The sequence below is a fragment of the Delftia sp. CH05 genome (genome assembly GCF_009827015.1).
Taxonomy (GTDB): Bacteria; Pseudomonadota; Gammaproteobacteria; order Burkholderiales; family Burkholderiaceae_C; genus Comamonas; species Comamonas tsuruhatensis.
Genome location: NZ_WUMG01000043.1, coordinates 1 through 51,403 on the forward strand (window position 1 = coordinate 1; position 51,403 = coordinate 51,403).

The 51,403-nt window shown below is 67.5% G+C and carries 55 protein-coding genes and 1 riboswitch; of the genes, 21 read left to right on the top strand and 34 right to left on the bottom strand.

Annotated elements, in window-relative coordinates:
* Window positions 1–17 precede the first annotated feature (17 nt).
* From mmsB to GRX31_RS24240, 7 genes are all read right to left on the bottom strand, one after another.
* Window positions 18–914 carry a 3-hydroxyisobutyrate dehydrogenase gene (gene mmsB / locus GRX31_RS24210; protein ID WP_047219002.1) on the bottom strand — a complete coding sequence of 299 codons (897 nt, stop codon included), beginning with the start codon at window positions 912–914 and terminating at the stop codon, window positions 18–20.
* Between the two features lie 37 nt (window positions 915–951).
* Window positions 952–1,431 carry a DUF488 domain-containing protein gene (locus tag GRX31_RS24215; RefSeq protein ID WP_016446002.1) on the bottom strand — a complete coding sequence of 160 codons (480 nt, stop codon included), beginning with the start codon at window positions 1,429–1,431 and terminating at the stop codon, window positions 952–954.
* Window positions 1,432–1,453: 22 nt separating this feature from the next.
* Complete coding sequence (locus tag GRX31_RS24220) at window positions 1,454–1,918, bottom strand: TfoX/Sxy family protein (RefSeq protein WP_160855249.1); 465 nt, start codon at window positions 1,916–1,918, stop codon at window positions 1,454–1,456.
* Window positions 1,919–1,941: 23 nt separating this feature from the next.
* Window positions 1,942–3,108 (bottom strand): acyl-CoA dehydrogenase family protein, encoded by a 1,167-nt coding sequence (locus GRX31_RS24225; RefSeq protein ID WP_016446004.1) that lies wholly within the window; start codon window positions 3,106–3,108, stop codon window positions 1,942–1,944.
* A gap of 83 nt (window positions 3,109–3,191) precedes the next feature.
* Entirely contained in the window at window positions 3,192–3,593 is a 402-nt protein-coding gene (locus tag GRX31_RS24230) for a lysozyme inhibitor LprI family protein (protein ID WP_052151730.1), read from the bottom strand.
* Window positions 3,594–3,654: 61 nt separating this feature from the next.
* On the bottom strand, window positions 3,655–5,178 hold the full coding sequence (locus GRX31_RS24235; protein WP_012205523.1) for a CoA-acylating methylmalonate-semialdehyde dehydrogenase: 1,524 nt from the start codon (window positions 5,176–5,178) through the stop codon (window positions 3,655–3,657).
* Between the two features lie 202 nt (window positions 5,179–5,380).
* The gene (locus GRX31_RS24240; RefSeq protein ID WP_227468525.1) at window positions 5,381–5,920 is read right to left on the bottom strand and encodes a MarR family winged helix-turn-helix transcriptional regulator; all 540 of its coding nucleotides are present in this window, start codon (window positions 5,918–5,920) and stop codon (window positions 5,381–5,383) included.
* A gap of 122 nt (window positions 5,921–6,042) precedes the next feature.
* Here GRX31_RS24240 and GRX31_RS24245 point away from each other — a divergent pair, with 122 nt between their 5' ends.
* Together GRX31_RS24245 and GRX31_RS24250 are read left to right on the top strand one after the other, a co-directional pair.
* Entirely contained in the window at window positions 6,043–7,023 is a 981-nt protein-coding gene (locus GRX31_RS24245) for a tripartite tricarboxylate transporter substrate binding protein (protein ID WP_016446007.1), read from the top strand.
* 50 nt (window positions 7,024–7,073) lie between these two features.
* On the top strand, window positions 7,074–8,312 hold the full coding sequence (locus tag GRX31_RS24250) for a flavin-dependent oxidoreductase (RefSeq protein WP_160855251.1): 1,239 nt from the start codon (window positions 7,074–7,076) through the stop codon (window positions 8,310–8,312).
* Window positions 8,313–8,326: 14 nt separating this feature from the next.
* Here the strand turns inward: GRX31_RS24250 and GRX31_RS24255 are convergent, their stop codons facing one another.
* The 5 genes from GRX31_RS24255 to GRX31_RS24275 form a co-directional block, all read right to left on the bottom strand.
* Window positions 8,327–9,364 (bottom strand): tripartite tricarboxylate transporter substrate-binding protein, encoded by a 1,038-nt coding sequence (locus tag GRX31_RS24255; RefSeq protein WP_160855253.1) that lies wholly within the window; start codon window positions 9,362–9,364, stop codon window positions 8,327–8,329.
* A gap of 116 nt (window positions 9,365–9,480) precedes the next feature.
* A complete protein-coding gene (gene maiA / locus GRX31_RS24260) occupies window positions 9,481–10,122 on the bottom strand; it encodes a maleylacetoacetate isomerase (protein ID WP_063326193.1) in 642 nt (213 codons plus the stop codon).
* Between the two features lie 19 nt (window positions 10,123–10,141).
* Window positions 10,142–10,849 carry a fumarylacetoacetate hydrolase family protein gene (locus tag GRX31_RS24265; RefSeq protein WP_034393430.1) on the bottom strand — a complete coding sequence of 236 codons (708 nt, stop codon included), beginning with the start codon at window positions 10,847–10,849 and terminating at the stop codon, window positions 10,142–10,144.
* Window positions 10,850–10,887: 38 nt separating this feature from the next.
* Entirely contained in the window at window positions 10,888–11,925 is a 1,038-nt protein-coding gene (locus GRX31_RS24270; RefSeq protein ID WP_160855255.1) for a cupin domain-containing protein, read from the bottom strand.
* A gap of 16 nt (window positions 11,926–11,941) precedes the next feature.
* On the bottom strand, window positions 11,942–13,150 hold the full coding sequence (locus tag GRX31_RS24275) for a 3-hydroxybenzoate 6-monooxygenase (RefSeq protein ID WP_047218634.1): 1,209 nt from the start codon (window positions 13,148–13,150) through the stop codon (window positions 11,942–11,944).
* Between the two features lie 204 nt (window positions 13,151–13,354).
* Here GRX31_RS24275 and GRX31_RS24280 point away from each other — a divergent pair, with 204 nt between their 5' ends.
* The 5 genes from GRX31_RS24280 (at window position 13,355) to GRX31_RS24300 (ending at window position 16,918) form a co-directional block, all read left to right on the top strand.
* Window positions 13,355–13,891 (top strand): MarR family winged helix-turn-helix transcriptional regulator, encoded by a 537-nt coding sequence (locus tag GRX31_RS24280; protein WP_012205532.1) that lies wholly within the window; start codon window positions 13,355–13,357, stop codon window positions 13,889–13,891.
* 14 nt (window positions 13,892–13,905) lie between these two features.
* On the top strand, window positions 13,906–14,808 hold the full coding sequence (locus GRX31_RS24285; RefSeq protein ID WP_160855257.1) for a LysR family transcriptional regulator: 903 nt from the start codon (window positions 13,906–13,908) through the stop codon (window positions 14,806–14,808).
* Window positions 14,809–14,835: 27 nt separating this feature from the next.
* Window positions 14,836–15,138, top strand: coding sequence for a HigA family addiction module antitoxin (locus tag GRX31_RS24290; protein WP_160855259.1), 303 nt, complete (start codon window positions 14,836–14,838; stop codon window positions 15,136–15,138).
* Between the two features lie 115 nt (window positions 15,139–15,253).
* Window positions 15,254–16,294 carry a patatin-like phospholipase family protein gene (locus GRX31_RS24295; RefSeq protein ID WP_160855261.1) on the top strand — a complete coding sequence of 347 codons (1,041 nt, stop codon included), beginning with the start codon at window positions 15,254–15,256 and terminating at the stop codon, window positions 16,292–16,294.
* A gap of 168 nt (window positions 16,295–16,462) precedes the next feature.
* Window positions 16,463–16,918: a DUF2846 domain-containing protein gene (locus tag GRX31_RS24300; RefSeq protein WP_071955834.1), complete on the top strand. Its 456-nt coding sequence runs from the start codon at window positions 16,463–16,465 to the stop codon at window positions 16,916–16,918.
* A gap of 87 nt (window positions 16,919–17,005) precedes the next feature.
* Here GRX31_RS24300 and glyA read toward each other — a convergent pair whose 3' ends face one another.
* Genes glyA through GRX31_RS24320 form a run of 4 tightly spaced genes read right to left on the bottom strand, consistent with a single transcriptional unit; the run spans window position 17,006 to window position 21,726 of the window.
* Window positions 17,006–18,271, bottom strand: coding sequence for a serine hydroxymethyltransferase (glyA, locus tag GRX31_RS24305; RefSeq protein WP_160855278.1), 1,266 nt, complete (start codon window positions 18,269–18,271; stop codon window positions 17,006–17,008).
* A 46-nt stretch (window positions 18,272–18,317) separates the two neighbouring features.
* Window positions 18,318–19,556, bottom strand: coding sequence for an aspartate aminotransferase family protein (locus GRX31_RS24310; RefSeq protein WP_080945312.1), 1,239 nt, complete (start codon window positions 19,554–19,556; stop codon window positions 18,318–18,320).
* Window positions 19,557–19,613: 57 nt separating this feature from the next.
* Complete coding sequence (locus tag GRX31_RS24315; RefSeq protein WP_160855280.1) at window positions 19,614–20,465, bottom strand: YggS family pyridoxal phosphate-dependent enzyme; 852 nt, start codon at window positions 20,463–20,465, stop codon at window positions 19,614–19,616.
* Window positions 20,466–20,469: 4 nt separating this feature from the next.
* Window positions 20,470–21,726: a benzoate/H(+) symporter BenE family transporter gene (locus GRX31_RS24320; protein WP_016446019.1), complete on the bottom strand. Its 1,257-nt coding sequence runs from the start codon at window positions 21,724–21,726 to the stop codon at window positions 20,470–20,472.
* Between the two features lie 191 nt (window positions 21,727–21,917).
* Between GRX31_RS24320 and pdxR the strand changes: the two genes are divergently transcribed.
* The gene (gene pdxR / locus GRX31_RS24325) at window positions 21,918–23,450 is read left to right on the top strand and encodes a MocR-like pyridoxine biosynthesis transcription factor PdxR (RefSeq protein WP_160855282.1); all 1,533 of its coding nucleotides are present in this window, start codon (window positions 21,918–21,920) and stop codon (window positions 23,448–23,450) included.
* A 30-nt stretch (window positions 23,451–23,480) separates the two neighbouring features.
* On the opposite strand, the gene GRX31_RS24330 is transcribed toward pdxR, so the two are convergent.
* Entirely contained in the window at window positions 23,481–24,890 is a 1,410-nt protein-coding gene (locus tag GRX31_RS24330; RefSeq protein WP_160855284.1) for a serine hydroxymethyltransferase, read from the bottom strand.
* A 366-nt stretch (window positions 24,891–25,256) separates the two neighbouring features.
* Here GRX31_RS24330 and GRX31_RS24335 point away from each other — a divergent pair, with 366 nt between their 5' ends.
* The 4 genes from GRX31_RS24335 to GRX31_RS24350 all read left to right on the top strand — a co-directional run bounded on the left by GRX31_RS24335 (window position 25,257) and on the right by GRX31_RS24350 (window position 28,514).
* On the top strand, window positions 25,257–26,219 hold the full coding sequence (locus tag GRX31_RS24335) for an AurF N-oxygenase family protein (RefSeq protein WP_012205541.1): 963 nt from the start codon (window positions 25,257–25,259) through the stop codon (window positions 26,217–26,219).
* Window positions 26,216–27,295 carry a 2Fe-2S iron-sulfur cluster-binding protein gene (locus GRX31_RS24340; RefSeq protein ID WP_160855286.1) on the top strand — a complete coding sequence of 360 codons (1,080 nt, stop codon included), beginning with the start codon at window positions 26,216–26,218 and terminating at the stop codon, window positions 27,293–27,295. The genes GRX31_RS24335 and GRX31_RS24340 overlap by 4 nt, the downstream gene beginning before the upstream one ends.
* A 51-nt stretch (window positions 27,296–27,346) precedes the next feature.
* Window positions 27,347–28,051 (top strand): glutamine amidotransferase, encoded by a 705-nt coding sequence (locus tag GRX31_RS24345; protein WP_160855288.1) that lies wholly within the window; start codon window positions 27,347–27,349, stop codon window positions 28,049–28,051.
* A 94-nt stretch (window positions 28,052–28,145) separates the two neighbouring features.
* Complete coding sequence (locus GRX31_RS24350) at window positions 28,146–28,514, top strand: antibiotic biosynthesis monooxygenase family protein (RefSeq protein WP_012205544.1); 369 nt, start codon at window positions 28,146–28,148, stop codon at window positions 28,512–28,514.
* A 214-nt stretch (window positions 28,515–28,728) separates the two neighbouring features.
* On the opposite strand, the gene GRX31_RS24355 is transcribed toward GRX31_RS24350, so the two are convergent.
* The gene (locus tag GRX31_RS24355) at window positions 28,729–29,070 is read right to left on the bottom strand and encodes an H-NS histone family protein (protein WP_016446025.1); all 342 of its coding nucleotides are present in this window, start codon (window positions 29,068–29,070) and stop codon (window positions 28,729–28,731) included.
* A 254-nt stretch (window positions 29,071–29,324) separates the two neighbouring features.
* Window positions 29,325–29,588 (bottom strand): hypothetical protein, encoded by a 264-nt coding sequence (locus GRX31_RS24360; RefSeq protein WP_034367556.1) that lies wholly within the window; start codon window positions 29,586–29,588, stop codon window positions 29,325–29,327.
* Between the two features lie 158 nt (window positions 29,589–29,746).
* Between GRX31_RS24360 and GRX31_RS24365 the strand changes: the two genes are divergently transcribed.
* Window positions 29,747–30,205: a hypothetical protein gene (locus tag GRX31_RS24365; RefSeq protein WP_154834340.1), complete on the top strand. Its 459-nt coding sequence runs from the start codon at window positions 29,747–29,749 to the stop codon at window positions 30,203–30,205.
* Window positions 30,206–30,360: 155 nt separating this feature from the next.
* Complete coding sequence (locus tag GRX31_RS24370) at window positions 30,361–30,681, top strand: heavy metal-binding domain-containing protein (RefSeq protein ID WP_160855290.1); 321 nt, start codon at window positions 30,361–30,363, stop codon at window positions 30,679–30,681.
* Window positions 30,682–30,730: 49 nt separating this feature from the next.
* Here the strand turns inward: GRX31_RS24370 and GRX31_RS24375 are convergent, their stop codons facing one another.
* Window positions 30,731–31,672: an ABC transporter substrate-binding protein gene (locus tag GRX31_RS24375; RefSeq protein ID WP_160855292.1), complete on the bottom strand. Its 942-nt coding sequence runs from the start codon at window positions 31,670–31,672 to the stop codon at window positions 30,731–30,733.
* Between the two features lie 5 nt (window positions 31,673–31,677).
* Window positions 31,678–33,591 (bottom strand): TonB-dependent receptor domain-containing protein, encoded by a 1,914-nt coding sequence (locus tag GRX31_RS24380; protein WP_160855294.1) that lies wholly within the window; start codon window positions 33,589–33,591, stop codon window positions 31,678–31,680.
* A gap of 70 nt (window positions 33,592–33,661) precedes the next feature.
* Window positions 33,662–33,887, bottom strand: a riboswitch (cobalamin riboswitch).
* A 96-nt stretch (window positions 33,888–33,983) separates the two neighbouring features.
* On the opposite strand from GRX31_RS24380, the gene GRX31_RS24385 reads away from it, so the two are divergent.
* A complete protein-coding gene (locus tag GRX31_RS24385) occupies window positions 33,984–34,373 on the top strand; it encodes a hypothetical protein (protein WP_017406629.1) in 390 nt (129 codons plus the stop codon).
* A gap of 25 nt (window positions 34,374–34,398) precedes the next feature.
* Window positions 34,399–34,590, top strand: coding sequence for a helix-turn-helix transcriptional regulator (locus GRX31_RS24390; protein ID WP_013802457.1), 192 nt, complete (start codon window positions 34,399–34,401; stop codon window positions 34,588–34,590).
* A 9-nt stretch (window positions 34,591–34,599) separates the two neighbouring features.
* On the opposite strand, the gene GRX31_RS24395 is transcribed toward GRX31_RS24390, so the two are convergent.
* Window positions 34,600–35,406 carry a TSUP family transporter gene (locus tag GRX31_RS24395; protein ID WP_160855296.1) on the bottom strand — a complete coding sequence of 269 codons (807 nt, stop codon included), beginning with the start codon at window positions 35,404–35,406 and terminating at the stop codon, window positions 34,600–34,602.
* A gap of 128 nt (window positions 35,407–35,534) precedes the next feature.
* Here GRX31_RS24395 and GRX31_RS24400 point away from each other — a divergent pair, with 128 nt between their 5' ends.
* Window positions 35,535–36,302 carry an AraC family transcriptional regulator gene (locus tag GRX31_RS24400; RefSeq protein WP_160855298.1) on the top strand — a complete coding sequence of 256 codons (768 nt, stop codon included), beginning with the start codon at window positions 35,535–35,537 and terminating at the stop codon, window positions 36,300–36,302.
* On the opposite strand, the gene GRX31_RS24405 is transcribed toward GRX31_RS24400, so the two are convergent.
* A complete protein-coding gene (locus tag GRX31_RS24405; protein WP_160855300.1) occupies window positions 36,299–37,510 on the bottom strand; it encodes an MFS transporter in 1,212 nt (403 codons plus the stop codon). The genes GRX31_RS24400 and GRX31_RS24405 overlap by 4 nt on opposite strands.
* A 76-nt stretch (window positions 37,511–37,586) precedes the next feature.
* On the opposite strand from GRX31_RS24405, the gene GRX31_RS24410 reads away from it, so the two are divergent.
* Both GRX31_RS24410 and GRX31_RS24415 read left to right on the top strand, forming a co-directional pair.
* Window positions 37,587–38,036 (top strand): winged helix-turn-helix transcriptional regulator, encoded by a 450-nt coding sequence (locus GRX31_RS24410; protein WP_160855302.1) that lies wholly within the window; start codon window positions 37,587–37,589, stop codon window positions 38,034–38,036.
* 3 nt (window positions 38,037–38,039) lie between these two features.
* On the top strand, window positions 38,040–38,531 hold the full coding sequence (locus tag GRX31_RS24415) for a rod shape-determining protein (RefSeq protein WP_237426769.1): 492 nt from the start codon (window positions 38,040–38,042) through the stop codon (window positions 38,529–38,531).
* Window positions 38,532–38,626: 95 nt separating this feature from the next.
* On the opposite strand, the gene GRX31_RS24420 is transcribed toward GRX31_RS24415, so the two are convergent.
* From GRX31_RS24420 to GRX31_RS24465, 11 genes are all read right to left on the bottom strand, one after another.
* Complete coding sequence (locus GRX31_RS24420) at window positions 38,627–40,621, bottom strand: TonB-dependent receptor domain-containing protein (protein ID WP_160855304.1); 1,995 nt, start codon at window positions 40,619–40,621, stop codon at window positions 38,627–38,629.
* Between the two features lie 311 nt (window positions 40,622–40,932).
* Complete coding sequence (gene cycA / locus GRX31_RS24425; RefSeq protein ID WP_160855306.1) at window positions 40,933–42,393, bottom strand: D-serine/D-alanine/glycine transporter; 1,461 nt, start codon at window positions 42,391–42,393, stop codon at window positions 40,933–40,935.
* Between the two features lie 215 nt (window positions 42,394–42,608).
* Window positions 42,609–43,019 carry a polyhydroxyalkanoate granule-associated phasin gene (locus GRX31_RS24430; protein WP_046986239.1) on the bottom strand — a complete coding sequence of 137 codons (411 nt, stop codon included), beginning with the start codon at window positions 43,017–43,019 and terminating at the stop codon, window positions 42,609–42,611.
* 136 nt (window positions 43,020–43,155) lie between these two features.
* Window positions 43,156–44,247 carry an MBL fold metallo-hydrolase gene (locus GRX31_RS24435; protein WP_016446038.1) on the bottom strand — a complete coding sequence of 364 codons (1,092 nt, stop codon included), beginning with the start codon at window positions 44,245–44,247 and terminating at the stop codon, window positions 43,156–43,158.
* Window positions 44,244–44,417 carry a hypothetical protein gene (locus GRX31_RS30655; RefSeq protein ID WP_202396704.1) on the bottom strand — a complete coding sequence of 58 codons (174 nt, stop codon included), beginning with the start codon at window positions 44,415–44,417 and terminating at the stop codon, window positions 44,244–44,246. Before GRX31_RS30655 ends, GRX31_RS24435 begins: the two co-directional genes overlap by 4 nt.
* A complete protein-coding gene (locus tag GRX31_RS24440) occupies window positions 44,417–46,027 on the bottom strand; it encodes a DHA2 family efflux MFS transporter permease subunit (protein WP_016453441.1) in 1,611 nt (536 codons plus the stop codon). Before GRX31_RS24440 ends, GRX31_RS30655 begins: the two co-directional genes overlap by 1 nt.
* A gap of 45 nt (window positions 46,028–46,072) precedes the next feature.
* Window positions 46,073–47,347 (bottom strand): HlyD family secretion protein, encoded by a 1,275-nt coding sequence (locus tag GRX31_RS24445; protein WP_160855308.1) that lies wholly within the window; start codon window positions 47,345–47,347, stop codon window positions 46,073–46,075.
* A gap of 132 nt (window positions 47,348–47,479) precedes the next feature.
* Window positions 47,480–48,955 (bottom strand): efflux transporter outer membrane subunit, encoded by a 1,476-nt coding sequence (locus GRX31_RS24450; protein WP_160855310.1) that lies wholly within the window; start codon window positions 48,953–48,955, stop codon window positions 47,480–47,482.
* 70 nt (window positions 48,956–49,025) lie between these two features.
* On the bottom strand, window positions 49,026–49,562 hold the full coding sequence (locus GRX31_RS24455) for a MarR family winged helix-turn-helix transcriptional regulator (protein ID WP_046986241.1): 537 nt from the start codon (window positions 49,560–49,562) through the stop codon (window positions 49,026–49,028).
* A 166-nt stretch (window positions 49,563–49,728) separates the two neighbouring features.
* Complete coding sequence (locus GRX31_RS24460; RefSeq protein ID WP_016453437.1) at window positions 49,729–50,043, bottom strand: DUF4148 domain-containing protein; 315 nt, start codon at window positions 50,041–50,043, stop codon at window positions 49,729–49,731.
* 10 nt (window positions 50,044–50,053) lie between these two features.
* Entirely contained in the window at window positions 50,054–50,362 is a 309-nt protein-coding gene (locus GRX31_RS24465; RefSeq protein ID WP_156179857.1) for a hypothetical protein, read from the bottom strand.
* Between GRX31_RS24465 and GRX31_RS24470 the strand changes: the two genes are divergently transcribed.
* Both GRX31_RS24470 and GRX31_RS24475 read left to right on the top strand, forming a co-directional pair.
* Window positions 50,353–51,090 (top strand): AzlC family ABC transporter permease, encoded by a 738-nt coding sequence (locus GRX31_RS24470; protein ID WP_160855312.1) that lies wholly within the window; start codon window positions 50,353–50,355, stop codon window positions 51,088–51,090. The two genes, GRX31_RS24465 and GRX31_RS24470, sit on opposite strands and share 10 nt — an antisense overlap.
* Window positions 51,091–51,093: 3 nt before the next feature.
* Complete coding sequence (locus GRX31_RS24475; protein WP_160855314.1) at window positions 51,094–51,390, top strand: AzlD family protein; 297 nt, start codon at window positions 51,094–51,096, stop codon at window positions 51,388–51,390.
* Window positions 51,391–51,403: the final 13 nt, after the last annotated feature.

Below are 51,403 nucleotides of genomic sequence, written 5' to 3' on the forward strand. Positions count from 1 at the left end.
GGGCGGGGCCGGGGGCGTCAGCCGTTCTTTTGCAGGGAGCGGATGACGCTGGAGAAGTCCAGGGCGCCGTTGCCTGCGATGGAGTGCATAGCGTACATGGCGCGGGCCATGCCGCCCAGGGGCGTGGAGGCCTTGACGGCCATGGCGTTTTCCTGGGCCAGGCCCAGGTCCTTGAGCATGAGGTCGGTGCCGAAGCCGCCTGCGTAGTTCTTGGAGGCGGGGGCGTTTTCGTGGACGCCGGGGAAGGGGTTGTATTTTTCCAGGGCCCAGTTGCCGCCCGAGCTGCGGCGCATGATTTCGCTGAGGACCTTGGGGTCCAGGCCGTTGGCCACGCCCAGGGCGATGGCTTCGCTGGTGCCGATCATGAGGATGCCCAGCAGCATGTTGTTGCAGATCTTGGCGGTCTGGCCCGCGCCCACGGCGCCGGCGTGGAAGATGTTGGCGCCCATTTTTTCGAGCAGGGGGCGGGCGCGCTCCAGGTCGGCGTCGCTGCCGCCGACCATGAAGGTGAGGGTGCCAGCAATGGCGCCGCCCGTGCCGCCGGAGACGGGTGCGTCGATGAAGGCGATGCCTGCGGCCTGTGCGGCCTTGGCGACCTTTTGGCTGGTGGCGGCGGCGATGGTGGAGCTGTCGATGATGAGCGCGCCCTTGGCAATGCGCTGCAGCAGGCCGGCCGCGCCGTCACGGCCGAGGAAGAGGCCTTCCACATGCTGGCTGGCGGGCAGCATGGAGACCACGGCTTCTGCGCCCTGCACGGCGTCCTCGGCGCTGGCGGCAATGCTCACGCCCTCTGCAGCGACCTTGGCGCAGGCGTCTTTGGAGAGGTCGAAGGCCTTGACCGTGTGGCCGGCCTTGTGCAGGTTGATGGCCATGGGGCCGCCCATGTTGCCGAGTCCGATGAATGCGATCTGCATGTGCTTGTCTCCTGTGTTGTGAAGCTTGTGGTGTGTCTCAGTGGACCGTGTCGTCGGTGTAGTTTTCGCCGGGGTCCATGTCGCCGGTGTCCTTGTCACCGTTCGCAATGTCGGCGCCGCGTTCCTTGAGCAGGGAGCGCAGGATGCCGCGGTGGCAGCGCGCCTCCTGCTCGCAATAGCAGCCGATGGCGAAGGCGCTGTGCTGCGAGAGGGCGGCCAGCAGGTCCAGGGTGCGGCTGGCGGCGGGCTCGGCCATTTCCTTGCGGAATTTGCGCACGAATTGCTGCCAGAGCTTGTCGGCCTCGGCCTGCTGGCCGTGGTCCTGCAGGCGGTGCGATTCGAGCGCGGTGTGCATGGTGTCGGGCTGGGGCGAGAGTTCGGGGTACCAGACGTCGTAGTAGTCGCGGCTGGCGAATTCGGCCTTGGGCACGCCGCGCGGCGGGCGGCGCACAGTGCCTATGCGCAGGCCTTCATCGGCGTGGCGGGGGCTGCCTAGCTGGACGATGCGGATGGGCATGGGGCTCTCCTGCAAAGGGGGCTTATTCGTCGCCGAAGATGGGGTGCTTGCGTGTGCGGCGCCCGGCCGGGGCGGGCGCCGCTGGCGGGGTCTTTGCGTCGGCGGGCGCGGGTTCGCTGGCCTGGGGTTTGCGCTTTTTCGGGGGCGTGGCCTTGGCTTGGGGGTTGAAGGCCAGGGCCTGGGCAATCCAGTGCTGCCACTGCTGGCGCGTGGCGTAGGCGGCGGGGCCGATGAAGAAGTAGCCGTCCATCTGGCCCTTGGACGATAGCGGGCGCAGGCCCGGCGTCTCGGCCACGGCCGCGTGCTGCGAGGGCGGCAGGCGCACCAGCAGTTCGTCGTCTTCCACGCCCAGGCACAGCTTGCCGTTGACCATGAAGACATGGCAGCCGAACATGCGCTTTTCCTGCACGTCGTCGCAGCCGGCCAGGGCTTCGCGCACGGCGTCTATGAGGTGCAGCGTGGTGTCGGAGAGCGGGCGGGCGGGCATGGCGCGGGCTGGATGTGGATGGATCAGCGGATCATGTCCGGCGCATCGCCTTCCAGCATGCGCCGCGCGATGATGACGCGCATGATTTCGTTCGTGCCTTCGAGGATCTGGTGCACGCGGGCATCGCGCATGAGGCGCTCCAGCGGGTATTCGCGGATGTAGCCGTAGCCGCCGTGCAGTTGCAGGGCCTCGTTGCAGACCATGAAGCCGGCATCGGTGGCAAAGCGCTTGGCCATGGCGCAGTAGGTGGAGGCGTCGCGCGCGCCGGCATCGAGCTTGGAGGCGGCCAGGCGCACCATCTGGCGCGCGGCCACGAGTTCGGTGGCCATGTCGGCCAGCTTGAACTGCAGGGCCTGGAAGCTGGCAATGGGCTTGCCGAACTGCTTGCGCTCGTGCATGTACTGCTGGGCCTGGGTGAGCGCGCCCTGGGCGGCGCCCACGGAGCAGGTGGCGATGTTGATGCGCCCGCCGTCCAGGCCCTTCATGGCGATCTTGAAGCCTTCGCCTTCGCGGCCCAGCAGGTTCTGGGCGGGAATGCGCACGTTGTCGAAGCTGATGACGCGCGTGGGCTGGCTGTTCCAGCCCATCTTCTCTTCTTTCTTGCCGTAGCTGATGCCGGGCAGGTCGGCGGGCACGGCAAAGGCGGAGATGCCGCTGGCGCCCGAGCCTGCGTCGCCCGTTCTGGCCATCAGCACCAGCATGTCGGTGCTGCCCGCGCCGCTGATGAAGGCCTTGGCGCCGTTGATGATGTATTCATGGCCCGCCAGTTCGGCCCGGGTCTTGAGCGAGCCGGCGTCCGAGCCCGCGCCGGGCTCGGTCAGGCAGTAGCTGGCCAGCTTGCGGCCGCTGGTCAGGGCCTCGCCCCATTCGGCGCGCACGGCGTCGGTGGCCCAGGTGCCCAGCATCCAGGTGGCCATGTTGTGGATGGTGATGAAGGCGGTGGTGGAGGGATCGACGGCGGCCAGTTCCTCGAAGACCATGGTGGCATCCAGGCGCGGCAGCTGCAGGCCGCCGGCGTTCTCGGGCGCGTACAGGCCGCAGAAACCCAGTTCGCCCGCCTTGGCGATGGCCTCGCGCGGGAAGATGGATTCACGGTCCCAGTGCGCGGCATGGGGCGCGAGTTCGGCCTGGGCAAAGGCGCGGGCCGATTCGGCAAAGGCGCGCTGGTCGTCGTTGAGTTCGAAGTCCATGGCTGGCTTGTCTCCTGCGTTGGGCTCTGGGGCCCTTGTTGTTCTGGGGGGGGCTGTCGGTGGCTGTGGGGGGCGTGCGGCGGTCAGTGCTGCAGCCAACGCTCCAGCGCCTGCATGCGCTCCTGTGTCGCGGCCGTGAGGCATTCGTGGTACAGGCGCGGGCCTTCAGGCTGGGTTTCGCTGTCGCGCGTGGCGGCCTTGCAGCGCGCCGTGCGGCCCTTGATCCAGCCGTTCTGGTCGTGGCGCAGGCCCGTGCGCTTGCCCTGGGGCAGTTGCTGCATGACGTCCAGGTAGCGGATGTTGAGCGCGGTGTCGGCCTCCTGGAAGGCCTGGACCGCGCAGGCATTGCGGCTGGCGGCGGCGGTGGAGGCCGGGTCGCAGGCTGCACCGGCCTGCGCGTGAAGGGTCAGGGGCAGGGCGGCCAGGGCGGTCAGCAAGGCGGCACCCAGGCCCCGGGAGAGGGAGGCGGTCATTGGAAAACGCATGCCGCCATCATCCCAGAGCCGGGGCCTGCCTCGGATCAATCCAGGCCCGCCCATCCGTGCATCAGCGCAGGCTGATGGTGGTGTTCACGCCCTGGCTGGTGGTGCTGTCGTCGAACCAGCGCGCCGTGACGGTCTTGGTCTGCGTGTAGAACAGCACGACCTGCTTGCCGTAGGGACCCAGGTCGCCCAGCTTGGAGGCGCGGCTGCCCGTGAAGGAGAACAGGGGAACCGGCACGGGAATCGGCACGTTGATGCCGACCTGGCCCACGTCGATGTCTTCCTGGAACTTGCGCGCCGCGGCGCCCGACTGCGTGAAGATGGCCGTGCCGTTGCCGTTGGGGTTGGCGTTGATGAACTCGATGGCCTCGTCCAGGCTGTCGGCAGCCGCCAGGCAGAGCACGGGGCCGAAGATTTCCTGGTCATACACGCTCATGCCGGGCTTGACGCCGCTGAACACGGTGGGTCCGACGAAGTTGCCCTTGTCGTAGCCGGCCACCTGGGGCTTGCGGCCGTCCAGCTCCAGCTTGGCGCCGTCGGCCAGGCCGCGTTCGATCAGGCTTTCCACACGCGACAGCGCCGCGCAGGACACCAGCGGGCCCACGTCGGTACCGGGCTCGGTGCCGCCGCTGACCTTGAGGGTCTTGGACTTTTCCACCAGCTCGGGAATCCACTTCTGCGCATCGCCCACCAGCACGGCCACCGACAGCGCCATGCAGCGCTGGCCTGCCGCGCCGAAGGCTGCGCCCAGCAGGGCGTTGAGCGTTTGCTCCTTGTTGGCGTCAGGCATGACGATGGCGTGGTTCTTGGCGCCCATCATGCATTGCACGCGCTTGCCGGCCAGGCTGGCGCGGTTGTAGACATGGGTGCCGACCTTGGTGGAGCCCACGAAGCTGATGGCCTTGATGTCGGGGTGGTCGCAGATGGCGTTGACCACGTCCTCGCCGCCGTGCACCACGTTGAGCACGCCGGGCGGAATGCCGGCTTCCAGCGCCAGCTCGCACAGGCGCATGGTGACCATGGGGTCCTGCTCGGAGGGCTTGAGCACGAAGGTGTTGCCCGTGGCAATGGCCATGGGGAACATCCACAGCGGAATCATGGCCGGGAAGTTGAAGGGGGTGATGCCCGCGCACACGCCCAGGGGCTGCAGCACGGAATAGGTGTCCACGCCGTTGGCCACGTTGTTGGCCAGCTCGCCCAGCTGCAGCGAGCCGATGTTGGCCGCATGCTCCACCACTTCCAGGCCGCGGAAGACATCGCCTTCCGCGTCAGGCAGGGTCTTGCCCTGTTCGGCGGTCAGCAGGGCGGCCAGCTCCTTCATGTTCTCGCGGATCAGCTGCTGCAGCTTCAGGAAGATGCGGGCGCGCTGGCCAATGGGGGTCTTGCGCCAGGTCTTGAAGGCTTCCTTGGCGTTGGCGACGGCGGCGTTGACCTCGTCGGGCGTGGCAAAGGGCACGCGGGCCAGCACTTCCTGCGTGGCCGGGTTGACCACATCGCGCCATTGGGTGCTTTGGGATTCGACCAGCTTGCCGTTGATCAGCAGCTTGACCGTGGGCGCCAAAACCTTGGCGGACGTGGATGCATTCATGGCTTGTCTCCTGTTGCGGTGGTGTCGGCCCGGCATGCCGTGCGCCGGGCGTTCATTGCATGGTAGCTGTGCGGTTTTTCGCAAGCAATGGAGATGTTTGCAGTATGCATGTGCGTTTTTGCACATCGGCATGCCAAGTCGGCCACGCCAAAAAACATGGCCTGCGGTGTTCGCAGGCCATGCGGGTTCAGGGCTTGAAGGCTCAGTCCGTACCGGTGGCCGGCAGGCGGTCGTCTGCAGCGGGACTGGAGTGGTGTACGGCGCGGGCGGCGGGCTTGAGCAGCGGCTCCAGCTTCACGCGGGCGCTGGCACCCAGGCCGGACTCCAGCTTGGTCAGCAGGCGCAAAAGCTCCTGCAGTTCCTCGTCTTCCAGCGGAGAGACCAGGCGGTGGTAGGCCTGGTCCACCAGCGGCACGCTGGCGGCCAGCAGGGCCCGGCCCTTTTCGGTGAGCGTGAGCTGGTGCTGGCGGCGGTCACGCGTGCTCAGCGCGCGGTGCACGTACTCGCGCTCTTCCAGCCCGCGCACCAGGCGCAGCGTGGTCACCTTGTCGAAGCCCATGGCGCGCGCCAGGGAGCTTTGGTCGGAGCCGGGGGAGGCGTCGATTAGCACCAGGGCGCCGTACTGGGGCGGCGTCAGTCCCAGGGGGCGGCATTGCTCTTCAAAAATGCCGACCGAAATCTGGTGGGCGCGCCGCAGCAAAAAGCCAGGGCGCTGATATAGCGGCAGTGGTGCAGGCGTCATCGTGTCCATATGCGTCTAGTATTCTTGCAGAGATGTCCAGTATTCATTCGATTTCCACCAATTGTGCCCATTCTGGTGCATGATTACCATGCGTTTGCATGCTAACTACAAAAGAGGTCTACATGCGAAATTTTGTTGGCAGACGGCAATTTTTGAAGACAAGCGGATTGGGAGTATTGGGTTTACCCGTAGCAGGCGCCATCGCCAGCACCGAGAGTGTGCCTCTGAAATTGATTGTGCCTTTCACTCCGGGGACTGGAATCGACACGATTGCGCGAACGATCGGGCCTTTGCTGGCCAAGCGCCAGGGCCGGCCCGTGGTGGTGGAGAACAAGCCGGGCGCCTCTGGAAATATCGGAACCGAGGCCGTTGTGCGCTCGCCTGCCAATGGCCAGACGCTTTTGGTGACAGTGAATACCCTGGTGATGAACGCATCGCTGTATCCCAAATTGCCATTCAATCCGCTGACGGACCTCGAGCCTGTAACGCTGACCAGCTGGGGGCAGCTGATTTTGGTGACGCCCACGGCCTCCGCCTATCAGACGGCGGCCGATCTGGTGAAGGCCGCCAAGGCCTCGCCGGGCCGCATCAATTACGCATCGCCGGGAGTGGGCACTCCGCACCATATGGCGATGGAGCTTTTCAAGAGCACGGCGGGCGTATCGATCACGCACATCCCTTATCGCGGAACAGGCCCGGCGCTGACGGACCTGCTGGGCGGCCAGGTGGAATGCATGTTCCTGCCCATTCATGTGGCATTGACGCATGTGAAGGCCGGCAAGCTGCGCGCGCTGGGCATTGGCAGCCAGCGGCGCCACCCGCTGCTGCCCGATGTGCCCACGCTCAAGGAGGCCAAGGCGGGCGATGTGAACGTGGATATGTGGTACGGCGTGTTTGCGCCGGCCGGCATGCCGGCGGACCAGGTCGATGCCCTCAATCGCGAGATCCGCGCGATTTTGGCGTCGGAGGAAGTCCGGCATGCCTTTGCGCCCCAGGGCATGGATCCGGCCGGCAGCACGCCGGCCGAGTTCAAGGCCCTGGTGCAAAAGGACGCCCGGCGCTGGGCCGATCTGGTCAAGGCGCGGGGGATTACCGCCGAGTAGGCGGGGCGGGCGCCAACAGCGCCCCTGGAGAAAGCATGGAGAGTCAGCGGATGAAAGTAGCGATCGTGGGGGGCGGCATCGGAGGCCTGTGCCTGGCATTGGCCCTGCATCAAAGAGGCATTGCCTGCGAAGTCTTCGAGGCCGTGCCCGAGGTCCGCGAGATCGGCGCGGGCATTACCCTGCTGCCGCATGCCATGCGCGAACTCAGCGACCTGGGCCTGCAGCCGCAGCTGGAGGCGCTGGCGATCGAGAACCTGGAGAGCGTGTTCTTCAACCGCTACGGCCAGTTCGTCTACCGCGAGCCGCGCGGCCGCCATGCCGGCTATGAGCTGCCCGAGCTGGGCATCCACCGTGGCCGCCTGCACCGCGTTCTCTTCGAGGCCGCCGTGCAGCGCCTGGGCACGGGCGCAGTGCACACGGGCCACCGCTGCGTGCGTGTGGACCAGTCGGCCCATGGCGCCACCGTGCATTTCGCGCCGGATGCCCAGGGCCATGTGCCGCCGTCGGCCACGGCCGACATCGTCGTGGCCTGCGATGGCGTCAACTCCGCCGTGCGGCGCCAGTTCTATCCGCAGGAGGAGCTGGCCTTCGGCGGCATCAACACCTGGCGCGGCGTCTCGCGCTTCAAGCCCATCCTCACGGGCAAGAGCTATCTGCGCATCGGCTCGGTCGATACCGGCAAGATGGTGATCTATCCCATCGAGGACAACGTCGACGGCCAGGGCATGCAGCGCATCAACTGGGTGGCCGAGATCCGCGACCCGCAGATGCGCATGAACGACTGGAACCGCGCAGGCCGCATGGAGGATGTGCTGGAGATTTTCGGCGGCTGGACCTTCGACTGGCTGGATGTGCCGGCCCTGATCCGCTCGGCCGAGACCATCTTCGAGTACCCCATGGTGGACAAGGACCCCGTGGACCAGTGGAGCTTCGGCCGCGTGACCCTGCTGGGCGATGCGGCCCACCCCATGTATCCGCGTGGCTCCAACGGCTCGGCCCAGGCCATGCGCGATGCGCGCGTGCTGGCCGACCTGCTGGCCGCCGACCCGCAAGGCGACCCGCTGGCGCTGCTGGCCGCCTATGAGGCCAGCCGCCTGCCCGCCACCAGCCAGGTGGTGCTGACCAACCGCTCCACGCCGCCCGACTTCATCATCATGAAGGCGGACGAACTCAGCGGCGGCCAGCCCTTCGGCCATATCGACGAGCTGATCAGCCAGGACGAGCTGCGCGCCATTGCCCGCCATTACGAGCAGGTGGCGGGGTTTGCGAATCCGCAGTCGCAGGGCTGAGGCAGGCGGCGGTCTCAATCCAGGCTGATATTCGCCTTCTGGATCAGCAGCTTGTACTGGTCCGCCTTCGTCCTGGCGAATTTCTCCATCTCCGGCACGTCCCAGGTGATGGGCTGGAAGGCGAAGGTGGCGAATTTCTCGCGCACCTGCGGGTCCTGCAGCACAGCGACCACGTCGGCGTGGATCTTGTCGCGCAGGGTGGCGTCCACGCCCTTGGGCGCCAGCAGGGAGACGAAGGAGTTCACGATCAGTTCGGCGGGGCCGCCCGATTCGGCCACGGTGGGTACGTCGGGCATCTGGGCGATGCGCTGGGGCGCGGCCACGGCCAGGTAGCGGATCTTGCCGGATTTGTAGATGCCCTGGCTGGAGGGGAGGCTGGCAAAGCTCCAGGCCGGATCGCCATTGGCCACCGAGGTGTAGAGCTGGCTGACCTCGCGGTAGGGCACATGGGTCATCTTGCTGCCGGTCAGGAAGTCCAGCCATTCGCCGCCCAGGTGGCCGGGGCTGCCCACGCCCCAGGAGCCGTAGCTGACCTTGCCGGGCTCGGACTTGGCCGCCTTGATCAGGTCGCCCATGCTCTTCCAGGGCGAGTTCGTGGGCACGGCCACGAAAAAGGGCGTGAGGAACAGCGGCGCCACCGGGTCGAAGTGCTGCAGCGGATGGAAGTTGCGCTGCTTGTAGAGGTAGGGCAGGGCGGAGACATGTTCGCTGTCGAGCTGCAGCAGCGTGTAGCCGTCGGGCTTGGCGCGGCGTGCGGCTTCGATGGCGACAAAGCCGCCGCCGCCTGGGCGGTTGTCCACGGTCACGCCCTGCTTCCAGCGGGCGGAAAGCTTTTCTCCCACGATGCGCAGCACGGCGTCCGGGCCGCTGCCCACGGCAAAGGCCGTGATCACGGTGACGGGGCGCGTGGGAAAGCTGGCGGCGCTGCTGGAGCCTGCCTGCGCCCAGGCGCAATGCAGCGGGGCGATGGAGGCCAGCAGCAGGGCGGCGCCTGCGAGGGCCTTGCGGCGGGAGGGGGCGGTGCCGAGGCGGCTGGATGGGGATGCTTTCACAGTCTGTCTCCTGTTRGATCTGCTTTTTTCACTGCTTGCAATGCCCCGGTCCTTCTGGCGAGGACTCGGGGCGGGTTAGGGCTGCCGGCAAAGGTGCGGCGGGGTTCAGGCGAGGTTCAGCCGGCGTCAGGCTGGGCCAGGGGCGCGGCCTGCGCAAAGGCGGGCAGGGCCGCGCAGGCCCTGTCCACTGCGCTGATCAGCGGCCAGCGGTCCAGGTCCACGCCAAAGCGGCGTGCGCTTTCGATCTGGGGAACCAGGTAGACATCGGCCAGCGTGGGTGCGTGGCCGAAGCAGAAGTCGCCGCGCCGCGTGTCTTGCGCCAGCAGGGCCTCGATGGCGTCGAAGCCGTCGGCAATCCAGGTGGCGCACCAGGCATTGATGGCGGCTTCGTCCGCACCGAACTGGCGGCGCAGGGTCTGCAGGATGCGGCGGTTGTTGATGGGATGCACGTCGCAGCCCACGATGGCGGCCAGCGCGCGCACCTGGGCGCGGTCCTCGGGGTCGGCGGGCAGCAGCGGCGGCTCGGGGTGGCGCTCTTCCAGCCATTCGATGATGGCCGGCGACTGGATCAGCGTGCGGCCATCGTCCAGCGTCAGCGCCGGCACCAGGCCCTGCGGGTTGACCTGCTTGAACGGCGCCTGGGCCTGCTCGTCCACGCGCAGGTCCACGGGGAAGTAGTCAGGGCGCAGGCCCTTGAGGTGGAGCGCGATGCGCAGGCGGTGCGAGGTGCCGCTGCGGAAAAAGCTGTAGAGCTTCATGGTGGTGGTCTCCCCGGTCTTATTCAGGCTGGCCCACGGTGAGCGCGATCTCGCCCACGCCCTGCACATGGCCGGTGATGCGGTCGCCCGGCAGCACGGCGCCCACGCCTTCGGGCGTGCCCGTGTAGATGAGGTCGCCGGGTTGCAGGTGATAGAACAGCGAGAGGTCGGCAATGATTTCGCGGATGTTCCAGATCAGCTTGTCCACGTCGGACTGCTGCCTGGTCTCGCCATTGACGGCCAGTGCAATGGCGCCGGATTCGATCACCTGGCCCGGCATGGGCACGATCTCGCTGGCTACCGAGGACTGCTCCACATCCTTGCCCAGGTCCCAGGGCCGGCCCTTGTCGCGCGCCACCAGCTGCAGGTCGCGGCGCGTCATGTCCAGCCCGCAGGCGTAGCCGTAGATGTGTTCATGCGCCTGGTCCGCCGCAATGCGAAAGCCCGCCTTGCCGATGGCCACCACCAGCTCCATCTCGAAGTGGTAGTTGTTCGTCTCGGGCGGGTAGGCCACGGTGGCACCCGATTCGGTCAGCGTGGACGGCGCCTTGGTGAAGTAGAAGGGCCGCTCCACGCTTTTGTCCACGGGGCGGCCCATCTCGACGGCATGGGCGTGGTAGTTGCGGCCCACGAAGAACAGGCGGTTCACGGGCAGGCGCTGCGTGCTGCCGCGCACGGGCAGGGATTGGACGGGGGGCGGGGTCCAGAGGTATTGGGGGGCGGTCATGGTATTGGCGATGGGGGCGTAAAGAGACATCGGAGGATTCAAGGCCGGACCTCGTAGAGGCCCAGCTTTCGGTGCAAAGGCGCCTCGTCGGCCAGGAAGAGGAAGGCGGGCTCGCTGGCGCTGGCATTGGTCAGCGTGGCGGGCGCCCAGCCGGGCACGCAGCAGGTGTCGGCCGGGGCCAGGTCGAAATGGCGGTCCACGGCGGCCACGCTGGCGCCGCCCTCGATGACATGGAACACGCAGGCCGGCGAGCGCGCGGGCAGCTGCAGCGTCTGGCCCGGGCGCAGCATCAGCGCGTAGAAGCCCAGGATGTTTTCGCAGTCGGCCCCGGTCTCGGGGTTGGTGTAGGCCAGCTGCACGCAGTCCAGGTCGGGGCGGTCGGCGGCCAGCTCCAGCAGCGCGGCGCGGGCATCCTTCCACGGGTAGCGCAGCATGGGGTAGGCCTTGGCGCTGCGGGCGAACACCTGCGTGGGTGCCAGGCCGCCGCGCGCATATGCCCGGTCGCCACGGCCGGGCAGGGCGGGCTGGCGCGGGCCGTCCACGTGGTAGGTGACTTCCAGGTAGTAGGCCAGGGGCAGGTCCAGCACATCGAGCCAGACCACGGGCTCGTCGCCGTCATGGCCATGCTCGTGCCACAGGCCCGTGGGCGTGAGGATCAGGTCGCCGCGCTCCATAGGGCATTTCTCGCCGTCGACCAGGCTCCAGGCGCCCTGGCCTTCCACCACCATGCGCACGGCATTGGGCGTGTGGCGGTGCGAGGGCGCCCACTCGCCGGGCAGCAGCAGCTGCATGCCCAGGTAGATGGAGGAGCTGGCCTGCATCTTCTCCAGCCCATGGCCGGGGTTGGCCAGCACCAGCACGCGGCGCTCGGCCTTTTCGATGGGCGTCAGCTCGCCGGCCTGCATCAGCAGCGGACGGATGGCCTGGTAGGGCCAGGCAATCGGCTGGGTGCGCGGGCGCGGCGTGTGCGGCGGCATCACGTTGCGCAGGCTGGGCCACAGCGGCACCAGGTTGTTGCGCGCGAGTTCGTCGCGGTAGTCCTGGGGCAGGTCTTCCAGGCGGCCAAGTTCTTGCATGGCGGTCTCCTTGTGTTCAGTCTTCGGCGAGGCAGGTTTCGGCCTTCCAGCCGTACAGCCATTCCATGGCGTCGTAGAAACGCTGGGGCGTGCGGCCCTTCCAGAGGTCGTTGCGCACCAGGCGCTCCACGCCGCTGGCGTGGAAGATGCGGCCCATCTCGCGCGCGGACAGCACCACGCGCGCCGTGCGGGCGATGCGCGAGCGCTCGTACAGCCGCAGCGCCTGCGGCCAGTCGTTGCCGCAGCGCTTGAGCGCCTGGCCCAGCGTCACGGCGTCTTCCAGCGCCATGCAGGCGCCCTGGGCGATGTACTGCAGGGTAGGGTGGGCCGCATCGCCCAGCAGCGTGGCGCGGCCGAAGCTCCACTGGCCAATGGGCTCGCGGTCGGCCGTGGCCCAGCGCTTCCAGCTTTTGGGCAGGTCTATGAGCTGGCGTGCGCGCGGGCAGCAATCCCGGTAGTAGCTTTGCACCTCTTGGCGGCTGCCTTCGCGCACGCCCCATTCCTCCTGCTCGCGGCTGTGGAAGGTGACGACCACGTTGTACTGCTCGCCGCCGCGCAGCGGGTAGTGCACCAGGTGGTAGTTGGGGCCGACCCAGATGCTGGCCGCGTTCCAGCGCAGGTCCTCGGGGAAGTCGTTCTTCTCCACCACGGCGCGGTACACCACGTGGCCGGAGACACGCGCCGCATCGCCCACGTACTGCTGGCGCACCACGGACTTCACGCCATCGGCGCCGATCAGGGCCTGGCCCACATGGACCTGGCCGTGCTGGTCGCGCACGGTGACGGTGTCACCCTCCTGCTGCACGGCTTCGATGCGCGTGCCCGTCAGCGTCTCGATTTGGCCGTGGGTGCGCGCGCCTTCAAGCAGCGAGGTGTGGATGTCGGCGCGGTGGATCACCGCATACGGGTTGCCGAAGCGGGCGCGAAACGCCTCGCCCGTGGGAATGCGGCCGACCAGCCGCTCATCGAGCGCGTCGTGCATCACCATCTCGTCGGTATAGACGGCGCGGCCACGGGCCAGCTCGCCAATGCCCAGCGCGTCGAAGGCCGCGAATGCGTTGGGCCCCAGCTGTATGCCGGCGCCGATCTCGCCCAGCTGCGGCGCCTGCTCCAGCACCTTGACGGCGAATCCCTGGCGCGCCAGGGCCAGCGCGGCCGCCACGCCGCCAATGCCGCCGCCTGCCACAAGAACGGGCAGCGCCCGGGAAGAAATGCTGGTGCTCATGGATGTCCTGTGCTTCGTGGTGCGTGTCGCCAGCCTGCGGGTCAGCTGCGTCGCGACTAATTAAACAGTATGCTGACGATGAGTGTAGTGTTGATTTGCATCAGGCCAGCCTGGGGTTTCCCTGGATGCAGGCAAAACGGCGGTGGACAGCGTGTCCGGGTGAATCACCTGTCCGCGAGCCAACGCCAACGGAGGGCGCGGTTCATGCGAACATCTGCGCTTGCCCGCAGGGACCCGGAAAAGAGCGCAATGGCCATGGACTACCAACCCGCAGAACTAGAAAACTACCCCGGCTACCACATCCGCCGCCTGCAGCAGATCGCGGTAGCCGTCTTCATGGAAGAGACCCAGGAATTCGGCGTGACCCCCGTGCAGTACGCGGCGCTGTCTGCCGTGCTGCGCCAGCCCGGCGTGGACCAGCGCACGCTGGCGCGGATGATCGGTTTCGACACCTCCACCATTGGCAGCGTCATCGACCGGCTGGAGGCGCGCGGCCTCATGGTGCGCAACACCAGCCCGGCCGACCGGCGCGTGCGCCTGCTGTCGGTCACCGCAGAAGGCGCCGCGCTGCTGGCCGCTGCCGAGCCCTCGGTGCTGCGGGCCCAGCAGCGCATGCTGGAGCCGCTGCCGCAGGAGCAGCGGGGCCTGTTCATGGACATGATGGCCGTCCTGGTGCGGCAAAACGACGAGCTGGCGCGTGCGCCCAGCACGCTGGCCGCGCGCCGCGCCGCAGCCGACTGAGGCGGCCTCGACCCATGGACTGGGACCACCTGAGATTCTTTGGCGAGCTGGCGCGCAGCGGCAGCATGGCCGCCGCCGCGCGGCAACTGGGCGTGGAGCACACCACGGTGTCGCGCCGCATCCAGGCTCTGGAAAAGCAGCTGGGGGCCGTGCTCTTCGAGCGCGAGGCGGGCCAATGGCGGCCCACGGAGGCCGGCCGACAACTGCTGGGTGTGGCAGACGCCATGCAGCGCGCCGCAGCCGGGCTGGACCGCATGCCGCTGGCGGCCGAATCCGCCAGCCAGGGCCCGTCCGGCCTGGTGCGCGTGGGCGCCACGGAGGGCTTCGGCACCCAGCTGCTGGCCCCGCAGCTGGCCGCGCTGACGCAGCGCCATCCGCTGCTGAGCATCGACCTGCTGGCCCTGCCGCGCCTGCTGCACCTGTCGCGGCGCGAGGCCGACATCGTCATCTCTCTGGAGCGCCCCACGCGCGGCTCGGCCGTGGTCACCAAGCTCACGGACTACCGGCTGTTCCTCTACGGCCAGCGCGAATACCTTGCGCGCCGTCCGCTGGTGGCGCGCACCGAGGACCTGCGCCACCACAGCTTCATCCACTATGTGGACGACCTGCTGTTCACGCGCGAGCTGCAGCTGCTGTCCACCCTGTTCCAGCCCGAGCGCTTTGCCTTTCGCAGCACCAGCATCACCGCCCAGTACGAGGCCGTGCGCGCCGGCGCCGGCCTGGCCGTGCTGCCCGCCTTCATCGCCGACCGCGACCCCGTGCTCAGCCGCGTGCTGCCCGCCGAGGCCTGCTTCACCCGCACCTTCTGGATGAGCATGCCCTCGGATGCCCGGCAGGTTCAGCGCATCGAAGCGGTCTGGGGGTTTCTGAGGGAGGCTGTGCAGGGGATGCGGGAACTGCTCAGTCCCCGGAGTTGAAGTGGCCCGAAACTGAAAGGAGTGCACATGTCGCGTGAAATCAGGCTACCGCACCCAGGAGAAATCCTGATGCAGGAGTGGCTCGAACCCATGGGCCTGAGCCAGTACGCGTTGGCAAAGGCCATCGATGTGCCGCCCCGGCGCATCAACGAGATCGTGAAGGGCATGCGCGGCATCACGGCGGATACGGCGCTGCGCCTTGCGGTCTTCTTTGGCACGGACGCGCAAAGCTGGCTCAACCTGCAGTCCGACTACGACCTTGCCGAAGCCCGCGATGCCATGGCGGACGTGCTGGCGCGAATCCAGCGGTTTGAGCCCACGCATCCCTGAGCGACCTCAGGACGCCCTCTGCCGTCCGCAGCATGATGCGTCTCCGGCGGTGGTTTGCCCCTGCCGCTATACTGCCCGCCCCGAATCTCGTCATCCGACAGCAGGATCTTCCGGCATGCGCCTCCAAGCCCTTTTGCGTCCACTGGTGTACCTGAGCCTGGCGGGGCTGGCCGCTTGCGGCAGCAACCCGCCCAGCCCCTCGGCGGCCACGCCCGAGTCCACGCCCACCGCGCCGGGCACACCCGTGGCACCCATCAGGATCGGCCTGGCTCTGGGCGGTGGGGCCGTGAAGGGCTTTGCCCATATCGGCGTCATCAAGATGCTGGAAGCCAATGGCCTTGCGCCTGCGGTGGTGTCCGGCACCAGCGCGGGCAGCGTGGTGGGGGCGCTGTATGCGAGCGGCATGAACGCCTTCGAGCTGCAGGAAAAGGCCGTGGCGCTGGATGAGACCAGGATCCGCGACCTGCAGCTGTCCTCGGGCGGCCTGCTGGTGGGCCAGAAGCTGGAAGACTATGTGAACGAACAGGTGGGCCGCAAGCCGCTCGAGCAACTGGCCAAGCCCTTCGTGGCCGTGTCCACGCGGCTGGAAGACGGCGAGCGCACCGTGTTCGCGCGCGGCAATACGGGGCAGGCGGTGCGTGCCTCCAGCAGCATTCCGGGTGTGTTCCAGCCCGTGGCCATAGGCAAGTTCCACTTCGTCGATGGCGGCATCACCAGCCCCGTGCCCGTGGACGCCGCGCGCCAGCTGGGCGCCGACCTGGTGATTGCCGTGGACATCTCCAACAAGGCCCGTGGCAAGGCGCCCGAGAACATGCTGGGCGCACTGGGCCAGTCCATTGCCATCATGGGCCAGAAGCTGGGCCAGGCCGAGCTGGCCCGCGCTGACATCACCATCCGCCCCAAGGTGCTGGACATCGGCCCGGCCGACTTCACCCAGCGCGCCAGCGCCATTCTTGAGGGCGAAAAGGCCGCCGTGGCCGCCATGCCCCAGATCCGCGAGCGCATCGCTCAGCTGCAGGCCGAGCGTGCCAAGGCCGCGAAGCTGGCGCAGCAAAAGGCGGCCGAAGCCCAGCACCAGGCCTGCCTGGACCAGCGCTCGCGCATGCAGAAGCTGGCGGAGATGGCGGGTATGGAAGAGGCATGCAACAAGCCCTGAGGGCCGGGGCATTGCGATGAATGGAGCGCTGCACAAAGGTGCAATGCTTTGTCGCTTCGTTTGTAAATAAATGTATACAATCCTCCGCTGATTGAAATCCGGGCGTGTTTGCCATGGGCTTTGTTCAGTCAGTCAATCTCAATAATTTGAGCATCGGAGGGAGAAGAAATGACAAAGATCGCCGTAGTCGCGCTTGCCAGCTTTCTGTTGGTGGGCTGTGCATCCGTGAAGATGGAAAGCAAGGAAGCTTCGCAAAAAGCCAAGGAGTTCAACCCGCCGACCGCTGGCAATTCAGGCCTCTACATTTACCGGGACAGCGTGGTGGGCCGGGCTCTCAAGAAGGATGTCTGGGTCAACGAAAAGTGCGTTGGCGAGACCGCTCCCGACGTCTTTTTCTACACGGAAGTGGCGGGCAACCAGAACCATACCGTCTCCACCGAGTCCGAGTTCTCGCCCAATACGCTGCCGTTGGCGACGGAAACCGGCAAACACTATTTCGTGCGGCAGTACATGAAGATCGGTGTTTTTGTCGGAGGCGCCAATCTGGAGCTGATTCCCGAGACCGAGGGCAAGGCTGCGGTAACCAAGCTGGAACTGGCCACAAGCGGCACCTGCAGCAAATAACTGCCACTTCAAAGTACAGCTTTCTCGCTATGGCTGTCGCGCACCCCCCGGGTACATGGCCGGGCGGTGCGCTCGCATGATCATCTTTTACCCATACACCGGATACCGACGGCACAGCTCCGTCACCTGATCGCGCACCTGCGCCGCTACCTTGGCAAAGCGGTCGCCCTCCAACGCATCGAGCACATCGCACAGCCAGCCGGCCAGCTGTTCGCACTGCGCCTGGCCGAAGCCGCGCGTGGTGACGGCGGGCGTGCCTATGCGCAGGCCCGAGGTCACGAAGGGCGAGCGCGGGTCGTTGGGCACGGTGTTCTTGTTGGTGGTGATGTGCGCCTCGCTGAGCGCGGCGTCGGCGTCCTTGCCGGTGTAGCTGCGGTCGGACAGGTCGATCAGCATCAGGTGGTTGTCCGTGCCGCCCGAGACGATGCGGTAGCCGCGCTGCTGGATCACGGCGGCCATGGCGCGGGCGTTGGCCAGCACCTGGCGCTGGTAGGCCTTGAAGCCGGGCTGCAGCGCCTCCTTGAAGGCGACGGCCTTGGCGGCGATCACATGCATCAGCGGCCCGCCCTGCGCGCCGGGGAACACGGCCGAGCTCAGGCGGCGGTTGAAGGTTTCGTCCTGTCCCTTGGACAGGATCAGGCCGCCGCGCGGGCCGCGCAGCGTCTTGTGCGTGGTGCTGGTGACCACATGCGCGTGGGGCAGGGGGCTGGGGTATTCGCCCGCAGCCACCAGGCCTGCGACATGGGCCATGTCCACCCAGAACACGGCGCCCACCTTGTCGGCAATGGCGCGCATGCGGGCCCAGTCCTTGTGGCGCGAGTAGGCAGAGAAGCCGCCGATGAGCATGCGGGGCCGGTGCTCCAGGGCGATGCGCTCCATCTCGTCGTAGTCGATCAGGCCCGTGGCGGGGTCCAGGCCGTAGGGGACGATGCGGTAGTGGCGGCCCGAGAAGTTGGACGGGTTGCCATGCGTCAGGTGGCCGCCCTGGGCCAGGTTCATGCCCATGACGGTGTCGCCGGGCTGGGCCAGCGCCAGGAACACGGCGGCATTGGCCTGGGCGCCGGCATGGGGCTGCACGTTGGCGTAGTCGCAGTCGAACAGCGCCATGGCGCGTTCCACGGCCAGGCGCTCGGCCACGTCCACGTTCTCGCAGCCGCTGTAGTAGCGCTTGCCGGGGTAGCCCTCGGCGTACTTGTTGGTGAAGACCGAGTTCTGCACCGCCATCACCAGCGGGCTGGCGTAGTTTTCGGAGGCGATGAGTTCCACATGGTCTTCCTGGCGGCGTTTCTCGCTCTGGATGGCCTTGGCCAGCTGCAGGTCGAAGTCGGCCAGGGTCAGGGATGCGTCGTACATGGGTGAATGGTTCCTGTATGGGGGCAAGGGCTGTAGGGAGCGATGGTCATGCAGCCGCCAGCTGGCCTGCGGCGGGTGCGCCTGCCTGCGCGGCGCTGGCCGACTCCAGCAGGCAGGCCAGGCGGGCGACGATGTCGTCGATCTGGCGCTCGTCGCAGATCAGCGGCGGCAGCAGGCGGATGGTGGATTCGCGCGTCACCGTGATCAGCAGGCGCTGCTGGGCCAGCGCGCGGCCCACCAGGTCCTGGCAGTTGCGGTTCAGCTCGATGCCCACCATCAGGCCCTGGCCGCGCACGGCCAGCACGTCGGGGTGGCCGTGCAGCGCCTGCTGCAGGCCGTTGAGCAGGCGCCGGCCCAGTTGCCTGGCGCGGCCGGGGATGTCCTCGGTCTCCATGATGTCCAGCACCGTGCAACCCACGCGGCAGGCCAGCGGGTTGCCGCCAAAGGTGGAGCCATGCTGGCCGGGCGAGATCAGGTCGGCCGCAGGCCCGCGCGCCAGGCAGGCGCCGATCGGAATGCCGTTGCCCAGGGCCTTGGCCAGGGTCATCACATCGGGGGCGATGCCCGCGTGCTGGTGGCCGAACCAGGCGCCGGTGCGTCCCAGGCCGGTCTGGATCTCGTCCAGCATCAGCAGCCAGCCGTGCCGGTCGCACAGGCTGCGCAGCTGGCGCAGGTAGTCGGGGCTGGCCAGGCGGATGCCGCCTTCGCCCTGCACGGGCTCGATCAGCACGGCCACGATGTCGCCATGCTGGGCGGCGGCGTGGTGCACGGCCGCGATGTCGTCATAGGGCACGCGCACGAAGCCCGGCATCAGCGGCTCGAAGCCGCGCTGCTTGGCCGGGTTGCCCGTGGCCGACAGCGTGGCCAGCGTGCGGCCGTGAAAGCCGTTGTCCATCACCAGGATCTGCGGCCGCGCCACCTGCCTGCGGTGGCCGTGCAGGCGCGCCAGCTTGAGCGCGGCCTCGTTGGCCTCGGCGCCAGAGTTGCAGAAAAAGGCCGTCTCCATGCCGGCCAGGGCGCACAGGCGCTGGCCCAGGCGTTCCTGCCAGTCGATGCGGAACACGTTTGAGGTGTGCAGCAGCAGGCCGGCCTGCTCGGCGATCACGGCGGCGATCTCCGGGTGCGCGTGGCCCAGGGCGGTCACGGCCACGCCCGCAATGGCGTCCAGGTATTCGGTGCCGTGCTCGTCCCAGAGCCGGGCCCCACGGCCACGGACGAAGGAGACGGGCTGGCGGGCATAGGCCTTCATCAGGCGGGAATCAAGGGGTTGCATGGCTTTTTGCATGTCAAGGTCCTCAAGCGGGGTCAGGGTTGAATCGAAAAGGGTGGCGAGGGGGCGCGTTCAGGGCAGCGCCAGGGCGGCGGGATCAGGGCCGCCGGCGGGCCAGTAGAAGCTGTCCGGCTGGGCGCGGGCGCCGAAGATGGCCTGGCCCACGCGCACCACGGTGGCGCCTTCCTCGATGGCGATCTCGAAGTCGCCGGACATGCCCATGGACAGCTCCTCCAGCGAGATGCCCGCCGGCGCGCCCTGGCGCAGCTGGTCGCGCAGGCTGCGCAGCAGCACGAAGCACTGGCGCACGCGCTCGGCCTCGCTGGAGAACAGGGCCAGCGTCATCAGGCCGCGCACGCGCAGCGCACTGAAGGCGGGCAGGGCCTGGAGGAATCCCTGCACCTCGTCGGGCGGCAGGCCGTACTTGCTGGCCTCGCCCGAGGTGTTGACCTGCACGAACACGTCCAGCGCCCGGCCTTCGGCCTGCAGGCGGCGGTCCAGCGCCTCGGCCACGCGCAGGTTGTCCAGCGCCTGGAACTCGCTGGCAAAGCGTGCCACGAGCTTTGCCTTGTTGGTCTGCAGGTGGCCGATGACGGACCACTGCAGATCGGCCAGGTCCTGCATGGCCTCCCATTTGCCGAAGGCTTCCTGCACCTTGTTCTCGCCCAGCATGCGGCAGCCCGCCGCGTGGGCCAGGCGCAGGCTGGATTCGGGCTTGGTCTTGCTCACGGGCAGCAGGCGCACGCTGGCCGGGTCGCGCCCTGCGCGGCGGCACGCAGCGGCCATGCGCGCCTGCACGGTAGCCAGGTTGTGCCGGAAATCGTCCACCGTCTCGGCCTGGGGGTAGCGGCCGTGCTGGTCGTGGCGGGTCAGGGTGTCGGCGGCTTGGGCGGTGCCGCCGGTGGTGTCTTGTGTCGCAAGCATGGTTTCAGCTCCTTTTGATGGCGGCATCGGCGGCGGGCACGTTGCCGGTGCCCGCCTCGCTGCGTGCGGTCCGGCGCGGCCACTGGCCGTTGAGCACGGCATGGGCCACCAGGCCGATGACCAGGCCCCAGAAGGCGCCGCCTATGCCCAGCATGGAAATGTTGGCGGCGGCGGCCAGGAAGGTGATCAGCGAGGCCTCGCGGGTTTTGGCGTCGGCCAGCGCATTGGCCAGGCTACCGCCGATGGTGCCCAGCAGCGCCAGGCCCGCCAGCGTGGTGATGAAGGTGGCCGGGAACGCCATGAACACGGCCGCCAGCGTGACGCCGAACACACCCACCAGGATGTAGAACACGCCCGCTGCGATGCCCGCGATCCAGCGCCTGGACGGCTCTTCATGCGCCTCCTTGCCCGTGCAGATGGCGGCCGTGATGGCGGCGATGTTGAAGGCGTGCGAGCCGAACGGCGCCATCAGCAGCGAGCCCAGGCCCGTCAGCGTGACGATGGGGTTGGCGCTGGTCCTGAAGCCGTCGTTGCGCAGCACCAGCATGCCGGGCATGTACTGGCCGGTCAGCGTGATCAGGAACAGCGGCAGGGCCACGCTGAGCAGGGCGTTGAGCGTGAACTCGGGCCGCGTGAACACGGGCGCCGCGAATTGCAGCTGCAGCCCGGACAGGTCCACACGGTCCTGCGCCAGCAGGAACGCCAGGCCCAGCGCCAGGATGCCGACCACCGCATAGCGCGCCGTGAGCCGCTTGAGCAGAACGTAGGCCACGATCAGCAGGCCGGCCAGCACCGGGTCCACGCTCATGCCGCCAAAGGCCTTGATGCCGAACTGCAGCAGGATGCCCGCCAGCAGGCCCGAGGCCACGCCGGGCGGAATCAGCCGGATCACGCGCTCGAACCAGCCCGACAGTCCCAGCACCACGAAGGCCGCGGCCGACACCACATAGGCGCCCACGGCCTCGGCATACGGCGTGGTGGCCAGGGCCGTCACCAGGAAGGCGGCGGCCGGCGTGGACCAGGCCGTGATGATGGGCTCGCGCGAGAGCCAGCTGAGCACCAGCCCGGTGACGCCCACGCCAATCGAAATAGACCACACCCACGAAGCCGTGAGTTCCGGGCTCAGGCCGGCCACCTTGGCGGCCTGGAACACCAGGATGAAGGTGCCGCCGTAGTTGACGATGACCGAGATCAGCCCGGCCACCACGGGGTGGATGAGGTCGCTGAAGCGAAGGGGTGAGTGTGTGTCTGATGAAGGCATGGTCTTCTCGTTTTCCTTGGGGGTTGGATTCCTGGCTGTCTGGGGAAAGGGGTATTTGAGCGCCGAAGTGGACTGAATGATCCATACACTTCGCTTTCTTGTTGCAGACCACTTTGCAATGGGCGCGCAGCATTTGCATCAGTACAATGGCCTGCCCAAGAGGTGCAATGAGATGAAAGGCGGCAGACCGTATGAGCAAGACCTTCGAGCTTGAGACCCTGAAGATCCGCATGGGAGATGCCGACCTGCGCCAGCTGGACCTGCACCAGCGGGTGCAGCGCGCCATGCGTGCGCTGATCCTGGATGGGGCGCTGCTGCCGGGCCTGAAGCTGCCGGCCACGCGCTCGCTGGCCGACTCGCTGGGCATTGCCCGCGACACGGTGGAGAACGCCTACACCCAGCTGCACCGAGACGGCTTCATCGTGCGGCGCCAGGGATCGGGCAGCTATGTCTCCGAGACCATCGGCACCGAGCTGCGGGGCCGGGCGGCGCGCCGCGGCCGCTTGCCCGAGCACGAGCGCAGCGCCCATGCGGCCGGTGCGGCCGGTGCTGTCGGTGCCATAAGGGCCGGTGCCGGCCTGAGCCGGCGCGGCCAGGCCATCGTCGATGGCGGCGGCATCGCCGACCAGCAGACCATTCGGGCCTTTGCCACCGGCCTGCCCGAGACGCGCACTTTTCCCACCGATGTCTGGGAGCGGCTGCAGCGGCAGGCGCTCAAGGACTACCGGGCCAGCGTCCTGCTGCACGGCGACCCGCAGGGCGCCGAGCCGCTGCGCAAAGCCATTGCCACCTACCTCAATCTGGAGCGCGGCGCCAAGGTGGACGCCGGGCAGATCGTGGTGCTCAGCAGCACGCGGCAGGCGCTGTTCCTGTGCGCGCAGCTGCTGGTGGATGCGGGCCGGCCCATCCTGCTGGAGAATCCGGGCTACTTCGGCGCCCGCAAGGCCTTCGAGTCGGCCGAGGCCAAGGTCCTGCCCATCGACGTGGACGCGCAAGGCATTCGCACCGACCTGCTGCATGCCGACCGCAGCGGCGCCACCTGCGTCTATGTCACGCCATCGCACCAGTACCCCACGGGCGTCACCATGCAGCTGGAGCGGCGGCTGGACCTGATCCGCTGGGCATTCGAGCGCGAGCGCTGGATCATCGAGGACGACTACGACAGCGAATTCCACTACGACGGCATGCCCACCGCCTGCGTGCAAGGCCTGGACAAGCACGCGCGCACCATCTACATCGGCACCTTCGGCAAGACCCTGTACCCGGGCCTGCGCATGGGCTACATGGCCTTGCCGCAGGAGCTGGTGCGCGCCTTTGTCCAGGCGCGCAGCATCATGGACGGGCACACGCCCCAGATCCAGCAGCTGACGCTGGCGCGCTTCATGGAGGACGGCCACTACAACTCCCACGTGCGGGCCATGCGCAAGCTGTATGCGGGGCGGCGCGAGGTCATCCTCGAATCCATAGGCAGGCACCTGGCCGGCATCGTCACCGCGCCACGGCCCCAGGGCGGCATGCAGGTGCCTTGTCTGCTGGAGCCCGGCTGGTCCGAGGAAGACACCATCCGCCGCGCCGCCGCGGCCGGCGTGCTGCTGCAGGGGCTCAGCCGCCTGTACGCGGGCGAGCAGCGGCAGGCGGGCTGGCTGCTGGGCTATGCCTCGCTCACGGCCTACGAGATCGAGGCCGCCGTGCTGCGCCTGGCCAACGCGCTGCGAAAACCCTGACAGGTTGGGAGACGCCGGACGCTGCATGCCTCAGTAGGGCAGGGGAAAGCGCGCGGTCAGGTCGGACACGCCTTCGTGGATGGACTTGAGCGTGCGCGCGTTCATGGTGCCGCTGCGTATGCCGCCCAGCGTGGCAAGAATCATGTCGCCGATCTCGCGGAACTCGTCGGCGCCCATGCCGCGCGTGGTGCAGGCCGCGCTGCCCACGCGGATGCCCGAGGTCACCAGTGGCCGCGCGCCATCGCCGGGCACGGCGTTCTTGTTGACCGTGATGCCGATCTGCTCCAGCGCCGTTTCGGCGGCCTTGCCCGTCAGCTCCCAGGGGCGCAGGTCGATCACGCCCAGATGGCAGTCCGTGCCTGCGGACACCACGGACAGCCCGCCCTGCGACAGCCGGTCGCACAGCACGCGGGCGTTGTCCACCACGGCCCGCGCATAGGTACGGAAGGCGGGCTTGAGCGCCTCGCCCAGCGCCACCGCCTTGGCCGCCACCACATGCATCAGCGGCCCGGACTGCAGGCCCGGAAACACGGCGGCGTCTACGCGCCTGGCGATCTCGGCGTCGGCCGAGAGGATCATGCCGCCGCGCGGCCCGCGCAGCGTCTTGTGCGTGGTGGTCGTGGTCACATGGGCGTGCTCCACGGGCGAGGGGAACACGCCCGCGGCCACCAGCCCCGCCACGTGCGCGATGTCGGCCATGAAGATGGCGCCCACCCGGTCGGCAATGCGCCGGAACTCGGCCCAGTCCATCTGCCGTGAATAGGCCGAGCCTCCGGCAATGATGAGCCTGGGCCGCTCCTTCAGCGCAATGCGCCGCACCTGGTCCATGTCGATGAGTTGGGAGCGGGCGTCCACCTCGTAGCTGATGGACTGGAACCACTTGCCCGACACGCTCACGCTGGAGCCGTGCGTCAGGTGCCCGCCCGAGCGCAGGTCCAGCCCCATGATCTTGTCGCCGGGCTCCAGGAACGCCAGGTACACGCCCTGGTTGGCCTGGCTGCCCGAGTGCGGCTGCACGTTGGCGTGCGCGCAGCCGAACAGCGCCTTGGCACGCGCAATGGCCAGGTTCTCCACGGCATCGGCATTGGCGCAGCCGCCGTAGTAGCGCACGCCCGGATAGCCCTCGGCGTATTTGTTGGTCAGCACCGAGCCCTGCGCCTCCATCACCGCGCGGCTCACGAAGTTTTCAGAGGCAATCAATTCAATCGAACGCGCCTGCCGTGTCCGCTCGGCCGCTATGGCGTCCCAGGCCTCGCTGTCCGCGTGTTGGAGTTCCAGGGAATTGATTCTGGGGAGCGATAAATCGTCCATGTCGCATTGGCTGTCTTGGAGGCGCTGAAGCACGGGAATCGGCAGCGCCCGGGTTATGGAAGGATTTGGAAACCAGGGCGCATCGGTAATGGGCAGTCTACAAAGTGCAGCTGCCTTGATTCCGACCATGTTTGAGCGGGTGAGCAGACCAATTAAGGTGGCATGCCAATGTAAACCGTTGAAAAAAGCGGTCTGGTTCATTGGCGAAAATAGGTCTGTTTGAATCCACGCTCTCTCCATAGAATTCGCCGCCAGACGTTGAAAGTCATGAGATCCAATACCGCCAGGAATCATCCGCAATCTGCAGTCGGGGAGATTGATTCAAGGTGGAATATGACAGAGCGAAGAAATCCATGACAACGTATCTGCCATCTGCAGCGTCAATTGCAGTGCCATTTGCGGCGCCATTGGTGATTGCGGCAGATGGAGAAAGCGGGGGGAGGGAATAGGCGATTTGACTCAGATCAATCAAGTTCAATCACACGGAGTTGAAAAATGAATCTCGATATCTCTCGGACAGATGACGCCGTGCGCGATGCGCTCAAAAAGCTGTCCCTGCTCTGGAAGTCAAGAGCGGCCGTGAATCAGGACCTGCCTGATTACTGCGGCTTGGCGTTCGACCCCGCGCGGCAGGACTTCACCGCCTCGCTGCTGCCGTTTCGCGATCACCAGGCATGGGTGGAGGCGCCACAGCACCTGCGCGACCAATGCCTGTCCTACGCCTGGGGCATCTACAACCTCAAGACCATCTACATCGAGTGCAACGTGGTCACGCCGGCCTGCGAGGACATCATCAAGACCCCGCCGCCCAGCGCCAACCGGGCGCTGCTGCAGGACGTCATGTCCCAGGCCCTGCTGGACGAGGCCCTGCACACCCGCATGTCCATCATGGCCTGCAACTACATCTACGAGATGCGCGGCCTGGCGCCGCTGGACTACGCGGACTTCAACCTCGTCGGCTGGCGCAACGGCGTGCTGGCGCAGTGCGGCGCGGAATGGGAGCGCCGCCTGGCCCGCTTCGCCATTGCCTGCGCCAGCGAGACCCTGATCACCGACTACCTCAAGACCATGGCCGAGGACCGCAGCATCCAGCCCATCTGCCACGAGGTCACGCGCACCCACGCCGTGGACGAATGGAGCCACTCCAGCGTCTTCAGCTCGGTGGCCACCGACATCGTCCAGGGCCTGAGCAACCGTGAGCGCAGCTACCTGCGCTCCATCATCCTCAAGACCGTGCAGATGTTCGCCAACAACGAACTGGGCGCCTGGTCCACCGTCTTCACCATGGTCGGCATGCCGCATGCGCGCGACATCCTGCACGACGTGGGCGACAGCAACGAGATCGGCGTCTACACCGACTCGGTGCAAAGCCTGATCGACCGCATCGGCCTGGCGGGCCGCAACCTGGGCGGCAGCGTGGCGCTGGTGTCGTCGGTCCTCGAGGAGATGCAGGCATGAGCGCCGCCCTCCAGGCAGGCAGCATGCTCGCGCGCTGCGCCGCTGCACGGGCAGAGGCGGGCGGCGTCATGGTCTACACCCTGCGCGTGCAGGGCGCTTCGGCGCAATTCCTCGGCGGCCTGCGGCCCGGCCGGCATGTGGCCATCGAGCATGCCGACGCCAGTGGCACCATGCAGCAGCGGCTGTACTCCATCACCCGCTACGAGCCCTGCAGCGAGCACGACGGCGCCGGCCAGTTCGACATTGCCGTCAAAAGCTCGGGCCGGGGCAGCGTCTCCGACCACATGCATGCGGTGCTGCGCGCAGGCTCCACGCTGCCGCTGGGCGGCGTGGCCGGCGACATCACGGCCGACCTGGTGCTGGGCCTGGACTGCCTGGTCATGCTGGCCGGCGGCATCGGCCTGACCCTGCCGCTGGCGCTGCTGCGCGAACTGGACCGGCTGCGCCAGCAGGGCCGGCGCGTGCCCCGCACCACGCTGCTGCTGTGCTTTGCGCGCATGGCCGACATTCCGTTCCTGCAGGAGCTGCAGCAGCTGTGCGAAACGGCCCCCTGGTTCGACCTGCGTATCCACATCACGCGTGAAGACACTGCCGCCCACGGACCCTTCGCGCCGGGCCGCCCCTCGCAGCAGTCCCTGCTGGCGCTGGGCCAGCCCCAGGCCGTCGTCATCTGTGGCGGCCATGCCTTTGCGCAGACCTTTCGCGAGCATGCGCGGGCCTGCTTTCCCGGTGCCATACAGCATATCGAGGCCTTCACGCCGCCTGCCGCATCCACCGCCCAGCCAGGCGAGACCGCGCAGGCATGCCAGCTGCAGATCGCGCACAGCGGGCAGATCGTCGAAGCCGCGTCCGGCAAAAGCCTGCTGGAGATCCTGGAAGGCGTGGGCATTGCCATCCGCAGCCAGTGCCGGGCCGGCATCTGCGGCAGCTGCCGCATCCGCATCACGGGAGGCAGTTCACGGCTGGAGGCGGACTTTTGCCTCAGCGACAGGGAAAAGGAAGCCGGCTATGCCTTGGCCTGCTGCACCTTCCCCTCGGCGGGCCATATCCACGTCGATCTCAAACCCGGCGCCTGACGGGCTCCGCACGTTCCAAGCCACCCTCCTGTATCCACCTGAGTTCCTCCCATGAAAAAAGCCATCGCGCTGCGCCACATCCACTTCGAAGACCTGGGCACCCTGCATGCCGAGTTCGCCAGCCGCGGCTACGAAGTGCAGTACGTCGATCCCAGCATCGGCGAGCTTGACACCCTGGACCTGGGCCGTGCCGACCTGCTCGTCGTGCTGGGCGGCCCCATAGGTGCCTATGACGAGGCGCTTTATCCCTTCGTCGCCCAGGAGCTGGCGGCCGTGCGCCGCTGGCTGGACAGCGGCAAGCCGCTGCTGGGCATCTGCCTGGGCGCGCAGCTCATTGCGCGCGCGCTGGGCGCCAGGGTCTACCCGCTGGGCGTCAAGGAAATCGGCTTCTCGCCGCTCACGCTCACCGACGCCGGCCTGGCCTCGCCCCTGTCCAGGCTGGACGGCGTGCCCGTGCTCCATTGGCATGGCGACCAGTTCGACATTCCCGAAGGCGCCGTGCACCTGGCCGGCACCGCCATCGGCGCCAACCAGGCCTTCGCAGTCGGCCCGCAGTTGCTGGGCCTGCAATTCCATCTGGAGGCCGACGCGGCCCGGCTGGAGCGCTGGCTGGTCGGCCATGCCTGCGAACTGGGCGTCGCCCAGGTGGACCCGCGCACGCTGCGTGCCGATGCCCAGAAATACGGCGGCCTGCTGACCCTGGCCGCGCGCGATGTGCTGGCCGCCTGGCTGACCAACCTGGAGCGCAGCCGCTGAATCTGCGGCGCCGCCCATTCACCCATTTCCCCCACGCCGGAGCCGCCGCTGCGCGGCGCCGGAATCTCTGTTCCCGAAAAAAGGAGAGTTGAAGATGGTTGTCGTACTGTTCGAACTGCAGGCCTTGCCCGGCCAGAACCAGACCTATGTGGACCTGGTCAACAAGCTCACCCCCATGCTCAAGCCCATGGAGGGGTTCATCTCCGTGGAATGCTTCCAGAGCACGCTCAACCCCGAGAAAGTCATGTCCGTCACCACCTGGCGCGACGAGGAAGCCGTCGTCCAGTGGCGTAACGTGGAAGCCCACCTCAGCGCCCAGCGCGCCGGCCGCGACAAGATCTTCAAGGACTACCGCGTGCGCGTCACCCAGGTGCTGCGCGACTACGGCCTGAATGACCGCGCGCAGGCGCCCGCGGACAGCATCATGGGCAAGGCAGGCAGCTGCCCCGTCAGCCACGCCTGAGGGCTGGCGGTGCCGCAAAGGCCCGGCTGGTCCCCCATGCCGGAGCGCGATGCACGCCATCGAAAGATGCCGGCAGTGACTACGCTGCCGGCGCCAGGCCGGAAAAAAAGCCCGCTGAATGCTCAGAGGGCTTTTTTTCGGACGGCACAGATTCCTTCGCATCGGAACTCCACCGCACCGCACGGCATCCTGCGTGCCGCCGTGTGCAGCGCCTTCAGTTGCGAGCTGCCGCTGCCGCCATTTCTGCGAGGAACGGGCCTTGGGCCGCCTCGGGTTTGCGTTCGATGAGGAAGTCGTCGCGATCCTGGTCCTTGATCCAGTTCGGAGGCTTGCCGCGACCTGTCCACGTTGCTCCTGTAGACGGATCGCGATACTTCGCCGGTGCGCTGGTTTTTGCTGGGATGTAGGGGAACACTTGCTGCTGGGTGAACCCGAAATCGGTCACCAGCTTCTGGACCTTGGACAGGGCTGCGTCGGCCGCCGAGGTGCGGGCCTTGGCAATTTCCATATCCAGCGCGGCCTTGGCCGCAAGGAGTTCTTTGAGGGACTGTGTCATAGGGGGTGCGAAATTTTTGAAGCCAGATTATGGGGCTGTTCGGGCGAGACATGCCTGTCTGCAGGGTCATGCCGGGCGACAAAAGGCAGGCGAGGAAGGCATGGGGCACTGCTGCCGTCATGTGGAAGCTGCGCCAGGCATGAAAAGGACGGCCCTATCCTCGGTGGCTCGCGCCCGCACCACCCGGCACGGCACGGCCGCAGCGATCACGCCAGATGGAATATCCCGCGTTGTACCGGCCTGGCAAGGCAGCCCTAAGCTTCCAAGCTGCGGACGAATTCACTCCCCGCTTCGACTCCTAGAAGCGAGTCCACGGCCGCCACCCGCTTCAGCGCTTCGTCGGCGCTGAAGCCATTTCCCTCCAGCACGGCCAATGCATCGTTGTGCAGGGCATAGGCCAGGTGCGCTGCGATCCGTACGCTCGGATCAGCATCCACGTTGCTCCCCAGATATCCGCTCAGGAGAAGACGGATCTCGTATATGGCTTTCGCCAGGATTTTTGACTCATTGGTGCGCATGGGATGGTCCTGCCATGAATACTGGCGACTGTGTGCCGGAACCGTGAATGTAAGTACTTGGGCCATCTACGGCCCGGCGTGATGGCGGGCACCAAGGCAAATCGCGCCGTACTTTGCGACACAATCCGCCTCTTGAATACCTCTGAAGGAGACGGCCTGTGCCAGCGCCCCGCCATTGGATCGAATTCGTTGAGGACTGGCGTGCCGAACCCATGGCCTACTGGGTGCATGTCGAGCAAGAGGTTGGGCTCTGGTGCCGCGCCAGCCGTTACCTGCCCTCGGCACCTGCTCACATTCCCCACAAGGGCTTTGCCGTTCTCTGTGTGGAGTTCGGGACGCATGTACTGCGTTTTTCCTCTGCGGCTCAGCTCGATGAGTGCATTCGTGTACTTTCCATGAAACCCTTGCCCACATCGCGCCAGTTGTCCAACCTGCGCGTCACGTCGCTGGGGCCAAACGGGCATTGGTTGAGCCGGCTGCCGGTGGCGATCAAATCCGGAAAGGCAAGAGGGCGGGTGGTGATGGGGCTTGAACAGACGCGGGCAGCGATAGTAGGCAAGTCCGATGGATGGACGTGCCAGAACTCGGCTGAGCGGACCAATGCCCTGGCGAGCTGACAGCATCATTACAACTGGCACAGACTGCACCGCAGCAGCGGCCAAGTCGCTCCGTGTCTAGGATCAAATCTCCAAACAATCGCTTGACGGTTCACAGCTAGTCCGGCCGAGTGGCGAAAGCTCGGCACTCCCATCACCAACACCCAGGAGCTTCAATGATCATCACCACCACCCCCCAGATCGAAGGCCGCCGCATCACCCGCTACTGCGGCGTGGTCGCGGGCGAGGCGATTTTGGGCGCCAATGTGTTCAAGGACTTGTTTGCCGGGCTGCGCGACATCGTGGGCGGGCGGTCAGCCACCTATGAGCGCGAGCTGCAGCGGGCGCGCGAGATTGCGCTCAAGGAGCTGGAGGAACGCGCCCAGGAACTGGGCGCGAATGCCGTGGTGGGGGTGGACCTGGATTACGAAGTGCTGGGCCAGGGCAGCGGCATGTTGATGGTGTCTGCCAGCGGCACGGCCGTGGTGCTGGAGTAGGCAGGGCCATCGGCCAAGCGGGCCAAGCGGGCCAAGCAGACCAGCGAAGTCAACGCGGCGCCGTGTTCGGCAACTGCAGGCAGCGGGCCAGCGCCCGCGCCGCCTCGCCCAGGCGCGGGCCGGGGCGGGAGACCACGTCCGTCTCGACCAGGTCCAGCGCGCAGATGCGGCCGGAGCGCACGGCGGGCATGCGGCTCCAGCCGGGGCGGGTGGCAAAGCTGGCCGATGGCGTCTGCGGCGTGTGGATGATGAGTTCCGGCTGCTGGCGCAGCACGTATTCGGGCGTGATGCGGGGGAAGGGACCCAGGTTGGGCGGCAGCACATTGCGCGCGCCCAGGCGCTGCAGCAGCTGGCCTATGAAGGAGTCCGGCCCTGCCGCATAAGGCGTGGCGTCCACCTCGAAATACACCTTCTGCCCGGCGGGCGTGAGCGCCGCCAGCGCCTTAGCCTGCTGGTCCACCTCGGCCTGCATGCGCGCCAGCAGGGCGTTGGCGCGCTGCACCTGCAGCAGCTGGTCGAGCTTGTGCAGTACCTGCTCCAACTGCGCCATGTCGTTGGCGTCCAGTGCCAGCACGGGAATGCCGAAGCGCTCCAGCTGTGCGATGACGGGTGCGGAATACGCCATCAGCACCACGTCGGGCCTGAGCCGCACGGTGGCCTCGACCAGCGGGGCAAAAGTGTGGCCCAGCTTGGGCAGGGCGGCCACGCGCGCCGGGTGGTTGGAGAACTCGTCCACGCCCACGATGCGCTCGCAGGCGTCCAGCGCGCACAGCGATTCGGTCAGCGAGGGCAGCAGCGAGACGATGCGCTGCGGCACGCGCGCCAGGCGCACCTGGCGCCCGCGCATGTCGGTGACGGTGTACGGCGTGCCTGTGCTCGCGCCTGTGCTGCCTTGGTTCGCATCCACCGCCTTTTGCGCGACGGCGCCGCCCGCGCAGGCCAGGGCGGCGATCAGCAGCAGAAGGCGGGGCAGGCGCACAAGCAGGTGCATGGCGGTCAGGGCAGGGGAGTCCAGCGCACGCTGACGAACACGGTGCGGCCTGCGTTCGCATAGCCGCGCGTGGGGGCGTAGTCGCGGTCGGCGATGTTGTTGACACGGGCCAGCAGCGTCCATTGCCTGGTCAGCTGGCGCTGGGCGTAGAGGTTGACCACGCCGTAGCCGCCCAGCTTGAAGGTGTTGGCCTCGTCGGCATAGCGGCCGCTGTACAGCTGCGCTTCGCCGCCCAGCGTCCAGCCGGCCGCCTGGGTGTCGGCGTTGAGCTTGAGCATGCGCTTGGAGCGGTAGGGCAGCAGCTTGCCGGTCTCCAGGTTCTCGGGGTTCATGAAGTCCAGCGAGGCGCCCAGGTTGGCGCTGCCCAGGCGCGTGCTGCCCGCCAGCGTCAGGCCGGTGATCTCCACGCTTTGCCAGTTGCGGTAGCAGTTGCAGGGAACGGCGCTGTTCCAGTCGTAGGTGATGAGGTTCTTGAACTTGTTGCGGTAGACCACGGCCGAGAGGCGGTTGGCACCGGCCGCATAGTGCAGGCCCGTTTCCACGTTGGTGCTGCTTTCGGGCTTGAGGTCGGCCGCCGCCTGGCCCGTGAAGCGCTCGTACAGCGTGGGCGTTCTGAAGGCCGTGCCGGCCGATGCCACCCAGCGCCAGCGCTCGTCGATCTGCAGGCCGTAGCCCAGGCCGCCCGTGGTCTTGTTCTGCTGGTCGCGCACCTGGTCGTGGCGCAGGTTGGCGTCGAACTGGTGGCGGCCCTCGGTCAGGCGCCAGCCGGCCGACAGGGAGTTCTGCACGCGCCGGCTGTCGGTGTTCTGCGTCCAGGCGTATTGGGTGTCCAGCTTGTCCTCGCGGCGCTCCAGGTCGATGTTGAAACGGTGCTGGCCCAGCGTGAACAGGTTCTGTAGCAGGTAGTTGGTGGAGCGGCCCTTGGCGCTTTCGGGCGACTGGGTGTGGCGGTCGCTTTGGCTGTCGGTATGGGAGATCTGGACCACGCTTTTGTACATGGCGTTCCAGCCGGCCTGCCAGCGCAAGCTGCCGGTGGTGTTCTTGACCACGTCGTAGTCGTCGAACGGCGGCGGGCTCTGGTCGTAGTGGGTGCGCAGGCGGCTGTGCAGCAGGCTGGCGTCGATCTGGTGGATGCCCGTTTTGTAGCCCGCGTTCAGGCCCAGCGAGGTGTTGCTGTAGCCATCCTTGTCCGGGTTGGGCGAGAAGGTGTTGCCGGGGTAGACGTCGAAGCCGTCGCTGCGCTCGTCCGCCAGGTTCAGGCCATAGGTGAAGCCGTTGGCTCCGCCCTGGAATCCTGTGGCCAGCTTGCTGGTGCCCTGGTTGCCTATGCCCGCCTCGGCATAGGCGCGGGTCTGGCCGTCCGCCCGCTTGGTGAAGATCTGGATCACGCCGCCCATGGCGTCTGAGCCATAGATGGCGGCGGCCGGGCCGCGCAGCACTTCGATGCGCTCGATCTGCGCCAGCGGCAGGGTGGACCAGACCGCGCCGCCCTGCAGCTCCTGCGAGCTGTAGCGCACGCCGTCGATGAACACGGCAGTGTGCTGGTTGCTGGTGCCGCGCAGGTAGACCGAGGTGACCTGGCCCGGCCCGCCATTGCGGTTGATCTGCACGCCCGGCACCTGCACCAGCAGGTCGGCCACGCCGGTGGCGCCGCTGCGGGCAATGGTCTCGGCGTCGATCACGGTCATGTCGGCCGTGACGGTGCGCAAGGACTGCTCGCTGCGCGAGGCGGTGACGACCACGGTATCGAGCTGGGAGGCCTGTGCGCGCTGCGCCTGTTGTGCCTGTTGTACCTGTGCTTGGGCCTGGCAGGCCAGCAGCGAGGCCGCAGCCAGGGCGGACAACGTGCGCAGTACGGGGAACGCCGAGGGCGAGCGAAGAGCGGCGCCAGGGGCGCGCGCGAGGGCGAGGGTGTGCATGGATGCGAGCCAGTTGCGCGCCAGCGACCCCGCCGGCACGGAAACCACAAAGACCGGCTGCGCTGCATGCGCGGCCGGCCGCCTGTTGGCCGGTATCCAGACTGGTGACGCACTCGCCAAGGCCTTCCCGGGCTGTACGCCCAGTGGCACGGGTTTGGCGGGGGCCGGTGCCATGCACGCGGCGTTTCACTCACTGTTGCGGGGGCAGTACATGCGGGCGGCTTTATCTGGCCGCCCCATGTTTCCCGTTTAACCGCAGCCCCTGGGGCTGCTGGCACCAACGGCGGCGATTGTACGGCGGGGCGTTCAGTGCCGATGTAAAGCTTGCTTGACATGCCCGCGGGTGGCATCGCACAATGTCAAGCATCCTTTACACATTGCGAGAGACTTCCATGAATCAAACAACGGTCACCAACCGCCGCTACCAGAAGGAGCTGGGATTTGCGCTGCTGCTCTACATGGCGCTGCTTGTCGGGGCGCTTTTGCTCAGCGCCGACATGCAGGCCGGGGCCCTGCGCACGGCCCTGCTGCTCAGCCCCATGCTGGCGTTTGCGCTGGCCGTGCGGGCCATCGTACGCTTGGTGCGCGATACCGACGAGTTCCTGCGCAAGTCCATGCTGGAGCAACTGGCGATTGCGGCGGCGGGCACGGCGGGCCTCACCTTCACCTACGGATTCCTGGAAATGGCAGGGTTTCCCAAGCTCAGCATGTTCATGGTGTGGCCCTTGATGGGTGCGCTCTGGGTGGCTGCCTCGGTGGCCCACTGGCTGCGCAGCCGATGAGCCGCGCTGCAGAGGCGGCCCGGCGATGAAAAACACCATCCGTGAACTGCGCGCCGAGCGCGGCTGGAGCCAGGCTGCGCTGGCGGACCTGCTGGGCGTGTCGCGCCAGACCGTGAACGCGATCGAGACGGGCCGCTACGACCCCAGCCTGCCGCTGGCATTCGCCATTGCCCGGGTGTTCGAGACCCGGATCGAGGCGATCTTCCAGGAGGGTTGAGCGCAGCGCTCAGGCCACGATCATGACCAGCAGCACCAGGCCCAGCAGGGCCAGGTAGGCCTTGGCATGCAGGGCATCGGGAATGCGGCCGATCAGCGGGGCTGCCAGCCTGATGCCCGTCCACGATCCGGCCGTCAGCAACGCAAAGGCCTGCAGGTCCACATAGCCCACATGCCAGGGGCTCAGCCCCGCGCCCTGCGATGCCAGCATGTAGGCAGCGGTGCCCGCCACGGCCATGGGCAGGGACAGCGGGCTGGCCATGGCCGTGGCGGCCGCCATGCTGGCGCCGCGCCGGCGCATCAGCGGCACGGTCATCACGCTGCCGCCCACGCCCAGGAAGGCTGCAATCGCGCCAATCGCCAAGCCTGCGATGGCGGCGGGCCTGCGGCCCATGGGCTGCAATTGGGCGGCGGTGCCGTGCACGAAGCCCGGGCGCAGCAGTGCGTCGGCGATGGTCAGGGCCAGGTAGGCGATGAAGGCCCAGCGCACCCATTCCCCGCTGATCCAGGTGGCGGCCGCCGCGCCCGCCACGGCGCCGGCCGCGATGAAGCAGGCCAGCGGCCGCACCTGCTCCCACGGCAGGGCGCCCGCGCGGTGCTGGCGCAGCGTGGCCATGGAGGCGCCGAAAATCATCACGCAGGTGGAGGTGGCCACGGCAATGTGCATGGCAGCCTGGCCAACGGCGGAGTCCGCGCCGTGGATGGAGGTCAGCAGCGCATAAAGCAGCGGAACGGCCACGAAGCCGCCGCCAAAGCCGAAGAGCACGGTGGTCACGCCGGCAAGCACACCGAAAGCCAGCAGCAGGAGAGGGAACACAGACAGTCCTTTGGAAAAAACGAGCAAGGACTGAACCTTAGGATGCTGCGGTTTGGCCTGCTTTCGCGGATAGGTCAATAATCCTTGAATTCCTGCCAAAGCCTGTTGGCTGTTTTCCGGACATTCCCATGCTCAACATCCCGCTGCATTCCGTGGACGCCGTGGCGCGCGATGTGCTGGCCATCGGCACCGACTACACGCCTGGCACGCTGCTGCCCACGCACAGCCACCGGCGTGCGCAGTTTCTCTACGGGATGAGCGGGCTGATGGAGGTGGAAACCGATGACGGTGCCTGGACCATCCCGCCCTACAGCGGCGTGTGGATTCCGGCCAGCAAGCCGCACAGCGTGCGCATGCAGGGCGTGAGCACGCGCAGCCTGTACATCGAACCGGCTGCTGCGCCCCGCCCGGGTGTGCATTGCGAGGCCCTGGTCGTCACCCCGCTGCTGCACCAGTTGCTGCTGTCCTGCGCCGACCTGCCGGCGCTGTACGACGAAGCGGGCCGCGACGGCGCCCTGGTCACGCTGGTGCTGCACGAGCTGGCCTCGGCCCGCAGCCTGCCGCTGTTCGCGCCCATTCCCCGCGACGAAAAGCTGGCCGCCCTGTGCAAGCAGTTCCTGGCCCAGCCCAGCATCCGCGCCACGCCCCAGGATTGGGCACAGGCGCTGAACAAGAGCCTGCGCACCTTCAGCCGGTTTTTCCAGCAGCACACAGGCATGGCCTTTGGCGCCTGGCGCCAGCAGGCMKGCCTGCTGGCAGCGGTGTCGCGGCTGTCTGCGGGCTCATCGGTCACGCAGGTGGCGCTGGACCTGGGCTATGACAGCCCCAGCGCGTTTTCCACCATGTTCCGCAAGGCGCTGGGGCGGGTGCCTTCGGAGCTGGTGAGCCGGGTCTAGGCGGGAACGCTGGCCTGGGCAGCCGTTTCCCGTGTCATGGCCCAGAACACCAGGGCCGCCAGGCTGAACGCCGCCCCCGCAACGCAGACGCCGTGCCAGCCAAACCGCGCGTAGGCGTTGGTGGCAATCAGCGCCCCCAGCCCGCTGCCCACGGCATAGAACAGCATGTACAGGCCCACCAGCCGGCTGTGCGCCTGCGGGTTGCTGCGAAAGATCAGGCTCTGGTTGGTCACATGCAGGGCCTGGCCGCCCAGGTCCAGCAGCACGATACCGGCGACCAACGCGCACAGCGACTGCTCCAGCAGCGCAATCGGCACCCAGGCCAGCAGCAGGATCACCAGCGCGCCCAGGCTGGTGCGCTGCGCGAAACCCTGGTCTGCCCAGTGCCCGGCACGGGCTGCTGCCAGTGCGCCCACCACGCCGGCCAGGCCAAAGGCGCCGATGGCCGTGAGCGACAGGCTGTAGGGCGGCGCGCTCAGAGGCAGGACCAGGGCGCTCCAGAAGATGTTGAAGGTGGCAAACATCAGCAGGGCCAGCATGCCCCGCGTGCGCAGCATGCGGTCCTGGCGCAGCAGCTGGAGCATGGATGACAGCAATTGCGTGTACCCGGGAACGGGGGAGGGCACCGCCAGCCGGGGCAGTTGCCGCCACAGGGGCCAGGCCAGGGCCAGCATCAGCAGGGCCGAGCAGGCGTAGACGCCACGCCAGCCAGCCAGGTCACCCACGGCTCCGGCAAACACGCGCGCCAAAAGCAGGCCGATGAAAACCCCGCCCTGGGCCGCGCCCACCACGCGCCCGCGCTCATGCGCCTGGCTGGCGCTGGCCGCATAGGCGATCAGCCCCTGCGTCATGGCCGTGCCCAGCAGGCCCACGGCCAGCATGCCCGCCAGCAGCAGAACGGCCGAACGCGCGGTGCTGACTGCCGCCAGGGCCAGCACCAGGCCCAGCAACTGCAAAAGCATGAGCCGCCGCCGCTCCAGCCGGTCGCCCAGCGGCACCAGCAGCAGCAGTGCCAGCGCGCAGCCGGCCTGCGTGGCGGTGACCACGCCGCCCACGGCCGCATGGCTGATGCCGAAGTCGGCCGCCAGCGCCTCCAGCAGCGGCTGGGCGTAGTAGACATTGGCCACGCTCAGGCCGCTGGCAGCGGCGAACAGCAGCACCAGGCTGCGCGGCATGCGGACCGTGTCCGGGGCAGGGAAGGCGTTCATGGGTTGAATCCAGTTGCAAAACAAAACTGGTTGGATGTTAGTTGAACCAGTTTTGAAATGCAACCAAAATAGCGCCATGAAAGAAGACATCCGTCCTGACACACCACAGCCCTGTCCGGTGGCCCGCTCCCTGGATGTGATCGGCGACCGCTGGTCGCTGCTCATCGTGCGCGATGCCTTCGATGGCATCAGCCGCTTTGGCGATTTCCAGCGCAGCCTGGGCGCGGCCCGCAATATCCTGGCCGACCGGCTGCGCCGGCTGGTGGAGGCCGGCATCCTCGAAACCCGCCCGGCCGCAGAAGGCTCGGCCTACATGGAATATGTGCTGACGGCACGGGGGCTGGACCTGTTCCCCGTCATCGTGGCCTTGCGGCAATGGGGCGAAGGCCATTTGTTTGCGCCCGGCGAGGCACATTCGCTGCTGCTGGACCGCCACAGCGGCCTGCCTGTCGAGCCCATGCTGCCGCGCGACGGGGATGGCCGGGCCTTGCTGCCGGGCCAGACCGTGGTTCAGAAAATCGATTGATGGATGTCCATGCTCTCTGCCTTCCTGCCACTCATCTACGTACAGATTTCTCCCGAGCGCCTGACGCTGACAAATCCGAAAACGGGCCAGACCCTGTCGGAGGTTCCCGAGCTGGCCCTGAGTCCGCCGCCCCGGCGCCGGATTCTGGCGGCCGGCCCGCAGGCCAGGCTCGCGGCTGCATCGGAGCCTGCGGAAGTCGTCAATCCGTTCGCGCATCCGCGCTCGCTGATATCGGACTTCGTGCTGGCCGAGCACCTGCTCAAGTACCAGCTCAGGCGCATGCAAGCCGGGGGCTGGCTGGCGGCCTCCCCGCACATCGTCATCCATCCGCTGGGTGACCCCGAGGGCGGATTCACCCAGGTGGAACTGAGGGCCTTGCGCGAGCTGGGCAGCGCGGCCGGGGCCTCGAAGGTGAATGTCTGGACAGGCCGGCCCTTGACAGACGAGGAATTGCTGACGCGCAAGCCCCCTGCGCAGGGCGGTGTCTGGGAGTGAGGCTTTGCTCTTCGCCATGAAAAAAGCGCCCGTCACAACGGGCGCTTTGTCTGGGTCAGCGCAAGGGCCGATAACGCGCTATCAGAACCGCGCCATCAGAACCTGGCCGTCATCCCCACGAAGTAGGTACGGCCGCCGTTGTCGTAGTTGGCGCCGATGGTCCGGGTTTCCTTGTCGGTCAGGTTGATGATGCCGGCGCGCAGGGTCATCGAGTCGGTGACGTTGTAGTTCATGGACACGTCGAACGTCGTGTAGGCCTTGGCGAAGGTGGTGGCCGTGCCCGTGGTCACGACTTCCTTGCCCACGTGGCGGGCGCTGAACATGGCGGACCAGCCCTGGCGGATCTGCCACTGCAGCGACGAGTAGATGGACAGCTCGGGCACGGCCAGCAGCGAGGCGCCGGTGCTCAGGTTCTTGGACTCGAACATCTTGGTGATGTTGGTGTTCCAGGTCAGGCCCTTGGCCAGGGGAACGTTCACGAAGCCTTCCAGGCCGCGCGTGCGGGCACGCTGGGCGTTGGCCATGCGGGTCCACCAGAAGCCGTTGTAGAAGCCCAGCGGCTGGTAGTCGATCTTGTTCTTGAAGTTGGTGTGGAAGTACGTGGCGCCCAGGGCCCAGCCATTGCGGTCCCAGCTGGTGCCCAGCTCGAAGTTGGTGCTGGTCTCGGGCTGCAGGTCGGGGTTGCCGGCCATGTAGCAGCCGCGCGTGCCGTCGGCATTCACGCTGGTGCTGGTCCAGCCCATGCCGGCCAGGCTGCGGCAGCCGTTGCCCCCGGATTGCGTGGCGGCGCTGGCCGAGTTTTCCTTCAGGTTGGGCGCACGGAAGCCGCGCGAGACGCCGCCGCGAACCGTCCACTCCGAGGCCGGGTGGTAGACCAGGTAGGCGCGCGGGCTCCAGTTGTTGCCGTATTTCTGGTGGTGGTCCATGCGCAGGCCCAGCGTCAGCGCCAGGTTGTCGCGCAGGAAGATCTGGTCCTCGCCGAACAGCGCCCAGGTGGTGGCGCTCAGGCCCGAGCCCGAGACCGGGCGTCCCGCGTAGTCGATGGGCGCCAGGCCGATGGTGTCGCGGTTGTCCAGCGACTCGCGGCGCCACTGCATGCCCAGCGTCATGGCCTGGTCCAGGCCCCACAGCTTCAGGGGCTTGTCGATGCGGCCGTCCAGCGTGGTTTCCTTGGAGTTGTTGCCGATGGTGTCGCCCTTGTCCTCGTACTTGTTGTGTACGAGGTTGAGCTTGGAGGTCATGTCGCCCCAGCGGCCATCGTGGCTGAGGCCGAACTTGGTCTGCTCCAGCTTGCTCAGGCCCCACTGCGATACCACGGGGCGTCCATTCACCAACCGATCGGAGCCCGTGGCGCGCTGGATGCCTTGCGCGGCCTCGATGCCGATCACCTGGTCGGGCGTGAGCTGCCAGTTGAGCAGGGCGTTGAGGTTTTGCTTGCGCGAGCCGGCCGTGGACTGGTAGGTGCCCGGGAAGCCGCCCGTGCCCTCGTCGGCAGCGCGGTCCGTGTAGTTGCCGCCCAGGCGCAGGCCGAACTTGTCGGACAGCGGGCCGCTGATGTTGAAGCCCAGCTGGCGCGTGTCGCCGCGGTCGCCGTCGGAGGGCTTGCTGTAGTTCAGCGTGGTCGAGCCGCTCCAGCGTTTGCCGATCTTGCGCGTAATGATGTTGATCACGCCGCCCATGGCGTCGGAGCCGTAGAGCGAGGACATGGGGCCGCGCACCACCTCGATGCGCTCGATCATCTCGGGCGAGATCCAGTCCAGGTCCTGCGAGCCCAGGTCGTCACGGTAGTTGATGCCGGCCGAGTTCCCCTGGCGCTTGCCGTCCACCAGGATCAGCGTGTACTTCTCGGGCAGGCCGCGCAGCTTGATCTTGGACTGGGCGCCCGTGCCCGACAGACCGCCGGTCACGCCGGGAATGGTGGACAGCAGCTCGCCGATGCTGGTGACGGGCTTGCGCTCGATGTCTTCCCGCGTGATCACGCTGATGCTGGCCGGCGCCTCCTTGATGTCCACGGCCGTGCCCGAGGCGGTCACCACCACGGTGGACAGGGACGTGTCGGCCTTGCTGTCGGCTGACTGGGCATGGGCCATGGCTGTGCATGCCAGGGCGGCGCAAAGAGGAAGAGGGCGGAGCACCGAGATTCTGACCATCTTTGTAAAGTTCCGTATTGGTTAAAAATCAAGGTGCGAATGATAACGATTTGTATCTACATCTTTCTCTTCACGTAAAGACAGTTGTTTTTTGTTCACGCGTTATCTAATCGCTGGACACGCCTGAGGCGTTGTGCACAAGTCTGGTGCACAAAAATGAAGGGGGTCGGCAGGGCGCTGAGAGGGAGCACGGGGTGCGGCGCCTCCGTGCAAAGGCCGCCCCGGAGCGCAGGGGGCGGCCAGAAACCAGGTCAGCGCGGCTTGGCCACGGCGCCCGGCAGGGCGCTGGAAGGCTCAGCGCAGCTGCCCGAGGGTTGGCTCGATGCCCGGCGGCGCACGAACTGGTAGGCAATGGCCAGCAGGGCAAACCAGGCCGGCGTCACCACCAGCGCCTGGCGCGTGTCGGCCTGCAGGGTGAGCAGGCCCAGGATGGCCGCAAAGAACACCAGGCAGGCCCCGCACATGGCCACGCCGCCCGGCATCTTGTAGTGCGAAGCCTCATGAAGGGCTGCGCGCTGGCGCCGGTAGGCGATATAGGACAGCAGGATCAGCGACCACACGAACATGAACAGGATGGCCGATACCGTGGTCACCAGCGTGAAGGCCTCCACCAGGTCGGGCACCACCCACATCAGGAAGGCGCCGGCCAGCAGGCAGGTGCAGGAAAACAGCAGCCCGCGCGAGGGCACGCTGCTGCGCGACAGCCGGTGGAAGGACTTGGGCGCATCGCCCTTGAGCGCCAGGCCGTAGAGCATGCGGCTGGTGGAGAACACGCCGCTGTTGGCCGACGAGGCGGCCGAGGTCAGCACCACGAAATTGATCACGCCCGCAGCGGCCGGCAGGCCTGCGAGCACGAACAGCTCCACGAACGGGCTCTTGCCCGGCACCACGTCGCGCCAGGGGGTGACGGCCATGATGGCGATCAGGGCCAGCACGTAGAACACGATGATGCGCACGGGAATCGAATTGATGGCGCGCGGCAGCGTGCGCTCGGGGTCCTTGGCCTCGGCGGCCGTGGTGCCCACCAGCTCGATGCCCACGAAGGCGAACACGGCGATCTGGAAGCCCGCGAAAAAGCCCATCATCCCGTTGGGGAACATGCCGCCGTCATTCCAGAGGTTGGACAGGCTGGCCACACGCCCCGCAGGCGAGACGAAGGCGGCACCCACCATGTACAGCCCCGTTGCCACCAGGGCCACGATGGCCACGATCTTGATCATGGCGAACCAGAACTCGATCTCGCCGAACAGCTTCACCGTCAGCAGGTTCAGGCCCAGCAGCAGGCCCACGCAGGCGATGGCCGGGGCCCACTGGGGCAGGTCGGGGAACCAGAACTGCGAGTAGGCCGAGATGGCGATCACGTCGGCAATGCCCGTGACGATCCAGCAGAACCAGTACGTCCAGCCCGTGAAGAAGCCCGCCCAGGGCCCCAGCAGATCGGCCGAGAAATCGATGAAGGATCGGTACTGCAGGTTGGACAGCAGCAGCTCGCCCATGGCCCGCATCACGAAGAACAGCATCACGCCGATGATGGCGTAGACGAAGACGATGGACGGACCCGCCAGGCTGATGGTCTTGCCCGAGCCCATGAACAGGCCCGTGCCGATGGCACCGCCGATGGCGATGAGCTGGATGTGGCGGTTGGTGAGATTGCGCTGCAGGTCGTCTTGACCGTGCAGGCCCTGGCCGGCAGGCGGGGCCTTGTGTGTCATCAGAGAACTCCGGGGAAGACTGGCAAAGCGATGGCAGAAAGGGGGAAATCCGCCTGCCGCGGCCGTGTTTTCAGTCTCTGCATGGAGTCCATGCCTGGAAATGCGGCAGCGCAGCAAAACGGAACGAAGGCCGCGAGGATACCTGAACCTCGCCCCGCATCAGCCCTGCCGCGCCGTGCCGCTCCAGTCAATGAAGCGGGTTTGATATGGGTGGATCAGCCGCGCGCCAGGCGCCGGGCGTTGGCCACTGCGGTGCGGTGCACGGGGGCCATGCCCTTGCCCACCACGCCCCACATGGCGTTGTTCCATTGCGAGGCCTGCGATGCCAGTGCGCCCCCATTCCAGGTGGAGGCGCTCCAGGGCATCCACCACATGCGCATCCAGGCCTGCATCAGGGCCTGGCTGGCGACCATGGACTGCAGGCCCATGGCGGCCCAGGATTGGTGGAAGGCTGTCTGTTTCTCGGACACCATGCGCGTGAATTCGCGCCGGTCCCGTGCGGAGGGATTGGCCCCGGCCAGCGCCATGCGGGTGAGCCTGTGCGCCACCACCTGCGGCGCGGCAATGGCCAGATCGGTGGCCTGACGGGCCACCGAAGCGGCCTTGGAAGATTTGCGGTTTGCCATGTGCGCTCCTGAAGCTCTGGATCCATTTGCCGGATCTTCCTGCCAGATCCACTTGCCAGATCCACTTGCCGGTTCCACTTTAGCCAGATGCATGCCGGTCCGCGTAGGCCGATGACGCAATGCAGCAAAAACGCGTTTATCGCGGCTGGGGCCGGGGTGCCGGCGCGGCTCCGTCCTGCGTGACCTCAGATACCAGGGCGCGCCACCAGCGCTCGCCTGCATGGGGGGCGGCCAGGTCCACGCGCTCGCCCATCATGGGCGTGGCCACGGCAATGCCGTGCTCGGCGCCCAGGGCCAGCACGCGCTCGAAGGGGTCCCACCAGGCATGCATGGCCAGGCTGAAGGTGCCGTTGTGAATGGGCAGCAGCCAGCGTCCGCCCAGGTCGCGGTGGGCCTGCACGGTCTGGGCCGGGTGCATGTGGACATAGGGCCAGTGCGGGTCGTAGGCGCCGGTCTCCATCAGCGTGAGGTCGAAGGGGCCGAAGCGCCGGCCGATTTCCGCAAAGCCGTCGAAATAGCCGCCGTCACCACTGAAGAAGACACGCAGCGTGTCGGCGCTTGCCAGGTCCTCGATGACCCAGGACGCCCACAGCGTGCGGTTGCCGTCGCGCAGGCCCCGGCCCGAGAAATGCTGGGCCGGCGTGGCCGTGAAGCGCAGGCCGTCCACCTGCACGTCCTGCCACCAGTCGAACTGGCGCACCTTCTCGGGGGCCACGCCCCAGGCCATGAGCCGGTCGCCCACGCCCAGCGTGCACAGGAAGAAGTCGACCCGGGGCGCCAGGGCGCGGATGGTGGCACGGTCCAGATGGTCGTAGTGGTCGTGCGAGAGCACCACGCCGCGCAGCGCGGGCAGTTCATGCAGGGCGATGGGCGGCGCATGAAAGCGCTTGGGGCCGATGAAGGAGAAGGGCGAGGCGCGCTCGGCAAACACCGGGTCGGTGATCCACCAGCCGCCGCGCAGCTTCATCAGCAGCGTGGAGTGGCCCAGGCGGTACAGGCTGCGCTCGGGCGCGGCGGCCAGGTCGGCCGGGGTGAGCCGCTGCACGGGCAGGGGCGCCGCAGGCTCGGTGTCCTTGGGCTTGTTGAAGAAGAAGTCCCACATCACCTTGGCGTCGGGCTGGGGGGCATTGGCCGGGCGGGGATGGATGTTGCGAAAGCGCCCGGCCGACGATTGGGGCGATTGGGAGTAGTCGGCAATCGGGGCGCGGAAGATGCGGGTTGTTTTCACGGTGCTTCGTCGGTGTTCAGGCCGCCGCCATCATGGAACCAATGGCGCAGCCCTGTCGAGATGGTGGTCTTGGCAGCCCCGTTCAAGGCGCCTTGCGTGTCGTCATGTAAACAAAAAAGGAGCTGCCCCTGCAGGCAGCTCCTTGTGGTGATGGCCCGGAGGCTGGTCATCAATGGGCGCCGGCCGCCTCGGCACCGCCGGCATGGCCCGCAGGGCGCCTGGTCATCCAGATCAGCACGATCAGCACCAGGAACAGCACGGACGACGCCAGGAAGATGTCGTCGGCGGCGCGCGTGTAGGCCTGCTGGTCCACCAGCCGGTTGATCTGGGCCAGCGCCTGCGCCTGGCTCAGGCCTGCGGCCTGCAGCCCCTGCAGGGTGACGCCGAACACGCCCTGGCCCTGGACCAGCCCTTCTGTCAGATGGGCGTGGTGCAGCGCGGCGCGGTTTTCCCATAGCGTGGTGGCGATGGAGGTGCCCATGGCGCCCGCCGTGATCCGCACGAAGTTGCTCAGGCCGGCGGCGGCCGGGATACGGTCCGGCGAGATGCCCGACAGCGTGATCGTGGTCAGCGGAATGAAGAAGAAGGCCATGGCCGCGCCCTGGATCAGCGTGGGCACCAGGATGTGCATGAAGTCGGTCTCCACCGTGAAGCGCGAGCGCATCCACAGCACCAGGGCGAACACGATGAAGGCGCCCGTGGCCATCCTGCGTGGGTCCCACTGCGTGACCTTGCGGCCCACCAGCGGTGTCAGGATGATGGCGAAGATGCCCACCGGCGCCAGTGCCATGCCGGCCGTGGTGGAGGTGTAGCCCATCCACTGCTGCAGCCACAGGGGCAGCAGCACCACGTTGCCGAAGAACAGGCCGTAGGCAATCGACAGCGCCACCGTGCCGGCCGCGAAATTGCGGCGCATGAACAGGCGCAGGTCCACCACGGGGTGGGCATCGGTCAGCTCCCAGACCAGGAAGACCACGAAGCTCACGATGGCCAGCACGCACAGCGTGATGATCTCGCCCGAGGCGAACCAGTCCAGCTCCTTGCCCTTGTCCAGCATCAGCTGCAGCGCGCCCACCCACAGCACCAGCAGGGCCAGGCCCACGGAGTCGATGGGCAGCTTGCGCGTGGGGGTCTCGCGGCTGCGGTAGATGCTCCAGGTCATCAGGGCCGACAGCAGGCCCACCGGCACGTTGATATAGAAGATCCAGGGCCAGGAGATGTTGTCCGTGATCCAGCCGCCCAGCAGCGGGCCGACCACGGGGGCCACCAGGGTGGTCATCCCCCACAGCGCCAGGGCCACCCCGGCCTTGGCCGGGGGATAGCTGGACAGCAGCAGCGTCTGCGACAGCGGGATCATGGGGCCGGCAACCAGGCCCTGGAGCACGCGGAACAGCACCAGCGTCTCCAGCGACGAGGCAAAGCCGCACAGCCAGGACGTCAGCACGAACAGCAGCACGCTCATGGTGAACAGGCGCACGGCGCCGAAGCGCTGGGTGAGCCAGCCCGTGAGCGGCACCGAGATGGCGTTGGCCACGCCAAAGCTGGTGATCACCCAGGTGCCCTGGCTGGGGCTGACGCCCACGTCGCCGGAAATCGCCGGAATGGCGACGTTGGCGATGGACGAGTCCAGCACGTTCATGAAGGTGGCCAGCGACAGGGCCAGCGTACCCAGGGCCAGCTGGGCGCCCTTGAGCGGGACCGGCCGTGCAGGCATGGCCGGCGGCGCCGAGGGGGCGACCGGCGGCGCCGGCTCCGGCACGGCGGTGGTAGAGGAAGTCATAGGCAGTCCGCGTAGGTTCTGGGAAGGCGGGGAAGCGATGCCTGCTTACCTGGACTGCATGGCCTGCGCGTCAACCGGCGCGGAGGCCACGGCGGCTGGCGCCTTGCCCTGGGCCCTGTCCTGCACCTCGGCCATGGCCACGGGCGGCAGCTCGGGCAACTGCTTGAGCGGTGCCACGTTCTGGCCCGCCACGATGTGGGCAATGCGCTCCTCGGCCTGCGGCAGCGCCATGTCGTAGACGGAGGTCTGGGCCACGGGGGCGTTGCGCGTGGTCGTTGCCAGCACCTCGCCCTGCTGGTCTCGCACGTCCACCTTGACTTCCATGGACAGGCCCACGCGCAGCGGGTGCTGTGCCAGGTCTTCCGGCGCCAGCGCAATGCGCACGGGCACGCGCTGCACCACCTTGATCCAGTTGCCGGTGGCGTTCTGCGCGGGCAGCAGCGAGAAGGCCGCGCCGGTTCCTGCGCCCATGCCCACCACGGTGCCGTGGTAGCTGATCTTGTCGCCGTAGACATCGGCCGTCAGCTCGGTCTTCTGGCCTATGCGCAGCTGGGCCAGCTGGCTTTCCTTGAAGTTGGCATCCACCCAGAGGTTGTGCAGGCCCACCACCGTCATCAGCGGCGCGCCCGAGGCCACGCGCTGGCCCAGCTGCACGCCGCGCTTGGCCACATAGCCTTCCACGGGCGAGACCAGGCGCGTGCGCTGCAGCGCCAGATAGGCCTCGCGCACCTTGGCGGAGGCGGCGATCACACTGGGGTGCTCTTCGGCGCTGCTGCCCTTGGTCTGGGCTTCGGCAGCCGTCAGCTGCGCCTTGGCGGCGCGCACGGCGGCTTCGGCTGCCGAGGCGGCATTGCCGGCCGTGCGGGCCAGGGACTGGGCGTGGTCGAACTCTTCCTTGCCCACGGCGCCCGTGGCCAGCAGCGGGCGGCGGCGCTCCACATCCTCGCGGGCGCGAGCGGCATCGGCCTGCAGGCGGGCCAGATCGGCCTCGCGCTGGGCCACCTGGGCGACCAGGGCATCGGCCGAGTCCAGCTGCACCAGCAGCTGGCCGGGCTTGACGTAGTCGGTGTCGTCGGCGCCGATGCTGATCACCGTGCCGCCGACCTGCGGCGTGATCTGCACCACGTTGCCCGCCACATAGGCGTTGTCCGTGGTCTGGTAGTTGCGGGCCACCATCCAGTGCCAGCCGCCCCAGGCGACGGCGGCCACCGCGACGGCGGCGGCCACGATGGTCAGGCCCTTGCGGCGGCCCTGCGGGTTGGCCACGGGCGAGGCTGCGGCAGCGGGTGCATTGGATGCTTGCTTGTTGGTATCGGTCATGGTGTTCGGCGCTTTGTTATCTGTGAATGTGGTTGTGCGGCCGGGGCAGGGGGCTGGCAGTCTGTCACGCTGGCTGGCGGTCTGCCCGGTGGAGGGTCAAGAGTGCGTTGGATTCCTGTGCGGGTTGCGATCTCAGTGCTGGCTGACCTGCACGGCAGCCGTGCCATCGGTCCAGCCGCCGCCCAGGGCCTTCATCAGCGACACGCGCGTGTCCAGCGCGCGGGCACGCAGGTCCACGTCCAGGCGGCGCTGGGTGATCACCTGGGTCTCGGTGTTGAGCACCGTCACCTGGCTGGCCAGGCCGGCCTTGTAGCGCTGCACGGCAAAGTCGTAGGCGCGTTCGGCCTTCTCCAGCGACTCGGCCTGCAGCTGCTGTTGGCGCACCAGCGATTGCACGGAAGTGATGGCATCGCCCGCTTCCTTGACCGCATCGAGCACCACGCCGTTGTACTGGGCAATGGCGGTGTCCAGATCGGCCTGCGTGCCGCGCAACTGGGCGCGCAGGCGCTTGCCGTCGAACAGGGGCAGGCGCAGCGCGGGCGTCACGCCCATCTGGCGCGAGCTGCCCTTGAACAGGTTGTCCAGGCCGATGGCATTGAGGCCGATGAAGGCCGTCAGGTTGATATCGGGATAGAAATCCGCCCGCGCGCTCTCTATGCCCTGCGTTGCCGACTCCACCCGCCAGCGTGCGGCCACCACGTCGGGGCGGCGGCCCAGCAGGTCTGCGCCCAACTGGCCGGGCATGGCCTGGATCTGCAGCGCGGCCAGACGGGGCGCCAGCTGCAGCTGCGCCTCGGGCGCCTGGCCGCAGAGCACGGCGATGGTGCGGCGCGCCAGCGTGATCTGCTCGTCCAGCATCTCGATCTGGGTGCCGGCATCGGGCAGGCCAGCCTGAGCCTGGGTCAACTCCACCTGGCTGTCCAGCCCGGCGCGCGTGCGCTGCTGGCTCAGCTCCAGCAGCGACTGGCGCTGGGTCAGCGTGCGGCCGGCCACCTCCTTCTGGGCAATCAGCCGGGCCAGCGCCACATAGCTGCGCGCCACCTGGGCGGCCAACTGGTTGGCAGCGGCGGCGCTGTCGGCCTGGGCGGCACGGGCCTGGCCCAGGGCGGCCTGCAGGTCGGCCGCATGGCGGCCAAAGAAATCCGGTGTCCAGCTCAGGCCGGCCTGCAGGTTGCCGGTGTTGTAGGTATGGCCGGCAATGGGAGCAGGCACCAGGCCGTTGGCGCTGTAGTGCTGGCGCGTGGCGTCAATGCCGAGCGTGCCGCGCACATCGGTGGCCGTGCTGGTGGCCGTGGCCAGGGCGGCGGCCTTGTCGAAGCGGGCGCGGCTCATGGCCAGGCTGGGGCTGCCCTGCAGCGCCTGGGCGATCAGCGAATCCAGCTGGGCATCGCCCAGGGACTTCCACCAATCGGCGGCGGGCAGGCTGGTATTGGCGGTTGTCTCGGACTGGGCCGTCAGACCCAGGTCGGAGGCGCCCAGCCGGGCCAGCGGCTCATGGGCCGGGCCCTGGGAAGCACAACCGGCCAGGGCCAGCGCGGCGCACAGGGTGGCCGCTGCGGCGGCCACGCGGCGGGGCGCAGCGGACACGGAAACAAAGGAATTGGGCATGGTGGTCTGCCTGTTGGGGGTCAAGAATCAGGAAATCGGAAACCGGGGCGGAAAAAGGGGGCTGGCGCTGTCAGCCGACGGGCGTGGCAGGAGCAGGGGACGGCGGCGCAGCTTCCGGCGCGCGCATCGCATCGCCATTGGCCAGCAGGCGGCGCAGCATGTCCAGCAGCTGGCGGGACTCGTCATGGCTGAAGCCGGCCATATGGGCATTCATCACGCTGGACAGCACCTGCGGCACCTTGGCCGCCATGGCGCGGCCTTCATCGGTCAGCACCAGCTTGACCACGCGCCGGTCCACCGTGGAGCGCTCGCGCCGCAGCATGCCCTTGGATTCGAGCCGGTCCAGCGCCCGCGTGATGGAGGCCGGATCCAGCCCCAGGTCACGCGCCATGCCGGCATTCGTGGCGTCGCTGCACAGCAGCAGCTTGTACAGCGGCAGCCACTGCACATAGGTCAGCTCATGCTCGGCCAACTGCGCATCCGCCTGCTGGAGGATGGAGCTGAGCACCTTGCGCATGAGGAACCCCACGCTCTCGAAGGGCGTGTAGCTGCCAGGGCTGTAGAAGTCCGAGGGCTGCAGGCCGTTGGGCAGGGGTGGCTGGGTCATGGTGTCTTGCAAGTGAAATGATTGACTGCGCAATGATTGTTGCGGCAATTATTGCAGAAACACCGAATGGCCGCATGGCTCGCGGGTGCCGGGGACGAGGCAAGGGTTTTCCATCAGGCCGGTGGCTTCCTGACCCCTGTTCGACCACCGGCCACACCGACAACGCTCACTTGTCTTGAGCCACCGCATGCCCTTTCTCCAGTCTGGCCACGGCCTCGCGGTAGGCGGGGCTGGCGCGCAGCTGCTGGTAACGCTCCAGGCCGCGCTGGTATTCGGTGGAGCGGACATCGATCTCGCGGTCCGAGACATAGGTGAGTCCGGCGCGGTGCCACATTTCCAGGTCGGCCAGCACCTGGGCTCGGCTGAGGTCGGTGGGGGCAGCAGTGGAGGAGGGCGTGGCGTCCTGGGCGAGGGCGGTGCCGGCCAGGCCCAGGCTGAGGGCGGCCAGGGCGATGAAGCGGGTGAAGTCGGAAGTGCGCATGGGGAACCTTTCAGGTGAAGCGAAGTGATGAGGGCTTCATGGTCCCGCTGCCGCCCTGGCCGGCACAGCCGTTTGCGACGCACTGCAGCATGGCGGGAGCCAATGGCCGTTGGGTTTCGTGAAATGCCTGGAGGGCAGGCGCGGCCATCCGAGGAGCGCCGCCAGCCATGGAAATGCTTTGATCAGCCTGTGTGCGGCAGATTATTTCCAGTTGCTCCAATAAATCGGCATAAACATCTGTGAAATGGCTGGTGGAAGCATGAATCGGCAGCAAATTCCAGCGGCACAGGCCGACAATCGCCGCTCTCCATGTCTTCATCCATTCCACTTTCCTCCGCTGCCGTTTCGGCAGATTCCGTTTCCCGCAGTTCCGAGGCCTTTCGTGGCTTCAGGGATGCGATTCCCGTGATGCTGGGCTTCGTGCCCTTTGCCCTGGTGCTGGGCGCCCAGGCCGTGCAAAAGGGGCTGGCACCGCTGGAGGTTCCTCTCATGACCGGGATGAACTTCGGCGGCGGCTCGGAGTTCACGGCCATACGGCTGTGGACGTCGCCGCCGCATGTGCTGCTGATCGTCGCCATGTCCTTCCTGGTCAATTGCCGGCACATCCTGATGGGTGCGGCACTGGCGCCCTATCTGCGCCATCTGCCCAGGCGCCGTGCCTTGCCTGCCCTGTTCTTCATGTGCGACGAAAGCTGGGCGCTGGCCCTGGCAGACGCGCAGCGCAGTGCCGCCCGGCGCGTGAGCCTGCCTTACTACATGGGCGTGTCGGCAGGCCTGTACATGGCCTGGGTGTCGTGCACGGCGGCCGGTGCCTTTCTGGGGCCGCGCATTGGCGACCTGGAGCAGTACGGCTTCGACATGGCGTTCACCGCCGTGTTTCTGGTGCTGCTGCGCGGCATGTGGAAGGGCGTCAGGCCTTGCCGGCCCTGGCTGGTGAGCCTGCTGACGGCGGCCCTGGTCTACAAGCTGGTGCCTGGCGCCTGGTATGTGGCGGCAGGCGCCGTCTCGGGCCTGATCTGCGCGGCCTTGCTGGCGCCCAGGAGCTAAGCGATGGAAGCCACAACCTTGCTGACGCTGGTGCTCATGGCGTGCAGCACGTATTTCACGCGGGTGACCGGCTACCTGCTGCTGCGCGGGCGCACGCTGAGCCCGCGCATGCAGTACGTGATGGAAAGCCTGCCGGGCTGCGTGCTGATCTCGGTGATTGCCCCGGCGTTTGTGTCCGAGCGTCCGGCCGATCTGCTGGCCCTGGTGGTGACGCTGGTGGCGGCCAGCCGGCTGCCGATTCTGCCGACGGTGCTGATCGGCATTGCGTCGGCGGGTGCGCTGCGGCACTGGCTGGGGTGATGGCGGGTGGGGC

Coding starts and splice junctions, on each gene's coding strand:
- mmsB (WP_047219002.1), bottom strand. CDS start 914: ATGCAGATCGCATTCATCGGACTCGGCAACATGGGCGGCCCCATGGCC.
- GRX31_RS24215 (WP_016446002.1), bottom strand. CDS start 1,431: ATGCCCATCCGCATCGTCCAGCTAGGCAGCCCCCGCCACGCCGATGAA.
- GRX31_RS24220 (WP_160855249.1), bottom strand. CDS start 1,918: ATGCCCGCCCGCCCGCTCTCCGACACCACGCTGCACCTCATAGACGCC.
- GRX31_RS24225 (WP_016446004.1), bottom strand. CDS start 3,108: ATGGACTTCGAACTCAACGACGACCAGCGCGCCTTTGCCGAATCGGCC.
- GRX31_RS24230 (WP_052151730.1), bottom strand. CDS start 3,593: ATGCGTTTTCCAATGACCGCCTCCCTCTCCCGGGGCCTGGGTGCCGCC.
- GRX31_RS24235 (WP_012205523.1), bottom strand. CDS start 5,178: ATGAATGCATCCACGTCCGCCAAGGTTTTGGCGCCCACGGTCAAGCTG.
- GRX31_RS24240 (WP_227468525.1), bottom strand. CDS start 5,920: ATGACGCCTGCACCACTGCCGCTATATCAGCGCCCTGGCTTTTTGCTG.
- GRX31_RS24245 (WP_016446007.1), top strand. CDS start 6,043: ATGCGAAATTTTGTTGGCAGACGGCAATTTTTGAAGACAAGCGGATTG.
- GRX31_RS24250 (WP_160855251.1), top strand. CDS start 7,074: ATGAAAGTAGCGATCGTGGGGGGCGGCATCGGAGGCCTGTGCCTGGCA.
- maiA (WP_063326193.1), bottom strand. CDS start 10,122: ATGAAGCTCTACAGCTTTTTCCGCAGCGGCACCTCGCACCGCCTGCGC.
- GRX31_RS24265 (WP_034393430.1), bottom strand. CDS start 10,849: ATGACCGCCCCCCAATACCTCTGGACCCCGCCCCCCGTCCAATCCCTG.
- GRX31_RS24270 (WP_160855255.1), bottom strand. CDS start 11,925: ATGCAAGAACTTGGCCGCCTGGAAGACCTGCCCCAGGACTACCGCGAC.
- GRX31_RS24275 (WP_047218634.1), bottom strand. CDS start 13,150: ATGAGCACCAGCATTTCTTCCCGGGCGCTGCCCGTTCTTGTGGCAGGC.
- GRX31_RS24280 (WP_012205532.1), top strand. CDS start 13,355: ATGCGAACATCTGCGCTTGCCCGCAGGGACCCGGAAAAGAGCGCAATG.
- GRX31_RS24285 (WP_160855257.1), top strand. CDS start 13,906: ATGGACTGGGACCACCTGAGATTCTTTGGCGAGCTGGCGCGCAGCGGC.
- GRX31_RS24290 (WP_160855259.1), top strand. CDS start 14,836: ATGTCGCGTGAAATCAGGCTACCGCACCCAGGAGAAATCCTGATGCAG.
- GRX31_RS24295 (WP_160855261.1), top strand. CDS start 15,254: ATGCGCCTCCAAGCCCTTTTGCGTCCACTGGTGTACCTGAGCCTGGCG.
- GRX31_RS24300 (WP_071955834.1), top strand. CDS start 16,463: ATGACAAAGATCGCCGTAGTCGCGCTTGCCAGCTTTCTGTTGGTGGGC.
- glyA (WP_160855278.1), bottom strand. CDS start 18,271: ATGTACGACGCATCCCTGACCCTGGCCGACTTCGACCTGCAGCTGGCC.
- GRX31_RS24310 (WP_080945312.1), bottom strand. CDS start 19,556: ATGCAAAAAGCCATGCAACCCCTTGATTCCCGCCTGATGAAGGCCTAT.
- GRX31_RS24315 (WP_160855280.1), bottom strand. CDS start 20,465: ATGCTTGCGACACAAGACACCACCGGCGGCACCGCCCAAGCCGCCGAC.
- GRX31_RS24320 (WP_016446019.1), bottom strand. CDS start 21,726: ATGCCTTCATCAGACACACACTCACCCCTTCGCTTCAGCGACCTCATC.
- pdxR (WP_160855282.1), top strand. CDS start 21,918: ATGAGCAAGACCTTCGAGCTTGAGACCCTGAAGATCCGCATGGGAGAT.
- GRX31_RS24330 (WP_160855284.1), bottom strand. CDS start 24,890: ATGGTCGGAATCAAGGCAGCTGCACTTTGTAGACTGCCCATTACCGAT.
- GRX31_RS24335 (WP_012205541.1), top strand. CDS start 25,257: ATGAATCTCGATATCTCTCGGACAGATGACGCCGTGCGCGATGCGCTC.
- GRX31_RS24340 (WP_160855286.1), top strand. CDS start 26,216: ATGAGCGCCGCCCTCCAGGCAGGCAGCATGCTCGCGCGCTGCGCCGCT.
- GRX31_RS24345 (WP_160855288.1), top strand. CDS start 27,347: ATGAAAAAAGCCATCGCGCTGCGCCACATCCACTTCGAAGACCTGGGC.
- GRX31_RS24350 (WP_012205544.1), top strand. CDS start 28,146: ATGGTTGTCGTACTGTTCGAACTGCAGGCCTTGCCCGGCCAGAACCAG.
- GRX31_RS24355 (WP_016446025.1), bottom strand. CDS start 29,070: ATGACACAGTCCCTCAAAGAACTCCTTGCGGCCAAGGCCGCGCTGGAT.
- GRX31_RS24360 (WP_034367556.1), bottom strand. CDS start 29,588: ATGCGCACCAATGAGTCAAAAATCCTGGCGAAAGCCATATACGAGATC.
- GRX31_RS24370 (WP_160855290.1), top strand. CDS start 30,361: ATGATCATCACCACCACCCCCCAGATCGAAGGCCGCCGCATCACCCGC.
- GRX31_RS24375 (WP_160855292.1), bottom strand. CDS start 31,672: ATGCACCTGCTTGTGCGCCTGCCCCGCCTTCTGCTGCTGATCGCCGCC.
- GRX31_RS24380 (WP_160855294.1), bottom strand. CDS start 33,591: ATGCACACCCTCGCCCTCGCGCGCGCCCCTGGCGCCGCTCTTCGCTCG.
- GRX31_RS24385 (WP_017406629.1), top strand. CDS start 33,984: ATGAATCAAACAACGGTCACCAACCGCCGCTACCAGAAGGAGCTGGGA.
- GRX31_RS24390 (WP_013802457.1), top strand. CDS start 34,399: ATGAAAAACACCATCCGTGAACTGCGCGCCGAGCGCGGCTGGAGCCAG.
- GRX31_RS24405 (WP_160855300.1), bottom strand. CDS start 37,510: ATGAACGCCTTCCCTGCCCCGGACACGGTCCGCATGCCGCGCAGCCTG.
- GRX31_RS24410 (WP_160855302.1), top strand. CDS start 37,587: ATGAAAGAAGACATCCGTCCTGACACACCACAGCCCTGTCCGGTGGCC.
- GRX31_RS24415 (WP_237426769.1), top strand. CDS start 38,040: ATGTCCATGCTCTCTGCCTTCCTGCCACTCATCTACGTACAGATTTCT.
- GRX31_RS24420 (WP_160855304.1), bottom strand. CDS start 40,621: ATGGCCCATGCCCAGTCAGCCGACAGCAAGGCCGACACGTCCCTGTCC.
- cycA (WP_160855306.1), bottom strand. CDS start 42,393: ATGACACACAAGGCCCCGCCTGCCGGCCAGGGCCTGCACGGTCAAGAC.
- GRX31_RS24430 (WP_046986239.1), bottom strand. CDS start 43,019: ATGGCAAACCGCAAATCTTCCAAGGCCGCTTCGGTGGCCCGTCAGGCC.
- GRX31_RS30655 (WP_202396704.1), bottom strand. CDS start 44,417: ATGACCAGCCTCCGGGCCATCACCACAAGGAGCTGCCTGCAGGGGCAG.
- GRX31_RS24440 (WP_016453441.1), bottom strand. CDS start 46,027: ATGACTTCCTCTACCACCGCCGTGCCGGAGCCGGCGCCGCCGGTCGCC.
- GRX31_RS24445 (WP_160855308.1), bottom strand. CDS start 47,347: ATGACCGATACCAACAAGCAAGCATCCAATGCACCCGCTGCCGCAGCC.
- GRX31_RS24450 (WP_160855310.1), bottom strand. CDS start 48,955: ATGCCCAATTCCTTTGTTTCCGTGTCCGCTGCGCCCCGCCGCGTGGCC.
- GRX31_RS24455 (WP_046986241.1), bottom strand. CDS start 49,562: ATGACCCAGCCACCCCTGCCCAACGGCCTGCAGCCCTCGGACTTCTAC.
- GRX31_RS24460 (WP_016453437.1), bottom strand. CDS start 50,043: ATGCGCACTTCCGACTTCACCCGCTTCATCGCCCTGGCCGCCCTCAGC.
- GRX31_RS24470 (WP_160855312.1), top strand. CDS start 50,353: ATGTCTTCATCCATTCCACTTTCCTCCGCTGCCGTTTCGGCAGATTCC.
- GRX31_RS24465 (WP_156179857.1), bottom strand. CDS start 50,362: ATGAAGACATGGAGAGCGGCGATTGTCGGCCTGTGCCGCTGGAATTTG.
- GRX31_RS24475 (WP_160855314.1), top strand. CDS start 51,094: ATGGAAGCCACAACCTTGCTGACGCTGGTGCTCATGGCGTGCAGCACG.